Genomic DNA, 57,671 nt, shown 5'->3' with positions numbered 1-57,671 from the left:
CTGCAGCAACTGCTCAATGAAAAGTACTATTTCATCCGGTTAAATGCAGAAGATCCTACTCCACTCACTTTGAATGATACTACCTATACCTTTATACGCCAGGGCAATCAGGGCATACATGCACTTGCAGCCAGGCTGATACCGCCGCCTGTTGCCTATCCTGCCTGGGTGGTACTGGATACCTCCTACCAGGTACAGAAGTATTATACAGGCTTTCTGAAATCCCGGGACCTGCTGTTGTGGCTCGGTAACTAATCACCCTTCCCCCTCTGCCCACAGGTAGTACACAGGGCTACTACGGCATTTACGCCCTGCCCGTGGCTCAATTATCGATTCTCTTGTACATATCATCGCTGCCGCAAACATTATTTAAAACAATGTCGGATACTTGTACTTCGCCTTGACTGCAGGGATTTTAAATGTTGATTTATGAACAGGCTATTGCTGGTCTTCCATTACATGCTGCTGGGCATACTCCCCTGTACGGCCTTTCAGCGCGTCGATTTGCCTGTTCCTGCATTGCAACAAGCACTTACAGACTGTAATACCGACACCGGAAAGACCCGCCTGACGCTGCTGTTGGCAGAAGCCTTCGTTGGCCGTCCGGGTATTGCTCCGGCTGACTGGGACAGTACCATGATGTATCTTAAGCTGGCAACGCTGTATAATATCCGTATAAAGCATCCCCGCTGGGAAGCACGCTCCAGCTTTATCTATTCAAAAGCATACCGGGAGAAAGGAATGCGCGAAAAAGGGATGGCCGCTATTTTACATGCACATCATACGCTGCTTAAACTGGACTATCCACAGGACCTGGGCGATGTGTTGATGGAACAGGCCAATTATTACAATATAGACATTGAGGCGGAACTGAAAGAAAGGATATCGTTGTACGGCAAGGCCGCTCAGCAATATCACCATGCCGGCGATATGCCCGATGAAGCATATGCCCTTAAAATGCTGGGGGATTGCTACCATTGCTGGGGGAAATATGACGAAGCGCTCCTTAACCTGAATAAGACGCTCGCATTATATAAAAGGATGGGACGCAAAGATATCCAGGGCCTGTATGACCTCCTTGGTACAATCGCCACCGGTAAAGGCGATTATAGCCTGGGACTGACCTACGGACTACAAGCGCTTCGTATTGCAGAAGAACAACGGGATACCTCTATGCAGTTATGCACTATCTATAACCGGCTCAGTATTACGCTCTATGAACTCGGAGATTGTAAACAGGCCATTGATTGTGCCATGAAGTCGCTGAATATTGCTACCAGGTACAATGACACGCCTTCTATTGTTGTTATCAGTACTAACTTCGTTCCTATCTATCTCAGGAACAATGAACCAGAAAAGGCGCTGGACCTGATGCACAAGGTGATCTCCCTCTACCGGGATCCTGTCTCCAAAGATCAGATCTGGATATCCACCAATATGGTGAAATGCTACGTACAGATGAAACAGTATGATAAGGCGGCTACGTTCATCCCCGGACTGCTTGCACTCTCTGCTAAGATGTCTAAGTACAACTATTACCAGACTTCCATCTACGGTACACTTGTACGTTATTATCTTAACACAGCACAGTATGAAAAGGCAGTAAAATATTGCGCCTTGCAGGCGGATGTTTGTCAGCGGATAGGCCAGATCAATGCCATGTCGCTTAACTACCTTTGCTGGTACCGCGCCGACTCTGCCCTGGGAAATTATGCTGCCGCTATTAAACATTTTAAGGCTTATAAGGTAGTCAATGACTCGATGTTTAAAGTGTCAAAAGCCGGTGAAATAGCGAGATTGCAAGTGCAATATGATTTCGATCAGAAGGACAAAGACATCACACTGAAACAACAGAATATAGAATTGCTTACCCGTGAAGGGCTGCTACAACGTGCGGCATTGAAAGAGGCTATGCTCACACGGAACATTATCATCTTCGGCGCTTTTATGCTGTTGTTACTGCTGATATTAAGTTACAACCGCTACCAGCTGAAACAGGAAAGTAACAGGAAGCTCCAGGTAAAGCAGGACGAGATCTTCCAGCAGAACCAATCCTTACAACAGTTGATCGTTACGCAGGATAAGCTGCTGGAAGAGAAAGAGTGGCTTGTCAAAGAGATACATCACCGCGTCAGGAATAACCTTCAGATAGTTATGAGCCTCCTGAATACGCAGGCGGCCTACCTGAATGATGCGGATGCTCTGGAAGCAATCAGTGAAAGCCGGTACCGTATGCAGGCTATTTCGTTGATTCACCAGAAGCTTTACCTGCCGGGAAACATGGCCCTGATTGATATGCAGACTTATATCCGCGAGCATACCGCCTATCTGAACGATGATTTCGGGGGATTGCAGCACATCTACTTTGACCTGGATATCGCTCCGGTAAAACTTGATGTCTCACAGGCCGTGCCCGTAGCGCTGATTCTGAATGAAGCACTGACAAATGCTATTAAATATGCTTTCAGACAACAGGACAATGGTACGGTCAGTATTTCGTTGCAGTATACGTCACATGCCCATCTGCTGCTGACCATTGCTGACAACGGCGCGGGGTTCCCTGCGGGATTCGATATAGCTGCGAATGGTGCTATGGGCATCCGGTTGATGGAGACACTCTCCGAACAACTGGAAGGGGTCTTGCATATCCTTTCCCGGGAGGGGATTTCTGTACAGGTATCGTTTCCGCAGCAATTGAGCTGATCGGGCCCTTATGCGTTGATAGATAGTGGAAAAAGACGTACTTTTACGCAGATTTCAACCGACTATGCCGGCGATTATTATACCGGATTTACATCATGCAAACACCAGTGAACAGAGGAAAACAAGCCTTTGTGCAGTTAGAGCAATGCTGCCAACCGGGAGAGATATACTAAAATAAGATTTATGAACAGGTTATTGTTGCTGATCTGTTGTGTGATATTTTACGTCCTGCCATGTCCGGCACAGGAAATGCCACCAACCGAACATGCAGCGCTAAATGTATTGTTAGTAAAAGATAAGCTGAACGAAGAAGATATTAAGATACTTTCAGACTGGGGCCAACACTACATCAACCGGCCAGGAATACAGCAACAGGATATAGATAGTGCACGCTTATGCGCTAACAGGATACTTAAGTCAGGTATCACACAGCGGATTGAAAAATGGCAGGGAGCTGCCTGTATGATCTATTCCCAGATTTATAGGGAAACAGACGAGAAGACCAGAGGCCGTGACTATGCAGAAAAGGCCAGGAAGATGTTTGAACATGCCGGCCAGGACGAGCAGCTGGGAGACGCCTATGTTGAATTATCCAGGTACATCTCTTACGAAGATGAAGAATACCTGCCCGAGGCTATCAGCTACCAGGAAAAGGCCGTAGCCCTATACGGCAAAGCCGGTAGTGACCTTAAACAGGCAGAAACGCTGGTCCTGCTGGCTGACTATGTCATCGGTGTACCCGATATGTATAAGGCTATCAGGTTATTACATCAGGCAGAAGCTATCTATAAGCGCATTGGTTATAAAAAGCCTGGCAGGGCTTACGACCTCCTGGGTTTTGCCTATAAGGTTACAGGAGAGCATAATAAAGCGCTGGAGTATAACCTGCTGGCACTGAAAGAAATAGAGGCGCTCCGCGATACAACGCAGGCCTTGTCTACATGCTATAATGGGTTGGGTATGCTGTATTACGAGATGGAAGAATTTACCAAGTCGGTAGATGCTTTCAATAAAGCCTTCTTCATTGCTTCCAGGCTGAAAGATACTGTCTCTATGCAGTACATCGCCGCTAATACCGCCAACTCTAATATCCGGATGAAGAACGGGCGGGAAGCGCTCAGAATACTCAAAGGAATGGAGGCAGATTTCCCTCCTGCAAAGGGCAGTACCCTGCGTACAATGTATGCTGCAATGGTCCACGCCTACCTCTCTTTCAACAATACCACCGGTGCCATTCCCTATGTGCGGAAGCTGGAAGAGCTAATCAGAAATACCGGCTATGAAGATATATCCAGGTTTTATGCACTGACGCCGGTAGCAACCTTTTATTTCGATACCAGGCAGTATGAGAAGGCTCTGAAGGCGTGTGAGAATATAGAGCATATCACCAGGAAGTATAGTATGCTTGCTGAAATGTCCCGCAATTACAAAATGTGGTATAAGGTAGATTCTGTGATGGGCAACTATCCTGCTGCTATTAAGCATTTCCAGGACTATAAGCTATATAGCGACTCATTGTTCAGTCAGCGGAAATCCAACCAGATCAACCAGCTGCAGGTCAAATTTGATACGGAGCAGAAAGATAATGCGCTGAAGATGAAACAGCAAAGCATCGAACTGCTAACGAGAGACGGACAGCTGCAAAAAGCTGAATTGAAGCGTACCCGTTTAACCCGCAACGTCATCATCGCCGGAGCCGTGATGCTCATACTGCTGCTGTTACTAGGCTACAACCGCTATCAGCTGAGGCTACGCAATAACCGGCAGCTGAAGCAGCAACAGGACGAGATCAATCAGCAAAACCATTCCCTCCAGGCGCTCATCTCTTCACAGCATAAGCTGCTGGAAGAAAAAGAGTGGCTGATGAAAGAGATCCATCATAGAGTGAAGAATAACCTGCAGATAGTAATGAGCCTGCTCAATACACAGGCCGCCTTCCTGAATGATGCAGATGCACTCACTGCTATCCGGGAAAGCCGCTTCCGTATGCAGGCAATCTCTCTTATCCATCAGAAGCTGTACCAGTCAGAGAACATGGAACTGATTGACATGCCCGTATATATACACGACCTGGTTAGTAATCTGCGCGACGGGTTTTCTGTTAGCAGCAAAATCCGGTTTGATGTGCAGGTTGCTCCGGTACACCTCGACGTTTCCCAGGCTGTACCTATCGGCCTGATACTGAATGAAGCGATTACCAATGCTATCAAGTATGCATTTACCGGGCATGGTACTATCACTATTGCGCTGCAACGCTGCGATAACAACCAGTTAATGCTCATCATTGCAGATAATGGTCAGGGCTTTACTATCAACGAAAGTCGTGGTAACAGGAAATCCATGGGCATGACCCTGATGCATACATTAAGTGAACAGCTCGACGGTAAAATAGATATCCAACATAAAGATGGTGTACAGGTAACAATTACCTTCAACTATGACGAGGCCGGCCAGCCCCATGCAGCAGGCACTGTAAAAACAGCAGATAGCTACTATTGATACTGCTGTATGGAAACCTTAGGATAACTGCAATAACATATCTGAACAGAAGCGTCAGCCAGGCAGTTATATACAATAACATGCGTGTATATCCTTTGCTGTATGCGTTTATGTCAGATTAACAATTATGCATGGCAGTCTGTAAAGACTGAAAAAAGACAAGAAAAATATTGTATTTTCATCTCAACTTCTTAAAGACAAACCATTTCTTTTGAAAATTACTATGCTAACCAGCTGTACGTAGCTTGATATAGAGACAACATTAAAAGTAAGACCTCAGGAGTTGGGATAAGTTTTATTAAAAGTATTCAGTGTATGACAAGGCTATTAATGCTTTGCTATTGTATAATCGCGTGTATTTTCGTCTGCAATGCCCAGGAGCAGTCGCCGCCGCCGCATGCCATGCTGCAGCAATTACTAACTAAAGTATCTCCTGATACAGCAGATGTCCGTATCCTGAAACAGGCAGCAAATGCATTTATATTACGGCCAGGCAGTCTGCAAAGCGATATGGATAGCGCCATGCTTATTGCACAGCAGATACTGAAAGCAGGCATTCAGGCAAAAGATCAGGCATGGGAAGCCAATAGCTGTTTGCTGCTGTCAGCCATTTACCGGGAACAGTCAAATCCTAAGAAAGGAAAGGTATATATACAGAAGGCAGTCGCTCTGTTTACCCGCCTGCATTGCACGCAGGAGCTGGCAGAAAGCTATGTGGAGTTGTCACATTATTACAGCACAGATATTAAGGCAGAGTTACAGGAGAAGATCCGGAATCATAAACTGGCAGCTAAGCTGTTTGCCGAAGCCGGACAGAAGCGGAAGCAGGCACAGACGCTGCATACATTAGGTGACTACTATACCCTGTTGCCCGACTTACAGGAGGCAAAGGTAGTGTTGTTACAGGCGTTAAGCCTGTATCAGGAATCAGGCGTTAAATCGCTGCAAGGCGTATATGATCTGCTGGGAGTTGCCTATAATCAGCTCGGCGACCATAACAACGCATTGAAATACGGACTGTTGTCAGTGCGTACTGCTGAGACATTGAAAGACAGCAGTGAACAGTTATGCGCTACCTATAATAGGTTGGGCATGACTTACTTTGATATGGGGCATATAGAAGAATCGCTGAAATACTATCAGAAAGCCTGGCATGTGGCCGTAAAGCTGAAAGATACTATCTCTATACAGATACTTGCCTGCAACTTTGCCCATTCTGCACTCAAGATTAACAAAGTAGAAAGTGCCCTGCGCCTCCTCAAAGACGTCGAACGCCGCTATCCCCCACAACGCCTGGATACGAAGATATGGGTGTATTCCAGCATACTCGATTGCTATGTCATGCTACGGGAACTGGCACAGGTTCGCCCTTATGCACAGCAGCTGGAGACTTTAGGCAGCACGCTGGAAAGGGAAGACCCCATGCTGGAACATGTTAATGGGCCCCTTATCAAATACTACATTGCCGTCAATGAATATGGTAAAGCGCGTGACTATGCAGCAGCCATGGCCAGAATAGCTGCTAAACAAGGCCACCTCAGCGTGTTGGTAGGCAGTTATATGTACTGGTTCAAAGCAGACTCGGCCCTCGGCAACTTCCAGGATGCACTGCAGCATTACCAACTGTATAAGATATATAACGACTCATTGTTCAGTATCACAAAAAGCCGGCAGATCAATCAATTGCAGATACAGTTTGATACCGAACAAAAAGATCATACTCTTCGGCTGAAGCAGCAGAATATAGAACTGCTTACCAGAGAAGGGCAGTTGCAACAGGCTGCCCTGCATAAAGCCATGTTTACCAGAAATGTCATCATCATAGGTACCGTTATGCTGGTGCTGTTGCTCCTGCTGGGATACAGCCAGTACCGGCTTAAACTGCGTCATAACCACCAGCTGAAGGCACAGCAGGACGAGATCAATCAGCAGAACCTCGCCTTGCAAAAGCTGATCAGTTCACAACACAAGCTGCTGTCAGAAAAGGAATGGCTGCTGAAAGAGATCCATCATCGTGTAAAGAATAACTTACAGATAGTCATGAGCCTCCTGAATACGCAAGCCGCTTTCCTGCATGACCGGGATGCACTGAACGCGATCCGGGAAAGCCGTTCCCGCATGCATACAATCTCCCTCATTCACCAGAAGCTATATCAGTCAGACAATACCGCCCTGATAGACATGCCTGTATATATCCAGGACCTGGCCATCATCCTCAGAGATACGTTCTCTGGCAGCAACAGGATCCATCTGGACCTCCAGATAGCGCCCGTTGCGATGGATGTATCTCAGGCCGTGCCGTTAGGGCTGATCCTGAATGAGGCCATTACCAACGCGATGAAATACGCATTTACCGGCTATGGTACTATCATCGTTTCGTTGCAGCAAACCGGCACAGACCAGCTGACACTGATCGTTGCCGATAACGGCAAAGGATTTACAGATAGTGAACACGCTCCTGAAAAGCGGTCTATGGGATTAATGCTGATGCACATGCTGAGCGAACAGCTGGAAGGTGTACTGAATATCGAGAGCCGTAATGGCGTAGTTGTTACCGTCAGGTTTAAGCATGAAAACAAGCCTGCCGGAACGCTACAGGTTAAACCGGAACAACAGATGGCGGATTATGTGTGACGGAAAGCAGGATGGTTGAAAGTATAAACCGTGCCTTACCTTTGCAGTAACAGGAACAATGCTGCAGGTTGGTGCAGTAAGACGACCTACCCGGTCGTGTCGCCAGACCGCTGATAAGCGTCAGGTTTATGCATAGCATGAAGCTTATGTATTGTAGCATGTATTCTCAGTAGGTTGGAGAATGCAGCTTGAACATTACAAGCACTGACTATGGTCAACGGCATCTTCCAAATGCCGGCCACAGGTAACAGTCAGCAGCAGCCGGCGTACAGGATAGTGCCTTACCAGAGATGAGCGCTATAACAGGGATACAAGCCCTTACGGAATGACAGGAAGGCCGCCGCGCTGTAATGAATCAGGATGGCCTGACCGCCGTATGGATATTAAAACCACAACATATCAGGACTATAGCTCCTGACTTACTAATAACAGTAAAACAAACTGCTTCGTATGGAAGAAAAGATCATGATCGTAGAGGACGAGCTGATTGTCGCAGGTGATATAAGGCTTACGCTGGAGAGAGCAGGATACAAGGTGTCGGGTATAGCACGCTCTGTACACCGTGCGCAGGAGATGATTGCCGCCGACAGGCCCGATCTGGTGCTGCTGGATATTTACCTGAAAGGCGATCAGACGGGTATTGATCTGGCCGTAGAACTGAATAAGCATAACATACCCTTTGTATATCTTTCGGCCAATTGCAACCGCCAGGTGCTGGAAGCAGCCAAGGTAACCCAGCCCTATGGTTTCATAGTAAAGCCTTTCAGGGAAAAGGACCTGCTGGTCACGCTGGATATTGCCCGTTACCGCTATGAGCATCACCGGGTGCTGAAGGTCACTCCGGGTAGCGCCACTGCTGCACAACGCATCAAATTGCCCGCCTTACCGGCTACGCCGCCTATACCCAACTTTGAGGGAATCATTGGTGAGAGTCCCGCTATGCAGCAGGTATTTGAACTGATACGCCAGGTAGCGCCGCTGGATACCTCTGTGCTTGTACTGGGAGAAACAGGTACGGGCAAAGAAGGTGTGGCCAATTGTGTGCATAACCTCTCTGCCCGCAAGGCTAAGCCGTTTGTGAAAGTGAATTGTGCTGCGTTGCCTACTCACCTGATAGAGTCAGAGCTTTTTGGTCATGAGAAAGGCGCTTTCACTGGTGCACTGGAACGACGCATCGGTAAGTTTGAACGTGCTGACGGTGGTACTATCTTCCTCGACGAGATTGGGGATATGCCGGCCGATTTGCAGGTGAAGCTGTTAAGGGTATTGCAGGAGAAGGAAATAGAACGTATCGGTGGACATGGCCCCATTAAAGTGAATGTACGTATCATTGCCGCTACCAACCGGAACCTTGAAAAGGAAATCGCAGAAGGCCGATTCCGCCTCGATCTCTACTACAGATTACATGTCTTCCCTATCATGCTCTCTGCACTGCGCGAGCGCCGGGAGGATATACCTTTGCTCGTCAATCACTTTATCAGGTTGTATGCTGCCGCCAGCAATAAAGGCGTATCAGGTATGTCGCCCGTCGCATTGAAACAACTGATAGACTACAACTGGCCAGGCAATGTACGCGAACTGCAAAACCTTATAGAAAGAAGCGTATTGCTGGCAAGAGAAAATATAATAAAGGATGTAGCACTGCCGGCCAATACAAAGCGGGACAGTTCAGTAATGCCAGCTACTTCAGACATTAAAACAATCGTAGAATTAGAAAGAGAACACATCCTGACCGTCCTGAAGAAGTGTAATCACAAAATATCCGGTCCGGGCGGAGCCGCAGAGCTACTCAACCTGCCCCCGTCTACCCTGGCCTCCAAGATGAAAAAGCTCGGCATCGTAAAAAGACACACCTTATAAAGTTCTCCATAAAAAGTACAACAGAAGAGTTGATTGGGCAATTGACTTTCGAGCACTGTGTAAGTAGTTTTGTATCAGATTCAGCAAGCGAATAAACAAGAAGAAACAGACAGGAATACATGAGCAGAAGAGCTGCGGAAACAATGACAGGATAAGTGTAAAGATAATCGGCAACTAGTAGCTTATAAGGGATAACAGCAGTCTGCAGCCGATAGACAATTGTTCAAATGGCAAAGCACGTCAATCAACGGACAATAGCTTAATCGGACGTAGTAAATAATAGGACATACAACAATCCGTGTTTGGCTATGAACCGGCGTCAATCGACTACAGACTGCTTACTCTCTTGATGCAGAATCACAAGACTGGAAAAATATATCCTTCCTTTTATTCATACAGTGGAGCTTGATTGTTAATGGCCGTTTCTGTCCAGGAACGGTCCTTTTTTCATAGGGGCCGAAGGTGAGTGCTTCGTATATTTGCTGGTATAACCCACAAGCCCGTTTATATGGATGATAAGTCGATCATAGCCGACCAACTGAATGACCTGGAAGAATTGATGACACCGCGAAGGAAGGAATTACTGACCTGGTGGCTTAAGTTTTTCAGTTATATCTTTCTGCTGACCGGTGCCTTTGCCCTCTTTATTTATCCTTCAATGTTCCTCTTCGGACTTAATACACACCTCCAATTGTATGGACTGACTACAAGTAGTCGTACCTCCATACTCATGTTTATCATCATAGCGCTTTATGTACTCAAAGGAGCCGCTTCTTACGGTCTTCTGGCTGAGAAAGACTGGGGAGTAGATATTGCACTTGTAGATGGATGGGTAGGTATTCTGACATGTTCATTTGTTATTATCTACGATTACTTCGGCCCTTCACATGTATTTGCACCATTCCGGCTCGAACTGTTGTTTCTGATTGGTTATATAAGTAAGCTGATGAAAATCCGCGCCGACTGGAAAAGAGGCCGCGGAAGCGTTAAATAGTATCCATTCACTCAAACAGGGATCAGTGAAGTAACACTTCCTGAAGCCAGTATGTTCTCATTGCTTTGATGGAACAACGGCGACAGTCAGTAGCACTTCCTGCCTCCCTATTATTCACTGCTAATTATTATCTCACATGGAGCACCATTATGATACCGTCGCCAATGCAATCAATACCCTGAAAGGCCAGGGATTTACTGTTGATTTCAACCTGGAGGGTAACTACCTCGTTTGTCCGGGCAGCAAGCTCGCATTACAAGATTTTAATATCGTAGAAGTATACCGGTACGAGGGCAATACCGACCCCTCTGATGAAGCTGCGGTCTACGCTATTGAGTCTAATAATGGCATGAAAGGAGTACTGGTAACTGCTTATGGCCCCTCTGCCGACAGCCTTAGCGAGGCAATGCTGGAAAAGCTAAGGATAAGGTAGCCGCAACACTGCGTAGCTGTTTGTAGACAACTGTGGAGCTAGAAAAACCTCTAATTATGATATTATTTTATCTGTCTGGGTAACTATTTTACAATTATTTGGTATTATTAGTACATATGTGTGTATTGGTGTAATATTTGAAATTACTTTTAATCAATATATATATGTACGAATTATTACAGATAAGAACCCAGCTGGAAGCGCTTCAGTATCAGGATAAAAGTAGTCTATTCGAACTTAGAATGGCGCTGATGACTGCCGGAACCTTGCTGACCGCCAGACACCTGGAAAATCAGCGGGGTGAAAAAGATATGCTTACCTCCAAGCTATTATTGATGGCCTTCCGTAACATCCGCCATTACTATCACATATTGGAAACAACCAGGGAAGCCCACCGCGAAAGCTTCAGAAATATACAGGAACTAGCACTGCAGGACTTGGCCGCCTTGTACAGGAAACTGCGCAAAACAACGATTGTTGACATGCCGCAGCAACAGGCAGTGCTGAGCGTTGCCAGGTAATTATACCTTGATAAACCGCCACTGTTGCCGCAGCATGTTCTCAAGCAGGTCAGGAAATGACCAGCCTATTCTGCGGGCTGCCAGTGCCGACAAGCTGTCCTGATCCATTCTATGCGGGCGTGAAGCGCCAGTCATATTCGGTTTCATATTCAGATCAAACAGGAAATAGCGTCCCTGCTCATCTTGGCGACAGTCAATTCTTACAGGTGCTCTTGCTCCTACCAAAGCTGCCGCAGATTCACATTGTTTGCATAAGGTAATCACCGCCTGCGATTGCAGTACATCATCCTCCATCACTTTACTGTTATTAACAACAGCTACAGTACCATTATAAGGCGCTACGCCCTCCTCATGATTGAATCGTTCTACCGGTGGTAGACTCCAGTAATTGATCTTTTCCTGGCACACTCCCTTGATTACATATTTACCCGGCGGCATCACGGTGATCGTTACTTCTTTACCCGGAAGATACTTCTCTACATATACCGCACTACCAAATTTATCCGCTGAAAACATCTCGTCCAGTATCTCATCCAATTCCGTCTGCCTATATACTACTTTTACGCCTTCACTACCCCTGCCCCTTATCGGTTTTGCCACTGCCGGAAACGGAAAGTTCAACTGGTAGTCATGCAGATTATCCTTATTGATCAATATTGCCGGAGGAATAGGCAGGTTATTTCTTTGTAAGAGTTTATTGGTTGTCCATTTGTCGTCATACAGATCAGTATTGCGTGGCAGCTGCCCCACCGCTGCAATACCTTTCTTCAGAAAAGCTTCTACAGGGTGCCCGTTGTACAGAATCGTATTCAGCCATAAGACCTGTGCACCTTTGGCAAGTGCATGGCGTATACCCGCTTCAGTATCCGGAAATACCCAGTCCAGATCGATAGTTAACTGGGGATGGATAGCAGGAGTGCTGACCGGTACCTGTTTTTCCCTAAGTGCATAGGCAATGTCTGCGCCGCTGTCTGAGTAGCCCCCGGGTTTCATGGGCTTTAAAATGCCATTCCTGGCTGGTGGTTGCTGCGCCTGATAAAGTAAGGCTACGGGAGTACCGGTTACTGACATGGTCAACTATTTGAAATGTGAATGTAAAGAAAAATACAATCACCTGACAGCAGTGAGGGGCGCTAGTTTCAGGGTTGCGCCAGCCTTCTTTCCAGCCGCTCGTACCTTGCAGGCTGCACGAATACCAGGCTCGTATGATCACTGTACTTCACCAGCCGCTCCTTATACGCTGATGCCATCAATACTTTATTCAGTAACAGATAAATAGCATGATTATCAGGGGTACAACCGCTGGTATTCGAAAAGGTAACGGTATGTAATGTATTGTCCAGTTTAGCATAGATAGTGTACTTAATCTCCCGGTCAGATACTTGCTTAAACCCATGAAAAATCTCCAGCTGAATCTGATTATCTGCCAGTATATCCAGCATAGCTGTCATGATAAGATTCGTGTAATTCACCGGTTCTCCCAGGCATTCATTAGACAATGGCGCGAATACCTTATTGTGTGTGAGTATAGCTACTTCCTGCGATATTGCGGTCTTCTTCAGGTACTCGCCTGGCGGAATCAGCTTCTTCCTGAACGTCTCCATGTCATTCACGATATTGATATACTCCGGTATCGTATATCTTGCGGGAGAAAGTTCGCTGATGGGCTGTTCTGCTGCTGCGGATGAAGAATAAATGGCGGATAGCTGCTGTTCCCATATCTCGGCAGCACGTACTTTAAGTACATGAAACTCTTCTTCCGTTACCAGGTGACTGGCATACTTATAGTTCCCTATATCAACATTGATACGCAGGTCGAAATTCTTATTAGCAGAATGCCGGTTACAATGTATACTGATGATAGCGAGCAGGAATAAGCAGTAATTTTTCATAGGATATCTGGCTGGGGCTAAGATAAAAAAGAACGGCCATATCATCATGGCCGTTCATGTATAGTTATATCTGGAAAATTTACCGTTAATGCAACACCGCTGTGTCTGCGCCATCATGCAGGAAAACAGGATTGGTAATACGCAATCCGCCTACAAACAACGCGGTGACTGACAGGATAGCTGTTGCAGCCATCAGCATAGTCATAGGTACTGCGGATGTCACATCAAATAAACTGGCTACGGTAGATGCCAGGCCACCGATTCCCATCTGTAATGCGCCCATCAGTGCGGCTGCTGTACCGGCATTCTTCTTAAAAGGTGCGATACTGAGTGCAGATGCATTCGGATTGGCAAATCCGAGGCAGCTCAGGAAAAGAAACAGCATAATGATGGTACCAGTCAGTCCGAACCAACCCAGGTAAGTACCCAGGAAGAATATGATACCCAGTGCGGCCTGCGTAACCAGCGCAATACGGATAATCTGCTCACTGCGGAAGTAACGTAACGTCAGACTGTTTAACTGGCTGGACCCGATAAATCCTACAGACAATCCTGCGAATATCCACCCGAAATGCCTTTCTGATACATGGAAGATATCCATGAATACAACCGGAGACGAAGACACGTATACAAACAAGCCAGAGAAAGCAAAGGCACCTGTCAATGCATAGGTATAAAATTGTGGTTCCCGCATCACAGCCCAGAATCCGCTGATAATTGGTCCCGGTTTCAGTGACATTGAAGTATCCGGCTGATGACTTTCAGGCAGAAAGAAAAAGCAGGCGATCATCAGCAGTAATCCCATTCCTCCCAGTACAATAAATATGGCTTGCCAGTTGAAGGCGGTGGTGATATAACCACCAATTGTAGGTGCCAGCATAGGCGATGCACCTACTACCAGCATCAGTAGTGCAAACACTTTCGCGCTATCTTTTATCGGGAACAGGTCACGTACCATAGCCACAGATGCTACCGCAGCTGCGCAACTGCCGATGGCCTGTATAAACCGTAATGCCACAAATGCATCCAGCGTTCTGGCACCAATACATCCTGCAGAGGCGATGATATATATAACAAGCCCTACGTACAGTGGCTTTTTTCGGCCAAAACGGTCCAGCAGCGGTCCGTATAACAGCTGTCCGGCAGATATTCCAATAAAATAACTCGCCAGGGAAAGTCCGATCCTAGCGGTGGTCGTATGCAGATCTTCGGCTATCGCCTGATAACCGGATAGATACATGTCTATAGAAAATGGCCCTAAAGCAGTCATCGTTCCCAATATTAAAATAAGGGTCCAGTACCGCCGGGTGGTCATTTGAGCTTCCATTCAATCAGAATTTGAGTGTGTAAAGTTATTTAATCATATCGGGAAATCCCAATGTGCCTATCTGTGGACAGGCAGCAGGATGTGGAAGCTGGCGCCTTCATTTACAATGCCGCGTGCATAGATTTTCCCCTGGTGATTGCTGACTACCTTTTCACACAAGGCCAGTCCGATACCGGTACCGGAATACACCTCGCGCGTATGCAGGCGCTGAAATATGGTAAAGATCTTTTCTGCATGGCGTTGCTCGAAGCCGATGCCATTATCGCTGACAGTTATTTCATACCAGCTCCATGAAGCGTTCAGTTGCGGATAAGTAGAAATTTCTGCTGTAGAGACCGGGCGTCCCGTAATATGGATCTCTGGAGTGACATGCTGCCGGGAGAACTTAATAGCATTACCGATGAGGTTGAAGAAAAGTTGCCGTATTTGCAGGGGAACGGCTGCTATCTCCTGCAGTGGTGAGATATGTAAATTTACCTTTTTTTCTTTGATAGCCAATTCAAAATCTTCTGCAACATCTTCTATAATTGCATTGATATCCGTTGGTACGAAGGTATTGTTTGTTTTATCCAACCGGGAGAAATTCAGCAGGTCAGTAATCAGTGCCATCATCCTGTTCACAGATGCGTCAATTTTATCCAGGTATTTCCGGGTAAAATTATCCGGCGTAGTATCTGCCCGGTTCTGCAGGATGTCTGAAAAGATCTTGATCTTCCTTAGTGGTTCCTGCAGATCATGACTGGTCACATAGGCATACTGCTCCAGGTTATTATTGACCTTCTCCAGGTTCTTATTGGCTTCTTTCAATTCACTGTTGGCAATACTGAGTGCACGTGTTCTTTCATTTACCTTATGTTCCAGGTCGTGTTGCAGTTTTCGCTGTTCGGTGATATCCTGAGAGATCCCTACGATCATATATGGCTGCCCGGATCTGTCCAGAAATACTTTACCGGAAGTGTGCATAATGCGCTGTTCGCCGGTACGGAAATTTGTAATTCCGTATTCTATATCAACAATACCGTCCGATCCCGGCTGTAAGGCCCGCTCCAAAGCGGAGGTAACTACGCCCGGATCTGTTATGCAGGCGGTGGCCTGCTCAACGGTAATCGTCTCGCCCGGCAAGGTCCCGAACCATTGCTGTATACGTTCAGAAAGCATGGTTGTACGTGTCTGGAGGTCTATTTTCCAGTCTCCCAGCTTGGCTACTTCCATGGCATTCCGGAGATTTTCTTCTGCCTCTGCCAGGCGCTGTTTGGCCTTTACCTGCTCAGTTACTTCCATGGCGGTATTCATTACCGCATAGATCTCACCCTGCTCATTCCTGAGCGCCTTATAGGTAAAGTTATAGTAGGTAGGTGTCAGCACGCCATCTCTCATCAGCATCACTTTTTCTTCCACCGCTTCATAGGTCTCTCCGGTGTCATACACCCTGTCCAGGATCTGGAAGAAGGGTTGTCCTTCCAGTTCAGGTAGTGCCTCCCTGAAAGTCTTTCCTACCACGGAATCATCTTTTTCCCAGGCCTGTAAAATAGCGTCGTTAACGGTTTGTATCCGCAGTTCTTTACCAACGTATATACCAATCGGTGTCGGTGAATTAGCCACAAAGCTTTTAAACTGTTGTTCACTTTTCTCTGCACTTCGCCGTTGCAGCACTGACTGGGTCACATCCATCGCGTGCACCAGTATCTGGAACACCCTATCTTCAGCATCTTTGATAGGCTGATATACAAAGTTGAAGAATACAGGCTCCCTTTCTCCGGATCCGGTTTTGTCCAGTCCTACTTCTATCTCATAACCAATAAAAGGTTCGCCGGTACGGTATACCTCATCCAGCAGCTGATAAATGCCCTGATCTGCCAGTTCGGGCAGGGCTTCCCTTATAGGCTTGCCTATTATCTGCCGGTCGGAACCTATTGTCTGCATATATAGCTTATTCGCCAGTATATACACATGTTGGGGGCCACTCAATACGGCAATAACTGCCGGCGTATCCATCAGCAGCTGATAGAAGTTTTCCCGTTGTGCTGCAATTTCATCCTCTTTATTACTGGTGTAAGTCGGGATTGTACCTTCTGATTGTCCGCCCTGCGGATATTCCATCACCCGGACAATCATTCGCGCCAGCAACTGAAAAAAATGTTCAGCGCCGGCTGATAGTTGTTTGCCGGAATGATTGGTAATATTTAAATATCCGAGGATGTTACCTTGTTTTCCTGTAAGCGCAACCTGACAGGTAGTATTATCCGGCTGTTCATATGCCGGTGCAGTTATAGCAATACTGATGCGCAGCCCCTCCTCCAGACCGTAAGCCCATGCACAAATGTGGTGGAGTATTTCCTGCCGGGGAATGTTTGCTCCCAACATTTCCATAACTTCCAGTTGGTATTGTACCAACATTTCCAGCCATACCGCATCTGCGGTACCTGTATTTTGCCTATCGTGATGATTGGAGGAAATTGACTCATTGACATTACTGCTCATAGTATCAGGAACGTGACTTGGCGTGTCCGTGAATTAAAGATACAGGAAAATTACTGGCATTACTATTGTCTGAAGCAACAACAACTTATCAACCACTTATCAACCACTTATCAACCACAGAAAGTTTTCTATGTTAAGAGAAGTCTCGGGGCAACGAAGCCTCAAAAAAAATCTGATGCTGGCATCCTCCACAGCGTCAGTAGCCGGTATGACGAATGTCGTAGGCGTACTGGCATTTCTGTCTTTTGTCTCCAATATCACAGGTCACGTGGCCACCCTCGCAGGAAAAATAACAGAAAAGAATCTTTCAGAGGTATATACCGTCGCCTATTGGCTGTTTATGTTCTTTTTTGGTGCTTTTGTATCCAACTTCATTGTCAAATCACTGGACTATAAAAGTACCTATTTCGCTCATGGAGCCCCGATTGTACTGGAGATTATCATCCTCCTTGGCGTAGCGTTATATGGTAATGACGTCTATAACGGAAGCGAGTTTCAGCGCGAGGCTATAACGGGCGCAGTATTATTCTGTATGGGTCTGCAAAATGGATTGGTGTCCAGAATCTCGGGTGGATTGATCAAAACCTCCCACCTGACAGGTATGGTTACGGACCTGGCAGCTGAACTGTCAGACCTGGTGCATCCGAATGCCGAAACGACACGTACGCTGATCGAGAAGATCTATATCAGGCTCACCGTCCTTGGCTCATTTATTATCGGAGGTATACTGGGTGGATGGATGTTCAATAATATCGGAATGGCTACGTTCTATGTGATTCCACTTGTACTGATGACCATCCTGCTGTATGATGTATATCCGGTACTCCTGCACCGGTTCATAAAGAGCTTTAAATCATAATGTTAAAATCCTACCAGTTGAAAGACTTTTTTCAACTGGTAGGTCCGGTTATCCTCGGGTATAACAAGGGTAGTACTAGCGACGAACAAGCGACGAACAAGCGACGAACAAGACTTATCAATCTGTCTTAATCGCAATTTTAGCTTTTTTCAGCCCTTCAGCTGCCACTTCAAGGGTGATGCTTCCAGGGTTGTGATCTGCCCTTAAAATGGCTAATGCGTGTCCTTTATACGTTTTTATATTTGATTGTTGGAAGCTCGCCGGACAGTCAGGACATGCGTTCCCTGCTCCGGCTAGTGTACCCATACCCTTGATAGTCAACTTTAATGATAAATTCGCATCTGGTACGATTCTCCCCTGATCATCTACAATGTCAATATTCACATATGCCAGTGAGCCTGTGCCGGCAGGGATCTTCGTATGATCTGCTGTCAGCCTGACCGCCACCGCCTGGTTGGCTGTCACCAGGGCCGTACTGCCGGTCTCATTACCCTTGGCGTCATAGGCGTAGGCTGTGAGTACACCTGGCTGATAAGGGATGTCAAACGTAACTGTCAGCGGCGTATTATCGGTCACCTCTTTACTGCCAATCTTCTGTTCATTCAGCACCAGATCGATGCGTTTCCCGCGGGTAAACACGCGCACCTGCATCAGCGAGTCTTTCCTGCCCGGCCAGGTCCAGGATACCGATTCATCAGGCCATCCCCAGGCGCTCACCTTCTCCTGCTTACCGGCGGGGACAGGGGTATGTACCAGCATGGCCACCGGACTGTTCCGCCATACTACATCCCGGAAATAGGATTGGGCCTTCTTATGACCTATCAGGTCTATATCGCCGCAATTGGCGTTGATCCAGGGGTAGGTAAGCCGGCCTTTACCTGTACCAGAATAAGTGCTATGACCAATGCCGGCTTCTCCCAGATAGTCCATTGCTGTCCATACAAAGTCTCCTATTACGTAAGGTAGTCCAAGCACCTGGTTCCAGGCATCGTAGCGTTCTCCCGGAAGCGTTTCAGTGCCCATCATCACCCGCCCTGGTACCCGCATGGCATCGAGTGCGTAACTGCGCCATTGGTAATTGTAACCGGCCACGTCCAGCAGGGCGAATGAGGCGTCAGTAGCCTGCCATTTGTAAGGACGTTCCTGGAAGTCATTTTCAGCAGCAGTAATGGCCCGGGTGGTATCTAACCGGTGGATAGCATTGACCATATTACGGGTGATAGTCAGGCCGCTTTTATCCGCCCGTTCCGGGATTTCATTACCTATACTCCACATCACTACAGACGGGTGATTCCTGTCCCGCAGGATGACACTGTTCAGGTCCCGTTCCCACCAGTCGGCAAAGAAGCGGTGATAGTCCTGGGGCAGTTTCTTTTCCTGCCATACATCAAACAGCTCATCTATCACCAGCATGCCCAGGCGGTCACAGGCTGCCAGGAATGCTGCTGACGGTGGATTATGGGAGGTACGGATGGCGTTAAAGCCGTTAGCTTTCATAAGGGCTACCTTCCTTTCTTCCGCTCTGTCAAAGGCGGCTGCACCTAGTAGTCCGTTGTCATGATGCAGGCATCCACCTTTCAGCAGCAACCGTTCTCCGTTCAGTAAAAAACCTTTCTTCGCATTGATAGTAATATGTCTGATGCCGGTGGCATAAGTCAGTTCATCATTGATGGCGGGTTGTTTATTAGCAACAGTATCCCGCAAGCGGATCACTGTTGTGTATAGGCAAGGGCGTTGCGGCGACCACAACGCAGGATTGTTGACCAGCAGTTGTTTAGTAATTGTAACAGGCACATTTCCTTGCAGGAATACGGGTTGTGCGGTAGTGGCAATGACTTGTCCGCTGCTGTCTTTCAGACAGATCTCCAGTATACGGGTAGTATGACTATTCCCCTGAACAGCAGTTGTCACCTGAACAAGCGCGTGTTGTTTATTAGCCACCGGGAAAGAGATCAGGGTACTATCTTTCAGTAGTCTGTCGGCCGGTAACACTTCCAGGTATACATGCCTGTAGATGCCTGCGCCGGTATACCAGCGGGTATTCAGGCCTTCGTTTCTGACGCTGACAGCGAGCACGTTCTTTTTACCGGCAGGGGCCAGATAAGGCGTGAGGTCGTAGGTGAAGGGCGTGTACCCATTGGGGTGGTTGCCGAGGTGATGACCATTCATCCATACGTCGCTGTTCATATAGACGCCGTCAAACCGTACTGTCACTGCCTCTCCGGCAGGGATAGCCGGCAATGAAAATGACTGTCTGTACCAGGCGGTACCTCCGGAGATATAAGCGCCATGTTCCTTTGCAGGGCTGTATTTGTAGAAGGGGCCGATGATAGTGCTATCATTCTGGCCAGGCAGGTCTTCAATAGCCCAGTCATGCGGGAGGTGAATAGTTCTCCAGCTGTTATCCGGAAAGTCAGGTTGTGCAGCAGCGGAGATACTATCTTTTTTGAATCGCCAGTTGTCATCCAGCAGCTGGCTCGGTAGCAGGGAAAGTTTTTTCGTTTGTCCGTAGGCGATCAATGGGAGTAAAAAGCTCCCTATCAGCAAAATTTTTTTCAGGCCCATAGTCATCGTCGGTTTTCTTTATCAGCGGGCGTTTCAGGGTCTTTCCCTTGTGCCGCCCCGAAAGGTATTTCAAAAAAACTTATATTTTCTTTGAAAATTATTTGGTGGAATCCAAAAACTGCCTACCTTTGCAATCCCAAACATCGAAAGCGATGGTAACAAAGCGAAGATGTCAGTCGGGTCTCGGGGCGTAGCGTAGCCCGGTATCGCGCCTGCTTTGGGAGCAGGAGGTCGCAGGTTCGAATCCTGCCGCCCCGACTGGAAAAAAGGAGATCAAGAGATTGATCTCCTTTTTTGTTTTTGGTATATTTGATTTGTTAGATCCAGAAGTATGGAAAAAATCAGCATTCAGAATTTCGCAGGCATTCAGGAAATGGACTTCGAGTTTAAGTCTGTTAATATTCTCATTGGTCCGCAAGGTAGTGGGAAGAGCGTTACTGCGAAGTTGCATTTTTTCTTCACAAGCTTTTTCCAGGAGTTGATTGGTACTATCCTGAAGGGTGAAGACCTGGATTTACTCAAAGATATCCAGGAGGAGAAGTTTTTAACATTCTTCCCCAGGGACACTTGGCCATCAGATAACTTTAAGATTACCTATTCAATTGGCGAAGTTCACTTTGCTATAAATAAGACAGACAATCAGCTTCAGTTCACCTACTCAGATTATGTCCAGGCTGCCATCAGTAAAGTAAAGGCTGCATATGAGGAAGAAGCCGATAAGCTGAATAGGATTAGTAAAAACAATACGGATGCTGAAAGGATTAAAGAGCTGATTAATCAGCATATCCATGAGTCGCTTTCCAATAATCAGTTCTTTATACCTGCAGGCAGGAGTTACTTTGCAAACTTTCAGAGTAATATATTCCTGTTACTAAAGACTAATAGTTCACTGGATCCACTACTCATTGAATTTGGCGCTAATTACGAGGCGTTGAAGCGGATATACAAGAATAAGAGCCTTTATCCTGATAAAGCGGATACTGCCTTTGATGAGATTATTGCTGAGATTCTAAGCGGTGACTATATCAGAGAAGATAATGAAGACTACCTTGTTCATAAAGACAAGCGTAAGGTTAACCTATCCAATGCTTCTTCCGGGCAACAGGAAACATTGCCTTTGATCATTTTTTTGTGGGTGCTACATCACGGTACCTTAGGAGGTGCAACTATCTATATAGAGGAGCCTGAAGCGCATTTATTCCCTAACGCGCAAAAAGCTATAACACAATTACTGGCCAGGGTCTTTAATGATAGTGAGCATGCCTTCCAGATATTCGTGACTACTCATAGCCCGTATATTTTATCCTCTTTCAATAACTTGTTAGAAGCAGGAAGACTTGCAGAACTGATGCCAGATAAGGCGCGGGATATTGAAAGAATTGTTCCTTACCAGGAACAGCTAAAATCGGGATTGTTAACGGCATATTCTATCAGCAATGGTAAGATAGGGAATCTAATAGATCAGGAGACAAATCTCATCACACAAACAGAACTGGACAATATCTCGAATGATATTGCCATAGAATTTGGAAAACTTTTAGATATTGAGTTTTGATGGAAAGATGTAGAGTAACCTCCAAAAACAAGATTTTTACGTTTGAAGAACAAAGAAGTAAGCTTATATTAAAAAACAAAGATGAGGTTGAATCTGTACGGATACATGTCGATGGGTGTGAGATTACAGAAGGTCAGCGATGTGATTATATGCTTCTGGCCAAAGGCATCGAGTACTATATCGAATTGAAGGGACAGGATTTAGAACATGCAATCAACCAATTGAAGCAAACAATCTCCATACTTGGATCTAAGAATAAGCAACAACAACGGATATGCTATATTATTTGTACGAGAAGTCCTATGACTTCGACACAGATACAGAAGTATGACTACGAGTTTCGCAAACATTATAATTCCAGGTTGTTTATTAAGTCAAGCCCGTATACTGATACGTACTAAAGCGACAAGGGCACTCGCCCTCACCAACACATATATTCGTTTGATTGTATCTCCAGTGCCAGTCAGGTAAATGTAATCCTGCTGTTTGATATACCGGTGCGTATGAACTTGTCGTCAATATTAAATACTGGGAGCGACTATTCTATAGTATAAAAAAAGAAGCTATAAACAAAAAGCGACATCCCATAGTTGGCATATTCAACTATGGGATGTCGCTTTTTAATACAATCTTACTGTTTACATCTTCTTCAGCAGCACTTTCTGTTTATTAAAGTCAGATGCTGCATCCATAAAGGCTATCATTTTAGACCAGTCAGCAGATGTTTCCTGATGATGCTTATATACCTTTTTTATGGAGAGTATCAGCTTGTTGTCTTCCAGTTTAGTGCTGCATTCAAACAAGCCGGTTTCGTTATTTACAGACTTGTTCAGGTTTTCTGCACCTTCCAGCTGATAGCCCTGAGGAATGTTAATGATGATATCATATGATGCTAAGCGGGGGAAAGGCATGTTAATATCATAAGTACGTTTACGCTCTTCCGCCGTCAGTGATATCTGTTCAGTGATCAGTTTGCCGATATCTAGCATGTAATTATTACCAGCTTTCTTCACAAATCCGTCCATTGTAAATGATTCCTGGATAGTTAAAGGCTTGTTCTGTTTTTCCAGTCCCTGTTCAGCTACTTTATAGTGCGTAACGGCGGTAGGTTTAGTTCCAAATTCACTGGTGATATTAGAGCTGACAGTTTCATCCATATCTTTCCTGGCTTTGCTGAATGCTACGTCAAACTCCTTTGCTCTTTTTTTGAAGGAGCCGGTAGCCATCAGATCCTGATCTCTGGAGGAAGCGACATGCAGGTTATTGCGTTCTTCATTTAGCATATCTTCATACAGCAGCATGTCGAGATAGTTATACCGGTACTGTCCCGTCGCACGGATAACACGGTCTATGCTGATCTGCTGCAGATTGTCTGCCGCAAAAGTTACATTCATTTTCTCTGCGTCCGTGTTTTGCTCAGCAGTGCTCATCGGTAGAGTAATCTTCTTAAAAGAATTTGCTTTCTCTCTGGAGCTGCCACTTACCAGTACGCTATATGCCTGCTGACCTTCCAGCTGAGTTGGCAGTTCGTTAGGGAAGCTGAGCATGTTGCTCATGAAGCAGTACATGGGTTTATCATCCGGATAGGCAATGATAAAGTAGTTCAGGTCATCCAACGATACCACATCCTGCAGCGTACCTACTCTGCGAGGCACCGCCGCTGCCAGTTCCGTAGGAATGTCATACCTGATCAGCAGTTGTCTGAAGGCATTCGCAGTATAATGCTCGCGGGGATAATATGTTTTTCTTGACTGTCCTACCTCTATGGAAGTACCTGCAGAGGTTTCTTTATAGAGAGAGGAGTAGCGGATGTAGTAGTAGGCCAGTTCAGCGATCGTCTTTTTGTCGATATCTTTTCTTCTGATGCCCGTCCGGGTTGCATAGTCTGCCAACAGGTCAGGGAAACCGTTTATGATGGATGAGATGGTAGGATAGGCAGCATTCACACTGATGATCTCATAGGTAAGGAAACGCTGGATGCGTTCTTCATCTATACCATTGGTAATCTCGTTGCTTTTTAATCCGTTATAGGCCAGTCGCAGCGTCGGCAAGGCTCTTTGCTCATACAGCCAGCGTTCATCAGTTACTTTGGGAACATATGATTTATGAATAGAGAACACATAGTTATCTTTGTCATCACTGCGTTTCAGTTCTGACTGTTGGTCGTTAAGATAACGCCAGGATACCCCCATTCTTTTATCAATAGTCACATTCAATGAGAAGTTAAGCATGGGGTATTTCTCACCGATGGAGTAATCCAATGGATCGGGAGAGGCATAAAAGCTGGAAGCTTCTTTTTTGGTTCTTACATAAAAGTCTATGATGTCACCGACTTGCAGGTCAGAGATAGCGATCTTTTGTTTTTTATCGTTACGTTCGTCTTTGATGTTCACCGCGTCTTTCATGTCGATATCGCGCTGCTGGCCATTGGGCTTAATCACGCGTATGCCCATGAAAGAGGTCAGTTTCACACTGCTGGACCAGCCAGTTGTTTTCAGTTTCTGGAGGTTAAACTCGGAGTAGTTTTCCAGGGCAGCCTTGTCTTGAATCTTGATGCGTTCATGTAGGGTGAAGGCGATGTTATCCTGACGGCGGGTCTTGTCTGCACCCAGGGTAACTTTCATTGCAATGATAACCGCTGATTCGTTATTGTAATTTACAGGGATATCTGTTCTGGCAAACACGGGGTCGTTAGCACCCCAGATTTCCTGTTTTACTAACTCGGCTTCTTCCTGGTACTCTTTTTCCTGCTTCGACTGCGCATGGGAGTGGTATACTGCGCCAAGTAGTATACCGGATAGGATTAAAAATTTGTATTTCAACATAGGTAAGGGAGTTTATAGTTGGGTAAGGGTAATCTGTTCCAGATACTTCTTAGACAGCGCTGTAATAGCTTTATTCCATTCGCCAAAGTCAGCTTTGGACAGATAAGTGTTCGTTATTTTTAGTTGCTTGTGGTAGCTGAGTTTATTGCCGGTAGCTTTGTAAGTGATATCAAAGGTGAAATTAGGCGATTTGATATGCAGATCTTCCGGCAGCATCGATACCTTATATCCATTGGGAATGGTCAGCTCTGTTTCGGTGATGTAGTTGGATTTGGTGCTCAGGCGTACATCGGAAGTGCGCTTTACAGTATCGATGACAGCGTTATTGTACTCTTTGTTGAAGTCAATATCAATGTACATCTCTTTGCCAAAGGATGACACTGCATCCTGATAGGTGAGGTCGAAATTGACTTCCAGGTTCCCATCGCGCTGGTCCAGTGGAGAGGTTACCACGTTAGAGATCTTATAGTGTTGGTCGCTGTTGGTGATGTAGCTTTCGAGCGCTGTTTGTAAACGGTCCTTTTTTGTGAGGTTGACGTTATACAGCAGATCTGACTTGCTTTCACCATTGTATTGATAGTTGATCTTACCGCGCATGTTGTTACCGTCTATAGTAAGCGATTCTTTGAAGCGGCGGATGTTCTGTTCTGCAGTAACGGCAGGGACATTTTCCAGTAAGCAGTTGTCTCCGTTTTCAATCATGACCTGCCGGCCAGCGATGCGCTCTGCATAGATACCAGGTTGCATATACTTCTCTGTAGCATCCAGGAACCACCATTTGTTGTTGTACTTTACTGCACAGATCATGTGGTTGTCAGCACTGAGAGATGGTATGCTGTGGTCGTACATGATGTGGTTGGTACCTATCCAGCACAGGCGTGCGTCGAGGCCAGCATGCAGCAGTAGTTCCTTGGTGAGATTGGCCATACCTTTACAGTCTCCGTACTTCTTTCTCATCACCTCATGCGCTTCGTCAGGTTTAAAGCCTGCAATACCATCTTCAAATGCGATGTAGCGTACGTTCTCTTCTACCCAGTAAAAGATGGCTTTCATCTGCGCAAACGGGTCAGTAATGCCGGCAGTGATCTCACGCGCTTTAGCGCCAAGTAAGGCAGTATCTGGCTTCAGCTGACCGGTCAGCGTGTGGCACCATTGGTATAGGTCCTGTGTAGTACCAAAGTAGACTGTCTTTTCACCTTTGTAGTTAGCAGCTTTGCTGCGTACCAGTATATGTGGATAAATCCAGGTAGGACCAGGACTTCTGGACATTGACTTCATAGCCGGCAGTCCTTTGGCAGTATAAGTATGGACATCCGCGTCCAGTTCTTTGTTATAGCTCTTTTCAGATTGAACATTGTGGCCCTCAAAATGGAAGGTATGTATTTCAACATCCATCCACCGGGGCACGATCACGCTGATCTTCTTTTGTTGTCCGGGATAGTCTTCATTGAGGTAAACAGTAGTCAGATACCGGGGATCTTTGATCTCTTTTTCGATAGTTACCTCACTGTGAGATCCCTGGAGGGCAAACGGCAGATTAAAGTGACAGATTTTCATATCTGAATAGAAGTATTCATCTACGTTCAGATAATCGTAAGACGGGATAACAGCTTTAGCTCTTTTACCATTGACAGTAATGGCTACATTCTTGATTTCTTCCTGGCTATTGTAGCTTTCTGAGAAGCGGATTTCTGAACGGAACCCGTTGCATATAAAGTCTTTATATAGCGTCTGTTTGATGACTACCTGCTTTTGCCGGCTATCGTATTGAAATTCATACGTTTCCTCGACATTAGCGAGTGCTATGTTATCATCATTTGTCTGGGCGTCTACAGAAAGTGGATAGTACAGGAATAACCACATGCTCAGGCACAGGAGCCGCCTGGCATGAAAACTGATTAGCAGCTGATGCTTCATAGTAAGGGATAGGTTGGGTAAATAAGGTGCTAAAGTACTAAAAAAGAGTTGATTTCATATTAAGTATTTCAAGGTTGGAACCCGGTAACTGCTACCCTAATAGTGCAATGGCATCCGCTATCCTGCAGGCCTCCAGGGAGTTCCTGACATGCAGCTTCTCCAGGATATTCTGCCGGTGCCTGTTCACCGTATTGATGCTGATAGAAAGCAATGCAGCAATCTCTTTACTGCTTTTCCCGATTTTGATAAGCTGTAGCAGTTCTTTCTCTCTGAAAGACAGGATATTGCTAAACTGTTGGTTATCAGATTTGATCACCTTGCCAGTCTGGGTATTCAGGATAGTACCGTGGTAGTTGTCGGGGGATAGTTGATTGACGCCGAAGTTATATAGGCACAGGGCGAGGCTGATACTACCCTCGTTATTACTATGCAGATAGAACATGCGGTGCTGGACAGACACGTATTCCTCCTGGTTATTGCGCATCCGGAGGTAGCTGTTGACCTGGTAATCTGCCCGTTCTACCGGTGGGAGGCTTTTCAGCAAGCGGAAAAACCGGAGCTCCAGGAGGTGTTTTTCCAGGAGATGGTCAGGGTGTATCCTGCTGAAGATATCCTCTTCCCAGATAGAGTCAATTTGCCTCATTTCCGGGCTATAGGGCAGGTTAAATTCCCGGGCGATATGTCCGGTATGGATGTAGCTCTTATCGTTCTTTAAATCGCTTAAAACGCTGATTGCGTTTTCGACACTGGCATACATAGCAGCTATCCATTGGCATTGTGCAATTATTGCGGCTGTATCCTGGCCGGAGAATGGCTGTCTCAGTAAGTTGGCATTGAGCGTCTCAAATACATTCATCGTTATCTATGGTTATTTTTAACCATTGTGCCTTAATAGGCAAGAGTTTACCTTTGTAAAGATAATAACCGGTATGGTTATTTGCCCTTTATAAACATATATTAATAATTCGTAAATGAAGAGGATAATTCTCGGTTTGCTTATGCTGGCAGGCGCGCAAATGCTGTCTGCCCAGACCCTTGAAAAGATGCAATGGTACAATGAACCTGCCAGCTGGAAAATTAACAACAAGACACTCACCATGTTCGTAACGCCGCAAACCGATTATTGGCGTATTTCCCACTATGGATTTACTGTTGATGACGCACCGTTTTACTATACTACTTACGGTGGAGAGTTTGAGGTAAAGGTAAAACTTACCGGTGCTTATAAAGCCCGCTTCGATCAGATGGGTATCATGATCAGAACAGATCATAAGAATTATATCAAGAGCGGGGTTGAGTTTGTTGACGGTAAACTGAACGTCAGCACCGTAGTAACACATACTACCAGCGACTGGAGTGTAACGCCACTGGAGAAAGTACCACCTTTTATCTGGATAAAAGCTGTCAGGAAGCTCGACGCTGTGGAGTTCTACTACTCATTTGATGATGTTAACTATGTGATGACACGTAATGCCCCCCTGACTGACAACCACCCGGTAATGGTTGGACTCATGGCAGCCTCTCCCGACGGACAAGGATTTGAAGCCAAATTTGAGAGCTTTACAGTAAAACATCTGCCCGATCAGCGCCGCCTAGAATGGTTGAAGGCTAATGCTGAAAAGCAATAATCAGAAGATATACACGGGAACTATATTATGCCAACAGCCGGCCCATTAAATATGAGCCGGCTGCCTTTTTCATAGTTGTTGTCAATATCCTTTACTTGCTGCAAGTATAGCATCGCTGATTATCTCAGGTTACCAGGGTATTCAGCAAGGTATCTATATGATGCTTTACGTGTTTCTGAAAGGCCTCGGGTGTTTGCCCGGTATGTACCTTGAAAAACCTGCTGAAATAAGGCCTGTCTTTGAAGCCTAACAGCCAGGCTACCTCTTTGATACTATTCTCACTATGTATTATCTGGCGCTTCGCTTCCAGTATCAGCCGGTCATGCAATAACTGGATCCCAGTCTGATTCAATACCTCTTTTAGTACCTGGTTCAGGCGTTTTGCACTAATGGTGAGCTTATCCGCATAAAACTGCATATTCCGCTCCTCTATATAATGATCTTCCAGTAATAGCAGAAACTCATAAGCGCGTTTCTGGTTAATATCCAACGTTGTAAATTCTTCCTGCTTCATCTTAATCAGATGTAGTAAAAATACCTTCAGCAGTGACTTGATCATGGCCAGATTACCGGAATGTTCACGATATTCCGCTTCCAGTAACTCATATACTTTCTCCAGTCTTTCTACCATATTCGGCGTAAGACGTAAAGTCGTAAACTCTCCACTGATATTAAATATCCGGAATACGTCTAATGCAAAGTCTTTGTCTTCTTCCTCCAGCAACTCGCGCTTAAAGGAAAACAGGATACCCTTCTTGCCTGCTTTATTCAACTGGTGTACCCTGTACGGAGGCATGAGATATACCCAATGCCCTTTCACAGATGATAACTCTGGGCCTACCTGGTGCAAGGGATACTCGTCCTGCAACCATAATACCTCAAAAAAGTCCTTTCTGCCAGGGTCATATAAATAGCTCGGCGGACAACTATCCAGATTCCTGATATATAACAACGTCTGTTCTAAAGGCGACCTGCTTTCTTGTTCCAACATACCAACACACTTTTCAATTAACAGTATGTAAAGTTACAACGTCTGCATTGGATAATTTGCCCATTAGATAGGATAATCAGGATATAGATGCCCGCATGTTTCCTGATTGTACCATTGATTGGGCGGATAGTATAAAGCAGAACAGCCTGCTGACCAGTAACTTTGTCATCGAAATAAGGAACACATGATCGCATTTGATAAAGAGGCTCTGGTAAAGAGTTTGACAGTGGATCTCCCCATGATCCTGGAAGAAAATGAGCGGCTCACAAAGAATGTATCAATCGATGACATCACATCTCTGGCATTACTACTACAACAGGCCAACAGAATATTTGTGATTGGTGCAGGAAGGACCGGACTAATGATGAAAGCAGCAGCCATGCGTCTTATGCACCTGGGGTTGAATGTGCATGTTGTCGGAGAAACAACCACGCCAGCCATTCTGAAAGGAGATCTGTTATTGGCCGCTTCTGGTTCAGGTACTACCAGCTCTATCGTAAAGGCGGCCGAAAAAGCGCATGCCGCCGGTGCAACAATAGCTGCATTATCCACCACCACCGAGTCCCCCCTGGCAGGCATAGCACAATTTGTATTGGTAATACCGGCAGCGCAGAAACAGGACTTTCATGGCACTATCTCCAGGCAATATGCAGGCAGCCTGTTTGAACAAAGTGTGCTCATTGTCACCGATGCACTTTTTCAGGCTATGTGGAAATTAAGTGACGCTCCACCAGAAGAAGTTTGGAAGCTTCACGCAAATATGGAATAGTATACAACGTAATATCTAAAGAATAATATATGGCAAAATTACAGGTAGCAATTGATTTGCTCACTACAGACGAAGCATTGGCACTGGCAGGAAAGGTAGCGCCTTATGTTGATATCATCGAGTTAGGAACTCCGCTGATCAAGAATATGGGTATAGGTGTTATCACCGCGATGAAAAAAGCTCACCCGGATAAAATAGTATTCGCTGACCTGAAGACCGCTGATGCCGGTGAACTGGAAGCAGATATCGCATTTAAGGCAGGTGCAGACCTGGTTACCGTATTAGGCGTTGCTGGTAATGCTACCATTGCCGGGGCTATTAAAGCTGCTAAAGCGCATGGTAAAGGTGTGGTTGTTGATACCATCGGTGCGCCGAACAGAGTTGAAAGAGCAAGAGAAGCTGCTGCTTTAGGGGCTGAATTTGTAGAACTGCATGCAGGACTGGACGAACAATGGACACCAGGGTATTCTATCCAGGTATTGATAGACGAAGCGGCTGTTGCTAACACACCAGTATCTATTGCAGGTGGTGTGAACCTGCAGAACGTACAGGCTGTAATCAAAGCTGGTGCTCAGGTGGCAGTAGCTGGTGCAGCTATCTACGCAGCTCCGGATCCTGCTGCTGCAGCAAAAGCATTACGCGAAGCAATTGACGCTGCCTGATTAGGTTAGGGTTGTTCATGTGATAAAAAAGCGTCTCATTCCAACATGAGACGTTTTTTCTTATTAGACTGCTGCCTCCCTTCCACTATCGCTTATTAACTTCGTTTACATATTTGAAAGTATACCCTAATCCGATAACAACCCACAACATTTTGTTCCGTTAATTTCATAGTAAAACCCTTAATCCCTCATGTTCATGAAAATGAAACAACTACTCCTCTGCATGTCTGCTATGACAATGCTCGCCTTTGCCGGCTGCCGTAAAGAAAACAGTGATGCTAAACTCCCAGCCGCTTCACCGGATAGCGAGCTGGCTGCCAAGCTAACGACCGGCGTACACTCTTTAGAGCTGACTGCGCTGGCCAGCAGCACGCAGTACGATTGCCTTGTTAACAGCAATCCTCCCTATGCTGGTGTTAACCTGGTAAGTAATCCCGATCTGGGTACTTCCGCCTGGACATATTCCGGTACAGTAGGTATATCGAGAGACTTCTTCGGATTCTCCGGTATCGGATTCCTGCCGCCTGGTACAACGGTTACTTCGGCTATATTGACTCTGTCAGGCCTCGCGCCAGGTACTGCTGTGGCCAATCCTTTAGGCAACTCCTTCTATCCGGGTTCTCCTTATAGCTCCTACGGATCCAATGCTGCCTATATCAGGCGGGTTACAGGTCCCTGGAATGAGAACACCATCACGTGGAACAACCAGCCTGCTACAACAGTTACTAACCAGGTTGCAGTTCCTGCGTCTACTACCCAGTGGAACTATGGCGTTACCCTTAATGTGACCTCATTAGTGCAGGATATTGTGAACAGTGGACAGAACTACGGATTTGCATTGCAGCTCCAGGTGGAAAACTACTACCGCAACCTGAACTTCGCTGGTAGCAGAAACAGCGATCCTGCGAGAAGACCTAAGTTGAGTATCACTTACTCAATTCCATAATCAGTCAGTTCTCAGCTATTGCTATTGTATATGAAAAAGGCCACATCATTACTGATGCGGCCTTTTTTAACGGTACCCATTCTATTTGTAGTACTTACTATGCCAGTTCCATTTCGCTAACCATTTTCTCTACCTGCTCCAATACCGTCTGACGTAACACTTTTACCAGTTCAGGAATAAAGTTGCCATCAGCAGTATCTGTAAGCCCACGGACAACTGCCGGTAAGCGGATACCGGCCATTACATGCACATGATTATGCCAGGACGTTCCACATCCTATAATTGTAAGATTAGCAGCTAGTAGTTAATTTCAGGCGAATGCCAGGTAGAGAATAAGTATTAAGGTCTTTGAGGTTTGCCGCACTGGTAAGGCTTATTCACGGTCTCTCAATCAAGTTAGCCCATATTTTGAACTCACAGAAATCTTTTTTAAAACAGATAATCCTATTTTAAAATGAGGATTACATAAGGTATACTTTTACAGTATCCTGCTAAGATATTCTATGCCCAATCCCGATATAAAGAAACGCGCTTTTTTATTTTGCAGCAGCTTTTGTGTCCAGTTGACAAACCCACCGTCAGCAATCTCAATATCATTTCCCTGATGAGTGATCACCGCTTTATACTGTATTCCCTGATAGTAGGCGTTCGGACTTACTGTCGTATCCACCTGTATAGGGTGACTGTCCTTCAGGTGTCGTGTGATTGTTTCCAGCAGTTGCTCGCTGTTCTTATAACCTGCTCTTGGTTGCAATTTGAAGTACTGAACATCTATATCAAAAATCTCCTTTAATATGCGCTGTATTGCTGTAAAATGAGTGGTGATTGCGGTAGTCTCAAAGTTGTAATTTCCAGTATCTGTCCCTGCACTTACACAACAAGCAATAGTGAAGTGTGCGCTATGCCCTTTTACCTTTACCGGTGGTGTGCGTATATGGCGGTGTGTAGTACAAAAACTGCTGAATGCTTGGCTATGTAGTTGCTGCTGACTGGCAATATGTATCGCCATGGCATTGGTGGCGTCAGATAATACTTCTGTACCTCTGGTTGCACTGATAATCTTCTTCTGATCTACACTTCCCAATACTGAGGAAGTGCCTAATAACGATACAGGTGATAGTTCCAGCGGAGTAAAGTTCAGTGCTTGCAATAACTGCAATACTGCTAGTTCTTTAGTCCGAAGTTGTATCACATCCGTATCCGAGGGTTGTACAAACCGGTTAATCGCATATTGACGCAGCAGATCTGCCGGCCGCATGCTGGCTGTTTTCCTGTCAAATACTTCCAGTAATAAAGAGTTCAGTTCTGAGCCGGTTAATGTCTCTGCTAACAGTGTTACCAGGTCGCTTCCTGCTTTTTCTGCTATTTTATCCAGTATTGCCTGCATATATTGTTACTATTAAACGCCCGCTGCGCTTCACTAATATAAAACACTGTAGGTGATCTTCCATCAATCGCGCCCCCTTTTACTTTGCTAATGTTAGTAAACTATTCATAAGAAAGCCTGAACATGATAAGCATATATGAAATATTTGATTAATTTTCCTGTATAATTCATTTTAAATGCGAAACCAGCTTATCACAATGGCAGCTTGTCTGTCCGTCTTTTCATTCACTGCATGCCAACAGTCCCAGAACGGACAAAGTGGGCAACAAGACACTACTCAGCAAGTGCAGGACACTACCGCTGCTGTATCCGAAACACCTGCTGCAGATACTACTAATGCAGCGGCATTATCAACTGTAATGACTGTACCTGAAAAGGTAAAAGCAGGCGCTCCGATAATGGTGAAGTTCACCGTTACCAACAGCTCCGACAGAGAAGTAGAATTTTGTAAATGGCACACGCCATTCGAGGAGAAATTCCTTAATTCCTTTTTTGACATTCAGGATGCTAAAGGCGAGCCGGCACAGTATATCGGCCCAATGGCAAAGAGAGTATCACCGCCACCGGCTGATGCTTACACCAAAGTTCCTGCAAAAGGAAATGTTTCTGCTGAGATTGACCTGCTGAAAGGTTATAAACTCTCTGCTCCGGGAACATACAAAATCAGCTTTCAGGGTGCAGGCATCAGTGGCCTGTCCAACGTAAATGAAGCTACCTTCACTATCGAGTAATCCCTGTTACGGATATCTGAAAAAGCCTACAGCATCATGCTGTGGGCTTTTTTATGCCCAAAGCTATCTAGCTCCCTACGCTGTTATAATAAACTGGCAATAAATTATATTTTCGTTCTTCCCGGCGAACAACCCGCCCATCTCTCATCTTCCAACAACGTCATATGAAGATCATTGCTATTATTCCACTGCTCATTATGGGTTACTCCTGCGCTGTTACAGGCCAGGGCCGAAAGCATGCCCCACAGGTCCAACAGTACATTGCTAATCGTGCACCCTTGCACCAGAAACCTTACATCGAACTGCCATTAGGGGCCATTGAGCCACAAGGTTGGCTGCGTACTATGTTAATCAATCAAAAAAACGGCGCTACCGGCCAATTGGATCAGTTGTACCCGCTTGTTATGAACCATCGTAATGGCTGGCTTGGTGGCGACGGCGACCAGTGGGAAAGAGGTCCCTACTGGATTGATGGCCTGTTGCCGCTCGCTTATATCCTTAAAGACACAGCGCTGATCACCAAAGTCAGGCCCTGGATTGAATGGTCTATTAAGAGTCAGCAGCCTGACGGTTATTTTGGCCCTTCCACTGACTATCCCGCAGAACCTGGCCTCCAAAGGGATAATAGCCGGGACTGGTGGCCCAAGATGGTTATGCTGAAAGTATTGAAGCAATATTACACTGCTACCAGTGATAAACGTGTCATCACCCTGCTGACCAACTACTTCCGTTATCAGCTCCGGGAATTGCCTAAACATCCCCTCGACCACTGGTCTTTCTGGGGTAAATATCGTGGGGGAGATAACCTCATGGTTGTGTACTGGTTATATAATATCACCGGAGAACCATTCCTGCTCGAACTGGCTGACCTGGTGCATAAACAAACCTTTGACTACACCACCGCCTTTCTGGATAGAGACCTGCTAAGCAGACCTTACAGCATCCATGGCGTAAACCTGGCCCAGGGTATCAAGGAGCCGGGAATCTACTACCAGCAACATCCGGAGCAGAAATACCTCGACGCACTTAAGACGGGCTTCCGCGATCTTCGTTTCTACAATGGTATGGCACACGGCCTATATGGTGGCGACGAAGCCCTGCACGGTAATAATCCTACCCAGGGTTCAGAACTGTGTACTGCTGTTGAGATGATGTTCTCCCTGGAAAGTATTCTCGAAATTACCGGCGACGCGGCCTATGCGGATCATCTGGAAAAAGTAGCCTATAACGCGCTGCCGGCTCAGGTCTTTGAAAACTTCATTGATCGCCAGTACTTCCAGCAGGCCAATCAGGTAATGGCTACCCGCCATGTACGTAACTTCGATCAGAACCATGCAGGTACTGATGTATGTTACGGACTGCTGACGGGCTATCCCTGCTGTACTTCCAATATGCATCAGGGCTGGCCGAAGTTTACACAAAATCTCTGGTACGCCACAGCAGATAAAGGCCTTGCAGCGCTCGTTTATGCGCCCAGCGTAGTGAATGCCTACGTCGGCAACCAAATTCCTGTTTCCTTCAAGGAAGAAACGGCCTACCCTTTCGGAGAAACAGTAAGATTTACTTTCTCTGCGGATAAGAAAGCATCTGCTATTACATTCCCCTTCCACCTGCGCATCCCTGCCTGGTGCAAACAGGCTACGGTGAAGGTAAATGGACAAATTTATAAAGAGGCGGCTGGTAACCAGATTGTGAAGGTGCAACGGACCTGGAAAAACGGGGATGTAGTAGAACTGGTGCTGCCTATGCACATTAGGACAAGCAGATGGTACGAAAATTCGCTGGCGGTTGAGCGGGGTCCACTCACTTATGCGCTGAAGATGGAAGAATCTATCAAAAAAGTAGCTGTCGAGAAAGAGAAAGTGGATTTCGGAGATACGTACTATGAAGTACACTCCACTACACCCTGGAACTATGCCTTACAGGACGTTCCCGCCAATGAATTACAACAGGCTTATACAGTGGAGAAAAAAGATAGTCTGGTCAGCTACCCGTGGGATCAGGCACGTGCGCCCCTCCTTATCCGCACAAAGGCTAAACGGATACCTTCCTGGACATTATATAATGAAATGACCGGACCTTTACCTTACTCCATCATGTGGGGGCTGGAAACAACGCCGGCAGAAGAAATTATACTGATACCCTACGGATGTACCAAACTGAGAATATCCCAGTTCCCGGTTACAGGCCGTTAAGTCAGTACTATGCAGAAAGGCTGTTTTTACAAACGGTCTTTCTGCATAGTTGATATATGGTGACTTAGATTGTACCAATCAGCTTGGTATTGCCAAAGTCGCAGGCGCTACATCCATCCTGACCGAATGGTCCGTCGGAACCATAACAGGCAGCAAAATTCCAGTAAGCTCTGTCGCGAAATAAAGGTCCTTTACCCGGACTGCCCCAGTTGCCGCTATAGTTGAATTGAGTAGCGTTACAGCTCATTTGTACGAGTCTGTTGCCTGTCAATACTTCATCCTGCGCACCATTAGGATTTCTGTAATCACCCCAGTATGCGCACTCATATCCTGGCAGTGTAATGGAGCTGCCGAAATGATACATGCCATGTGCAAATTTACCTACCCATGCCTGTACCCGCGTACCTGCAGCAACGCTTCTCCAGTCTTTGGTATAATAACCGCCATGCTGGAAGTAAGTTACTGAAATGATACGCTGTGTAGATTGCCTGAATTGAATTACAACATGTTCCAGGTCATAATCATGCCCTCCCAGGTTAGAGAAGCAGTTTTCCTGGCGTTTATATGCCCACCAGTAGTCAATGAATATCCTGTCTGCATCACTTGGATGCACCTGTACATCATAGTAGGTAGGGAAGTCCTTACTTCTTGGTACAGTCTTGTCTACCAGTACAAGTTTACCTCCACATGCTTTTGTGGCGGGGTCAGAACTCGCAAAGATGTTCTCTACTGTTGTAGGATAGTCTGGTGATGCACGGTCAAATTTGATCAATGGTGCAAACTGTGTTGCCCATGCCTGAGCGGTGGCTCCGCTTACCTTCGTAGAACTTTCTGAACAGGCGCATGGAGCAGCAGCTGCTGCAGCAGCAATTGTTGACTCACTCTTCATCTGAGGCGCCAGTTCTTCGTCAGCTTTCTGACATTGTGTTAACAGTAATAAGCTACAGCAGCTTAGTAATAAGAGGGATGTTTTTCTCATGTATGATGGGTTTTTATGGAAATAAACGTGGTTTGACGAATATATTCGGGTCTGCTGCAATACCGGGTCAAGGATACTGAATATCTCCGCATTTCGTTTGCCGTGTAAATGCGTAAAGAAGCGATACCTGGTTAGGGTAAAGCCATATAAGTGCTGGCCTTATAAGGGTACATAGGTGTGCTATAAGGTGCAACAGGCGGAAGCAAAAATAGGAAAGGGCTTGTCAGTGTGTGTTATGGGAATATTAAGAAAATGTCATCTTTGTGAGTAGTAGTCAGGAGTATAAGTCACTATCCCCTACAAATAAATCGCTACCTTATACAAATACCACCCCTTCCCTACTTTCCGCAGCATCATTACCTTATCAGGTCTTAATTCGGGTAGATACCGTTCATCTGCCACATACAGATACCCCACCTGGTCATACAGTATATGAAAGTCAAAACATTGCTCCGGTAAAAAGCCGCCTTTCGTCACATTGCTGATCAACATAGACTGGTATGCCGGCGTGCGGCTATCTGCTAGTGTATTGCGATCATCCTGTAAGGTATAGTTAACCTGTTGTGCAGCAGCCAGCAATTGTTCAAAACCTGCTTTATGCCGGTTGAAGTGAGCGACAAGGGTGTCATCAGGAGAAAGCTTTAACCGCAGACTATGCAGTATGAAATCAAACGCTTCCCTGGTTTTGTACGCCGGGCTGCTGTACTGTTGTGATTCCTGTAGGATCGAGTCTATCTGGGTCTCTGTCAGTGATTCCATCTCCTGTTTACGCCTGTTATCTGCCCGGGCTAAGGTAGGCGCGCCAATAGCGTTTAGCTGCCATATGCCGCTATCTTTGCTGAAAAAGAGATACTTGTCTGCGTGCGGACCAACTGCCGCCAAATTCATCGCTATGACGCTGTTAGTGGCCGTTTGCCGTAGGATACGGAAGGAAGGCTGGACTCCTGCCGGCAAATCCTCCCCATTAGGGTGACCTTGATAATCACCTGTACTATGTAGCTGGATAAAATGCGGGTCCGCCTCTTTACTGAAGATCTTTTTGGCTACTGCCAATGGCTGGTTACCAGGTCGTGCACAGGCAGCTGTGAATAATGTCAGCAGGATAACAGGAAAACGCTTTATCATCCTGGCAAGGTAGGAAAATATCGCAGGAGTTTCGTAATATGTGTATATACATGTTGATAACCCATGAAACACGTTATTGCCTCACTGATACTCATCTGCTGCTATGCCTTTATGCCCTTCCCGCCGGATAAGGCTGTTGTTGAAGTACTACGCGGACAAGTGCTTGCCGAAGCTGCCTGGGCGCTGCAACAAGCACCTGTCACTGTAACCTCGGAAGTATGCGTACGTAGCGTTGGGGGTAAGCATGACTTCTATTCCGAAGGGGATTATTGGTGGCCTGTACCCGGATATCCTGATAGTCCTTATGTGCAGAAAGACGGCCTCACAAATCCTGCTAACTTTACCGCACACCGGTCAGCTATGATCCGTTTCAGCCGTATTGTAGGAGCACTGGCATCTGCTTACCGGATTACCGGAGATACCCAATATGTACATGCTGCACAGCGACACCTGCAAGCCTGGTTCACCGACACGGCTACTCTTATGCACCCCAACCTGTTATATGCGCAGGCTATCAAAGGCCGGTTCACCGGCAGAGGTATCGGTATCATTGACACAATTCACCTGATGGAGGTAGCGCAAGGGGTACTGGTGATGCAATACGATGCGACCTTCGACCGCACATTGCTGGACGGCGTTAAAAAGTGGTTCCGCGAATACCTGCATTGGCTCACCACACATCAGTATGGAAAGGACGAAATGAACGCTAAAAACAATCATGGTACCTGCTGGGTAATGCAGGTGGCTGCTTTTGCAAGACTTACCAGGGATAGTGCATTGCTGCAATTCTGCCGTAACCGCTACCGGGAAGTGCTATTGCCCAACCAGATGGCTGCGGATGGCAGTTTCCCGCTCGAACTTGCCAGAACCAAACCCTATGGATATTCACTCTTTAACCTCGATGCGATGGTCACCATCTGCCAGATATTATCAGATGGTGACAACAATCTGTGGACCTTTCAGCTACCTGACGGCCGCAGCATCCATAAGGGTATAGCATACCTCTATCCCTACGTTGCCGGCAAAAACCATTGGCCACTCAAGCCGGATGTGATGTACTGGAATGAATGGCCCGTTGCGCACCCGTTCCTGGTTTTTGGTGCGCTCACTTTCCAACGGCAAGATTGGTTCAATACCTGGAAAGGGCTGGAACATCAGCCCGATCATCCGGAGGTGGTCCGTAATCTGCCAGTACGCCACCCATTGATCTGGTTGTAAATACAGCGTTTTTACACGAATGAAAATCAGGTATACGTTTGAAAGACGCCTGACATAGTTGACTAGTAAAAAGCGAAAATCGATTGCTCATGATAGCTTACTATTTTCAAAAATCTATTAAGCGTTTATCTCTCAATTAATTACTGCATACTTGCTGCCGGTAACACGCAGACTGGCCATGCGCTTGTTTTGTTATATCAAAAATGTTCGTACATTTGTGCACGAAATTTGAAAACTATTACTCACAATGAATAACATTCTTACAAATCAATCAGCGTTCAACGCAAGTGCTGCTATCAGAGCAGTAATTGCTAGTACCTGTATTGTCTTAATTAAGAACGGGGAGGCAAATCCTTACCCGGATGTAAGAGGTTAATTATTGTCACTGAATATACTTCAGAGGCCTCTTCATCCGAAGAGGCCTTTTTATTTGTCTCCCCGTATCTCCCCACTACACACTATTTACACATAACATCATTTATAACCAGCAATATGAACGCTATTATCAAAATATTGACAATTTTATTTAAACCGCTCACCCGGTAACGTCAGTGCTTTGCATATTGCTGAAAGCCTTCCGTTACCACAACGGAAGGCTTTTTTATTAGCATCAAAATCAACAATAATGAAACGATTAGATAACTTCAGAAATATAGGTATCATGGCACATGTCGATGCAGGTAAAACTACCGTCACTGAGCGCATGCTTTATTATACAGGACTCACACATAAACTGGGTAGTGTTGATGAAGGTAATACCGTGATGGATAGCGATCCACAGGAAGAAAAACGTGGCATCACTATCTCCTCTGCTGCTATCACTACCTACTGGCAACTCAATGGTAACAAGCATCAGGTGAATATTATAGACACCCCCGGCCACGTAGACTTTACTGCTGAAGTAGAACGTTCCCTGCGCGTACTGGACGGTGCCGTTGCTGTGTTCTGTGCAAAGTCTGGCGTACAGCCGCAATCTGAAACGGTATGGCAACAGGCTAACCGGTACAATGTACCACGTATCATTATGATCAATAAAATGGACAGGCAAGGCGCTGACTTTTCCCGTGTCGTAAATGAGATACGCGATGTACTGCATACCAATGCGGTACCGGTACAACTGCCTGTCGGTGCGGAAGATGACTTCACCGGCGTCATTGACCTCGTCACTATGCAGGCATATGTATGGAGCAGTGATGATGGTAAAGCATACTCCATCACCGGCATCCCTGCACATCTGCTGGAAGATGCCTGGAAGGCACGCGTCCATCTGCTGGAAGAACTGTCGCTATACGACGAGACTATCTTCGAGAGTTATACCAATGACCCTGATAGTGTAGCAGTGGAAGACATCTACCGCGCCTTGCGCAACGCTACCTTACAGATGCAGGTAGTACCTGTACTCGCTGGCGCTGCCTATCGCAATAAAGGGGTACAGCCTTTGCTGGATGCTGTCGTTCGCTATCTTCCTGCGCCGGCGGATATGCCTCAGATACATGCGGTTAATCCGGAAACTGAAGCTGACCAATGGCTGACGGCTACTGAAGATGGTCCCGTTGCTGCGCTGGCCTTTAAGATCATTGCAGATGACTATGCTGGTAAATTGACACTCGTCAGAGTATATACCGGTACCTTACGCCCCGGCGATACTGTCTGGAATAGCCGTACGGGTAAGCACGTACGTATCAGTAGACTGATGCGCATTATGTCCGACAAGTTTGAAACTGCCGACGCAATTACTGCTGGTGATATTGGTGCTGTTGTAGGACTGAAAGACGTCCGTACCGGCGATACGCTCTCTGATCCGGACCAACCTCTATTGCTGGAAAAGATCAGCTTCCCGGAACCGATGCTGGGTTACGCTATCGAGGCGAAGGCGGCCAAGGATATGAATAAGCTGAGTGAAGCCCTGTCTAAACTGGTTGAAGAAGATCCGACGCTGCAGGTATCTGTTGATGCTGCTTCCGGCCAGACTATACTAAAAGGGATGGGCGAACTGCACCTGGAGGTAGTACTCGAAAGACTGGAAACAAATTACAACGTTGCCATCAACAAAGGCCGCCCGCAGATTGCGTACAAAGAGCTGTTCACGAAAGCTGTACAGCACAAAGAAGTCTACGCTAAACAAAATGGTGGAGCCGGTCACTATGCTGCAATTGTGTTTGAACTGTCGCCACGTGAAGATGGTCAGCCTGGACTGGAGTTTGTCAACGAAGTTACCGGTGGCGCTATACCGCGTGAGTTTATACCTGCCGTGAAGAAAGGATTTGAAGAAGCTATGAAGACAGGCGCACTCGCCGGTTATCCTGTACAGTCCATGAAGGTGCGTTTGCTGGATGGAGACATCCACGCTACCGACTCGCACGCGCTGGACTTTGAACACGCTGCGTTAACAGGCTTCCGTCAGGCTGCTGTAAAAGCTGCTCCCAATCTGCTGGAGCCATGTATGAGCGTAGAGGTAATATTACCCGAAGCATACACAGGCGCTATCACCGGTGATCTGAACCGACGCCGCGGTATGATAAAAAACATGGAGGTAAAGGCTAACGCACAACATATCAAAGCGGAAGTGCCTTTGTCTGAACTGTTCGGATATGTGAACACATTGCGTTCCTTGTCCTCCGGCAGGGCTGCTGCTACTGTCACTTTCCAGGATTATCAACTGGTGCCCGCAGGGATTGCCACTGAAGTACTGAGTAAAGGAGAACTACTGGTAAAGGCTTAATCGCGGATACCTCATACAAATAGAAAGGGAAGGGCGTCAATCCCCTTCCCTTTTGCATTTTCTGTGACCACGGTTTACTTCTGTAATACCATGATGTTGTTCATCATAAACGCGTCTCCACCTTCAGCAACAATGTTGTACACTGGTTGCTTGCCTCCGGCAGATTCGGTTTTGTTCACAACTGTATATTGAACGAGTGCTCTGGTGTGCGCATCCATACAAAGCAGCTGGTCGCCTTCGCTGACAGCTCCCATCTGCTTCCTGCCGGCTACTGTCAACACAGGATGATTCGGAGTAGCCTGTAGTAGTTTTCCTGAAAGTATCACTTCATGCATGCCTCCGCGCTGTTGCTCCTTGGCATGAATTATCAGTAGCCTGGTAATGGCATAATTTTCTGCTGTATGCTGTACCAGCTCCTTTACGCGGATGGTATGTGTCTGTTGGGTAGCCATATCCGGACTGATAATCTCATCTCCGGGACGGATATCCCGCAATGCTTTCTGCTTACCGTTTGCAAGATTTACCAGCTGATCTCCCGGAAAACAAATGTCCGTACCATAAGTGCCCGCTTCTTCCTTTACATCTTTACCGGCATGCATAGACTTATACAACTGATAACTGAACTCTTTGGATAACACATAAGACAGCTTCAGTACATAGTTTTTCTCTACTTTGTCAATGGCATGAATGTCTTCAAAGTATTGATTCCAGATGTCGGCATTGCTGTTGAACAGGGGCATTACTGCCGTATAGAGCTTGCCAGCTTCATTAGTATAGAATATCACGGTAGCGATATCCTGCATACTGTCCTTCGCTACCAGGCGATACAGATCAATGCGCTTTTTTTGTCCGTCATCGCCGGTAATAAGATATGGCTTGCGCATCTCATAGCGGTCAAGTACATACTCATTATTGAACTTTACGTAAGTGTCATTGTCCAGGTCTTTAACAGTAAACGTTTTTGCTTTGGTATATTCCGCCATTGTCATAGGGCGTGACTGTGCCATCAGGTGTACGATGGCCACAGTAAAGAGTAATGTCAGCAGATATTTCTTCATACAGTTATTTGATTAAGATAATTCTTTGAATGCAGCAGCAAATGCCTGCATCTCATCCATTCTTCCGATACTGATTCTACACCAGTGTGCGTTGTTCATTTTCCAGTTGCGCAGGCCTACGCCGCGTTTCATCATTTCTTCCTGAAAGCGCTCCCCATCCATCTTCAGTGGAAACATGACAAAATTAGCATGTGAAGGTATATAGGAGTATCCTTCTGCTTTCAGCGTGTCATATAGGAATTGCCGGCTCTCTATAGTCTTCTTCACTGTATCCTGTATATATGTTTTATCCTGGTAACTGGCTAGTGCGCCACTGATGGCCGGTGCTGACAAAGCTGCCCAGCTACAGGAGGTATTAGGTTGCAGCCTGGCAATGATTGCTGGTGGTGCAACAATGTAACCGATACGTAATCCTGCCAGTCCGTATACCTTGGAGAAGGTACGTGCTACAATGATGTTCTGTCCTTGCTTTACACCACGGATCATAGTAACCGCACCGGCATCAGGCAGATAATCAATATAGGCTTCATCCACGAAGACAGTCACCTTTTGGGATACCCTTTCGCAGAAAGCTTTGAGTTTATCTGCATCAACGATAGTTCCCGTGGGGTTATTCGGATTACAGATGTACACCACCTTCGTATCTGTGGTAATGGCCTTCTCCATAGCATCCAGGTCGTGGGTATAATCTTTGGTCAGCGGTACTTTGATCCATTGTGCTTTGACCTTTTCACAGCGGGTAGGCAGATCATCATAAGTCGTCTCAGCCGTTACTATGTTACCGCCGCTGCCTAATAGGCTGACAGCAGTGCCTAACAAGAGCGGAGAAGAGCCCGAACTGATCATCAGCATATCTGGTGTAATGCCCTCATGCGCGCATATTTTAGCTTCCAGTTCAGGTATCATCCGCATGGGGTATTGATAGCTGGTGGTTACGGCATCCATAATAGCTTTCTTAGCTGCCGGTGATGGTCCAAATGGATTTTCGTTGGCAAATAGCCGGGCTTTCAGATTTACAGGCAACTTAGGAGAAACGGCATAGTCAGTGGCATGAGCAGTGCTGTTGCCTGTAGCAGGAGCCGCCTGTAGTCTGCTGAGTGCCGGAGGAAGCATGGTCAGCCCCCCGGTAAACAGGGCTGTAGTTTTCAGCCAGTTACGTCTGTTCATGGAGTTGGTGGTACTCATAGCAATTCGTTTTGGTTGTAAAAAATGTCTATAGGTCAGCTGCCAGTGGCAGTAGGGTACGATACGCGTTGTTCTGTCATACGGGCATGTATATCTGCTACCGATCTTCTGGCCGATTCAAATGCACCGGCCATCCAGGCATTGAGGTAAGTCGTATGTTCGCCGGCAAAGTATACCTGTTTATCCGGTTGCAACAGGCTTTTGTAAAAGGTCTGCCTGGTTGCGCCTGTATATAGCGCCCATCCGCCCATACTGTAAGGCGTTTTATGCCAGCTTACGGAGAAGGACTTTTCAAACTCTGCAGGGTATTGCGGATGTATTAGGCTACCTTTCTCCAGCGCCAGTTTTTCCCGTTCCGCATGCGTGAGGTTACCCACACGTTTCGCCTTCTCATGGAAGTTGTAATAGCCGAGCAGGATCCCTTTTTTGCTGAGGTAGTCGTAGGAGGGATAGAAGATTTGTGTCAGTTCATTGTTGGTATGTGTGATACCACCAAAGATCTGTTCATCTTCCTCCCAGAATCTTCTTTTAAATTGCATCCCGATCTTGCCGGTTACAATGTATGGTACGTAGTCAATAGCACGGCTTACATCGGAGGAGAAGTTATGGCGGATGTTACTCAATACAGGTAATGGCAGCGTGCAGATGCAGGCATCACCTTGTATTTCACCGGTACCCTTCTTGTCTTTGTAGATAATTTTTACGCCTTCCGGCAGATTCAGGATGTCTGTCACTTCACAGTTGTAGCGGATCATCTTACCTATCCGCTGTTCAAATGCTTTTGATATGCTGTCCATTCCACCGATAGCCTGGAACATAGTCATCTGTAGTTCGTACGTGTATTCGGCTACGTTATAGAAGTCCGGATCTGCGAGTCCCGAGTTGATAATTCCTGCCAGCGTGTGCGGACTGCCGATCTTACCTGGTTTATCTCCCGCACCGGGATGTTCCGTGAAGCCTCTTCTGTCAGAGGCTTTGTATAGCTTATCAATGTCCAGTCCACCTTCAGCACGCAGGTATTCCAGTATTTTCTGGGTATCTTCTCTGGTCAGTCCGGTGTCGATCTTCTGTTGATCGATGGCTTTCGCGAGTAGCTCCATGGTGTATCCGCGGAGGTCATTGTGTATTTCCCTTGCCCTGACTTTTTTATTGGACAACGGGCCTTTTCCTTCGCTGAAGAAGTAGGAGGCTTCGTTTATGTTGTTATATACCTGGATGGGCACCTGCAATTCCCGGCAGTAGTGCATGGTCAGGTCATGATGGTGGGGAATACGGGAGGGGCCTGCGTTAAAGTACATTCCCGGGTCGAAGGCAGCCGTTTGTGGTGCAATGTCCGTTTCCTGATGCACAGTACCTTTCCGTACGCTCCAGCAACGGCCTCCTGCCCTGTTACGTGCTTCAAGTACGGTACAGTGATAGCCGAGTTTTGTCAGTTCGTAAGCGGCGGCTAATCCGGCTAGTCCGGCACCGAGGATGACAATACGTTTGCCGTTCCCGTTACCGGTAAGATTAAATGCGTGTGCGGGAGCGGGTTGCAGCATCCCCAAAGCCAGCATAGCGGGATAGGCAGCCGCCACTTTCCCTGTCTGGGATAAGAACGCTCTTCTTGAAATTGACATTTTGGTTGATATATAAAAATCCTGAATACTTCGCTTCTTCCTGTAAATTAGAAATATTTGCTGACTGTTGTCCGGAATTTATTCAAATGGTATTATAAATAATATGTATATAATTTGTATATCTTGCAGGACAATATAGTAAAACCGATATGGGCTTTTTCGCTAATCTATTTAGCCTTAGAAACATCAGGAGAAGGCGGGGGACAACTGCTGCTGCATTAACAGACGTAGACATTTTTGACAAAGAATTTCTGGCTGCCGCTTCCCGGTATACCAGCCGGCCCAAAGAAGAAATGAGCATGCGCGTACGATCGGAAGAAACCAACGAGGTAATTCCTTTTGCACTTGCCTTTCCGGAAGCATTTGAAGAATGGAAGCAGGTGAAAGCCATTTGGGACAAAAGAGGGATCATTTACAAGGTATTAGACAACTCCATCCGGGAGTCCATGAAACTATGGCAGGTAATTGAGCGTTACAACATCGATAGGTATCCGGAACAAGCTCTCAAGGTAGCGGCAGAATATGCTACCGGCCCAGACCTGACAGACGCTAATTTTCACATGGCGGTGTCCCGGGCCTATTTTATCCTCACCCGGTATAAAGAGGCAGAAGAAAGGGCGGAAAAGGCCTTAAGTCTGGCTCCTAATCATATGAAGGCGAAAATATTGTTAGGAGATATCTGGCACTACACCCACAAACAGGAACGTGCACACGACCTGTATAATGAAGTGCTCAAGATAAAACTCTCCACCGACCACCGTAAATCACTCACTATCCGGGAAATGGTCGGCTTCGATAACGATCTGCTCCACTCCCCGGTATATGCTGTTGCAATGCTCAGAAGCGAAGCTGCCATACCCGAAACCGCCTGGGATGAGGTCGCGGGCGAGTTTTATCACTACCCGCATTTCCGTTCTGCCCATGCGACCTACCTCGTCCAGAAAGGCGATTACATGAAAGCATTCGCAAAATTCATGACCCTCAGCCGGGAAATGCCCTGGTTTAAAGAAGGAGTCATCAACAGCTACAGCCTCATGCAACAACTCGGACTGGAACCGCAACTGCCTGAAGATAAGGCGCGGCTGGAAGAGATTATCCGGAAGGAACACTGGACGGTGTAAGGAGGACGTGGTACTTTGTATGTAGTGCTGTCTTCTTACGGAATTTGCGGATTAGAAGATGCGATGATGAACTTGCATTATACCCCGGACGAACAAGCTTTGGTTATACTTCAAACACATCTCGAACATGGATACTACACCGAAGCTCCAAGCGACCTTGTAGCGACCTCCAAGCGAGCTCCAAGCAATTGCAACATTGACGCGGTGACTGCTTACAACAAGAAATCCTGATCTGTATAGATCAGGATTTTTAGCTAGGGAACTACCGATGTTTATTCGGTAAAGCGTTTACTGTTTCACTACCCGCAGGGTTTCACTACCACCCTCCCGCTCTACACGGAGGAAGTAAACAGCCTTCACCAGCCTGCTGCAATCCACATTTACCTGATGTTGACCCGCAGGATAGAGCTGATGAGAAATATTATTGATCAATGCACCACTTGCGTCGAATAAGCGCAACGCTACACGTGTCTCTTTTTTGTTATAGAAACTGATCGTCGCATTGTTCACTACCGGATTCGGATAAATACGCGATGCCGGCTGCTCAACGGTCGTACCCGGCGCTTCATGTTTGTAAGAGAAGCCATCGATACGTGAGCTGCTGCATGTACCTGCCGCCGGACTATTCCCCGTCACTTCCAGCCAGTCAATATTGGCAAACTCACCGGAAGACGCCGTCTCGATACGAACGGTATTCGTACCTGCTGCCAGCGTAGCAGTCACTGCGCCGGTTGTTGTCCAGGTAGTCCAGGAGCTGGTTTTAGGGAATGCGACATTCGAGATTACAGCATTACCATTTACCAGTAGCCTTGCGGTGGTAGTCACATTTGCACCGCCATTCGCATACCTCCAGATAAACGAGTATGTGCCTGCTGATGGTACGTTAATACTGTAATTCACGCCCTTGGCTGCGGAGTTGGACAGGTTGATATAGTATCCGCCGTCAGCACCGGCATAGCTGTTTTGCCTGCTGCCATCTGCTCCACAGTAACCGCCTGTTGACGTCGCGGCATCTTCAATATGCAGCGTATTACCGCCGCCACCCGGATTGCTGCCGGTAAAGGTTGCCGTTACAGACAGATTGGAGTTCATAGTAAGCGTTGTCGTGGTACTGGTGCCACTGGCCGCTCCGCTCCATCCAGAGAAAGTATAGCCACTGGCAGGTACCGCTGTTAATGTTACAACAGTACCCGGCGTATAGGAATTTCCCGCCGGACTCACACTCACAGTACCGCCGGCAGATGGCGAAGCGGTTACGCTTAAAGAATAAGTACCCGGATTTGTGGTGCTGCCCGACTCACGCGCGCCGATGTCAGGAGCAGATCCTGTATATGTAATGCCATTAGCAGTAACTCCTGCATTAATCAGGTCACTACCCGCAGCCAGTGCCAGAAAGTTGCCCAGGTTCGGACTACCATCTGAATTTTTACCTACTGACGGTGAAGTGGAAACAAAGTCAGCGCTGCTTACTACCAGTCCGCCGGCATTAGTGCTTACCCTGTTCTTCCACCATACATTACTGTTGCTCACATCCGTACCATTACTTTTATCACTGGCACCGGCATTGAAAGAAAGGTTATTCCTGAAAGTGGCCGTACTGCCTTCTCTGAAATTGAAGTTGGATTGTGCGTTATTGTAACTGGTGTTGTTGCTGAACTCAATATTACCCGGATTGTTATTGTCCGTAAATCCATGTTTTCCGTTATTGAAAGCAACACAGCGTCGTACAATGTGATTCACCGCAATGCCTGAGCCACCCAGTTTGAAGCCGTTCTTATCGCCATTGCCGGAAGTGCTGCCGTTGCTTAATGCGCCGTTGTTATAGGCTACGCAGTTCTCAAGTGTTACAACGCCAATAGGGCCGGTTTCGTCTTTGGCGTAGAAGTCCCATCCATCATCAATGTTATGATGTGATATACAACCCCTGAATATATTACCGGGGCCGCAGGTCAGTTTCGCTGCGAATCCATCAGCATCTTCATTATCCGGATCCTGGTTGTCAAAAGCTTCACAGTTTAATATCAGGTTATTGGAAGGCCATGAACCAATAGTCGTGTTGGACGTAACATAGCGGCTGAGCTGTAATCCGCTGTCGTGATTCTTACTGAAAATACATCGCTCGATGATGTTATTATTGCCAGCCAGCAGCATACCATTATCTCCTGCACCGGTGATAGTAACACCTCTGAAATGCCAGTAGTCGCCATCCAGTACTACACCGCGGTTAGCATCTGCAATAGCCTGTGCTGAGAAGTCTATTACAGGTACTTCAGTGTTATAGGCATACACCTTTTTAGTGGCAGATGCCGTGCCGTTGTTAGTAGCAGGGATGATGACAGAAGCTGAAAAACTGTAGTTGCCTCCTCTCAGAAAGATAGTGCCGCCAGCGGGGATAGTGGCTAAGGCATTAGCGAGTGTAGTAGGTGCACTGATGCTGGTACCAGGGCTGGAGGCAACACCTCCTGGAGCAACGTACAATGTAGTTTGAGCGTAAGACATACCTTCCCCGAGAAGGCATGCAAGTGCCAGTAGTAGTTGTGTTCTCATAACGGGACGTGGGTTTTAATTGTTCCTGAAATTACAGGATTTGCATACTGTCCGCTCAGAAGCCTGCGTAATTATTTACGCAAACGTTCCCACTCTAAAATGGACAAAAAACAGCTACTGTCAAGGTGTGATGTATACCCTCCGCACCCCGTCGGCGCTTTTTATGGCTGCGTGTAATCCATCAGCAGAAAAGAGCGGAAATCAGCTGACTGCTACTGATTGCGTTTATCAAACGGTATCGCATATACTATTTTATGATGATCCTCCTATATTTTAAGATACACTAAAAGGTGCATACCGCTTTCCGGAAACCGGTACAATAACATACCACGCTGCACACAAGCACGTTCCGGACTACAGTTCAGCCCGCGGGAAGGCAGTCAACTCCAATTGTAACTCCTGCTCCAACTTCCTATATTCATTGAAGGTCGATGTTGTGCATGTTCTGACTTAAACCTCGATAGGCCGGTTTTTGCTTTAACATAGCGTCTTTATGACAGCCGCTGTGTACCTGTTACTGCCAGTTTATGATCACCATGATAAATACTGGCAGGGTAGCTGTCTGATGCGCATGATCATCCATAGTAAAGGAGGCTGCAAACGCGGCAATATGGCCTGATTGCGGGATTGGTATGAAAACGTGTTGTATGGGCTTGTATTTCGTAAATAAAGTGATACTTTAGTCTTGTAATTCATGTGAAATGCAAACATCCCTTTGTGCCTTAGGTCTCTTGCTTTTATTAGCATGCAATTCCACTGTTGAGTCCCCAAAAGAGAAAGCTGGTGCAATACACGTTAGTAATATGGGCGGACCACGTATAGATACAGAAATGATGATATTAGGCGCTCCGCCTGCAGGGTTGGAGCTGATACCTGATACAGTAGATATCACCGGCGACTTTAATGGAGACGCTATCATTGATACCGGCTATGGTGTGTTTTATGCGAAGAAAGGCCGCGAGTCAAGTGGAGAAGAAGACGGCCGTTCAGATATGGAGTATCAGTATATAGTACGCTTCCGTCAAGCGGATATTACGGCAATGCCAGTAGTTACCGGCAGACATATCCGGCTGATCAATGAAGGTGATCTGAACAATGACGGGAAAGACGAGATCTCTATATTCGAGCAATCCATGCAGGCGTGTACTTATACTGTCAGTACCTGGTCTTTCGATGGTGTAAAATGGAACAGGATCAGTAACAGCTGGACTATACCTACAGCCTGCGAGTATATCAGTGATGAAGAATTACAGAAAAGGATTGTACTGGAAGATGGTACTGTATACTACTATGAAACAGACATCACCGACAGCGATTTTCCACTTGTCAGAAAGGAATTACATATCGCCAGGCGTTAGCGGTTTCTGCCTTTTTCATTCGGATACAGCTGCTGTACAGGATCGCTCTGCCAGAACTTTTTTGTTGCGATATCCATGGCTGTGAGCTTGCCGTAGAAGGCGGCCCCGGTATCCACATTCCATACATTACATCCCTGCATAGGAACGTCTGCATCATAGTTCAATGTAGGGGTATGACCGATGAAGATTTCGTTGTATAGCAGCAGGCGTTTTGGAAAGAGTTTGGAGTCTTTCTTAATCCTGGTGTCCATTACTACAGCCATTTCCCAGAGAGTTCTGTCCCAGCGGGTACTGGCTTCGTAGCGTTCCATTGCAGGCCCGTGCATGGATGTAAATCCTGCGTGAATGAACAACCGGTTTTCCGTATCAATCACGTATTCCTTCATAGCATTGTAGAAGGCGATGTGTATGTTTTTCTGTTCCTGCGAATAGGAGGCGTAGCTGTCAACAGTGGCTTGTCCGCCGTTAAACAGCCAGGTTGGGTCAGGAGTGGAACCCATGAGCCATGATTCACACCAGGCGTCATGGTTTCCTTTTATGAAGATACAGGAGTATTGTTTGTCGAGTTGCATCAGGTAATCGATCACCTGTGCGGATTGTGACCACCCATCTACATAGTCTCCCAGAAAGATCAGCGTATCAGCTGCTGCCGGTTGAATCTTTCCGAGTACCTGTTCTAATGCTTTCAGTGCGCCATGTATATCTCCAATTACGAACGTCCTGGCCATTTAACTGTAAATTTTGGCCTGCAAGTTAGCAATCAGTACGTCAATTGCCTCTCTTTTTGCTAAAACATTTAACCATTCCCCGGGAATATTCGTCCAACCGTAGGTCAGCCCTGCCAGTCCGCCGGTAACGGCTGCTGTGGTATCTGTATCTTCTCCGAGATTAACAGCTTTCAGTACTGCCCCGGCATACGAGGAGGTATGGAGCAGGCACCAGATGGCAGCTTCCAGGCAGGATACCACGTATCCGCTACCCCTGATGTCATCTTCCTGACAATCAGCTAACTTCCCTGATAGGGTACGCTCGTAATGAGACATTTCTTCGTTGCTGAGAAAGGCAGGAACTGTTTTGCAGATAGTCTGGTAGGCTTGCTGCGGAGTTTCCCCCTGTAAAATGGCGCGAGCCATCTCCAGATAGATAAAGCAGCCGTTCACAGACCGCAGGTGGCGGTGTGTGAGGGACGAGACGTCTTTTGTGTGCCTGAAACGTTCTTCTACCGGCATATCTTTGATATAGAACAGTAGGGGCAGGATACGCATCAGGGAGCCATTCCCGTTGCTGTATTCACCGTCTCCGCCTGCCAGTACAGGAGGAATGTTTTGTTGTAAACGTTCAATAGCCTCGCTGGTGGCAAATCCGATGTCAAACACGGTAGCATGGGGCGTCCAGTAGGCATAGTATTTCCAATTGACGAAGCGGGTGGCCAGGTTACGGAGGTCGTAATCACCACACAACATCTCTGCAAGACAGAACGTCAGCGAGGTATCGTCTGACCAGGTACCGGCTGGTTGTCCGTGGGTACCATAGGCACGCATATCCGTCACGGGGTTTTCTGCCAGCGACCGGCGGGATCTAAATTCCACCGGTACGCCTAATGCATCTCCGGTGGCCACACCCAACAGAGCGTCTTTGATAAAATGATGGTTACTCATGAGTCATTAAAATTCAATGTAGGCAGCGGGTACATGGTCTGTTAGCCATACGCCATTGTCTGACAGGTAAAATAGATAGCCATCCCGGTGCATTTGTCCCGTACGGATAGTGAGTATCACCGGCAGGCCTCTGCGGCTGCCAACGGAAATAGCGGTCTGTTTGTCACGGCTGAGGTGCAGGTGCTGACGGCTCATTTTCTGCAGTCCTTCCTGACGGATGTTGTCCAGGTATTTGCCTACAGTACCATGATAGAGGTATTCCGGCGGAGTCACAGGGGGCAGTCCGAGGGATACGTCTACCGAGTGGCCCTGGCTGGCACGGATCATAGTGCCGTCTGCGCTGAAAGCGAAACGTTTTTTGTCATTGGTGTCAACTACTGTTTTCAGCTGGGCTAATGTCAGCGGTTTGTGGTTTGCGTGCATTCGGGTTAGTAGTTCCTGTACATCTGTCCAGCCGTTGGCATCGAGTGTAATGCCGATGGTGTCCGGCTGATGTCGCAGCACCAGGCTCAGAAATTTGCTGATGCTTTTGATTTGTTGTTCGTTCATCTCATTATTGTGTTAATTGGTCCCTGACCTCCATCAGGGCATATCCGAGGAGGTTCTGACCTTTCCATAGTAAAGGGTTGGCAGCATGTTCGTGGGCAGCGCCCATGCCGATACCCCATATCCTGTCCAGCGGACTGGCCTCTACGAGGATCGTATCGCCTGTGCTGATTAAAAATTCTTTTAATTTGGGGTGTTGGGAGAATTTGAGCAGATTGCCTTCCACTACAATATTGAACTTCTCTGCATCCCATTTAACCGGATCAAAGTTTTTGACTTTCCTGCCTAGTTGTTTGGCAATGGCCGGAGAGGGTGCCTGCAATATTTCCTGCTCTATAGCTGTATCGGCAAACAGGCGGGCCTTGCCTGCCATCATCCAGTGTTCTGCGGTGATATAGGTGTGGTTGTCAGCCGTAAATGCAGCCGGCCACCACTGACTGAAGCAGCTTTTAGTTACATCGCCGGGTTGCCCTTTATGTCCCCAGAAAAAAGTGAAGTTCAATTTTTCTTTCGTATTGTATCTGCGGATTAACCAATCGTTACTGTATTTCATAGTTGTACGTTTATCTGAAAACTGTTCTGCTTCAGCTGTTTATTAAAAGTGTACAGGTCCGGATGCCGGTTTTGTGCGCCTTCCCGTTTGGTACCAGTACTGATGATGTACGCTCAATCGGGTGTTTCCTCCTGTTATACGTTTATCTGAAAACTGTTCTGCTTCAGCTGTTTATTAAAAGTGTATAGGTCCGGATGCCGGTTTTGTGCGCCTTCCCGTTTGGTACCGGTACTGATGATGTACGCTGAATCCAGGATCTTTCGCCTGAAATTCCTGCGGTCGATAGTAGTATCGAGTATACACTCGTATAATTCGTGCAGTTCAGGCATTGTAAATTGTTCATCTAACAATTCAAAGCCCACAGGAAAGTAGGTGATCTTGGAACGAAGCCGTTGAACGGCCATATCGAAGATGGCACGGTGGTCGAAGCCAAGTTCCGGCAGCTCTTTGATATTGAACCAGGCTACGTCATTGGCCATACTACCTGCTGCTATAGCTACTCTCGCCGGATTTACAAGAGCATAGTAGGCTACGGCAATAGCGCGTCCGCGAGGGTCGCGTTCCGGTTCGTCGAATGAATACAGCTGTTCCATGTAGACGTCATCCATACCCAGTTTGGTCTTAAGAACCCTTGAGCAGGTATCACGAAAGCGTTCTTCCATTTGAAGAAATGCGCCGGGCAGTACCCAGCCATCTTGATAGGGAGCTTCTTTCCTGTTGAGGAGCAGGACAGAAAGCTGTTGTTTGCTATAACCGAATACGACCAGGTCAACGGCAAGAGACGGGTTTTGATAACTACTGAAAGGCTTCATTTCATCTTTGTGTTAATCTGACGCAAAGATAGGAAATATTCTTTTATCATTTTAACAACTGCTGTGTCAGTGCAGCATGTTATCATACCTTTGTGGCAACAATAAAGGAAAGACGGCCTTTTATCATCCATGAAAATTTAGGTACCCTGTTTTATTCTTGTTAACCTCATCACCTTCAAAATGTAAACCCATGAAACTGAAAAATGTAAGAAGCTTGTTATTGGCAATGGCCGTAATTCTTGGTGCTGGTTCTGCATTGGCTACCACTGTACAAAAGAACATGCAACGTGAGGAGACCAAATACTATTGGACCGGTACAGGCTATGCTGTTGCCGGCATAGAAGATTATGATTACATCTGCGAATGGTCTCAGTTTGGTGTCTGCACGTATGTAATTGATCCTGCAACAGGTCAATATAAAATAAATAAATACGGTAAGATTCGTTTCCTAAGATAACAGGATATTTTCCTCCGGCTTGTTAACCTCTGTTCATCTACCTAAATCTAATCCGGCAATGAAAAAAGTAAAATTCTCGTTAATGGCGCTGGCCGTTCTGGTGGCTGCGGGATCTGCAGTAGCAACAAACATGCAGACTAAGTCCGAACGTGCCGAAAAGAAGTATTACAGGGCCAGCAATGGTCAGTTTTATGAAGCAGGTGTAAAGGACTACGATTACATATGTGAGTGGGCGCATTTCGGCGTCTGCACATATACGTTTGACAGCGCAACCGGTACTTACCGGGAAAGTGAGTCAGGTCGTATTTTGTTCCTGCGATAGTATAACTATATGTAATTGAAACAACAGATGAGCTGTATCGCCGGTTCATCTGTTGTTTTTATAAGTTTTGCGTATTTATACGTGGCAAAACAGGTGTTTTTGCACTTGATGGGAAGGGTTAATTGATGGAATTTTGTGTCAACGATTTCATTAATAACCACAAACCCCAAAAAAATGCGCAAACATCTATTGTTCGCAGGTGTGGCCGCTATGGCCGCTCTGTCACTCTTTTCGTGTAAGAAAGAGCAACACATCAACCCCGGATCATCAGACAATTCCACGACAACAGCTGGTGCCAGAATTGCCGGTACTGACGAACTGGACGCCATCCTTAAAGACCTTTCTCCAGAAACCTATCTGTTAACCTGGGAAGGCTTACCCGCAAACGACTACATCACCAAAGCACGCTACGGCAGTTTATCTGACGAGACCCAGTATTTTGGCCCTGGTGGCCGTGCGCCATTCCCTGAACTGGCAAGGATTGGTTACGAAAAGATTCCATTTAAGAAGATCTGGATCGGCCCTTGCCCAACCATGATTCCTTACCTGGACATCGCCAAGCGTATCAGTGACCTGGCCGTAAGGGTTGACCCCAAACAGCTCTTTGATCTTGGTGTTTATGAAGTAGGTAGAGGACAGCAACTGCTGGCCACCAAAAGCTTCTTTGCCGCCGGTTCACGCCTGCAGGCTGACGTTGTTGACCAGAAAGTAATCGGAACTGCCTCGCTGGACAGGTTCCGCATATCTGTCCCCGCTGGTGCATATCCACATTTTACCCGTGGATTCTATGGTACTGCAGATATTACACAGCTGCCTGCCGGTGCACGTCTGACCGTATACACCGGTTTGAAATGGGAAGATATCCTCAAAAGGAGGTTTCCTAACCTGATCGGTTGCTTCGATCCGCAGATACTGAAAGGTATCCGCTCCAGATTTGCCCGCCTCGATCCAAGGTTTGGTAAGCTGGTGATTGAAGAAGTGGCAGGAGGAGCAGTGATCGGATTCTAAACTAACAGGGAATGAAGAATAGGATAGCCAGTCGTATACAGGCTGTCGGACACCCTGCAGGCAGCTGGCCCTCCTGTTCTTCATTCCTGATTCCTGACGGCTAATTCTTTTTTACATGTTAAGTCTGAAACACCGCTTCTGGCTCTTCATCGCTACCTTCCACCTCACTGTAGCTGCCCTTCACGCTGCACACCTGGAAGAGTGGTTTGATGAAAAACCCTGGCTCTTAAAACAACTGACAGCCTATGGAGATTTCACGGGAACCGGGAATATCTTCAGCTTTTTTGCACCACACGTCGGCAATGAAATTGCGGTTGTATATACCCTGGCAGATGGCAAACACCAGGAAGTGACCCGGCTGGAAGGCCCTAATACCGAAAGTAACCGGCGCATCCAGACGATCTACAATTTCTTCAGTATAGAAGAAGCCCAGCCGCTGCTTGCCAAAAGCTGTGCAGCCTACATGTTACGGCAGCATCCTACCAGTAATATGGTACGGGTGACTGTCATTGATAAGAAAATACCCGATATGGCAGCATTCCGCGCGGGCAGTCAGCCCAGATGGGAGCCGTTTCTGGTAAAAGACTTTAGAGTGACCCGATAAAACACCCCTTTATGATACGACGTTTCTTCCTGGCTCCTTCTACTGGCGGAGCACTGGCCTTTTTCAGAATTGCCATCGCCCTGCTGGGACTTGTGCAGGGCGGCTGGCTGATAGGCAGTATTGCCATGTTATATGGCCCTGAAGGGCTGATTCCGTGGTCTGTGAGCAGTGGTATTGTTGATTCCTATATGCCGCAATTATCCTGGTTACAGCCTGTTGCCGGTGCCACAGGTATCAGTGCCGCTACGTTAGTGTATGCCTTGATGGGGCTTTATCTGTGTAGTCTTGGTGCATTGCTGATCGGCAAGTTCACCCGCTATGCCGCCTTCATAGCCTGGGCAATACAGTTTACCTTCATCAACACCGGTTTTATGGGGGCATACGGAGTAGAAACGTTTATACATA

The 57,671-nt window shown here is 46.6% G+C and carries 48 protein-coding genes and 1 tRNA gene (2 of these 49 only partly in view); 27 read left to right on the top strand and 22 right to left on the bottom strand.

Going from position 1 to position 57,671, the window contains the following annotated elements:
• The 8 genes from K1Y79_RS28145 to K1Y79_RS28110 form a co-directional block, all read left to right on the top strand.
• Positions 1 to 255, top strand: the 3' portion of a protein-coding gene (locus K1Y79_RS28145; RefSeq protein WP_220253555.1) for a thioredoxin family protein. 156 nt of this gene lie to the left of the window's left edge; 255 of the gene's 411 nt are visible here — the last part of the coding sequence; the start codon falls outside the window, past its left edge; the stop codon is at positions 253 to 255.
• A gap of 174 nt (positions 256 to 429) precedes the next feature.
• Positions 430 to 2,703, top strand: coding sequence for a tetratricopeptide repeat protein (locus K1Y79_RS28140; protein WP_220253554.1), 2,274 nt, complete (start codon positions 430 to 432; stop codon positions 2,701 to 2,703).
• A gap of 183 nt (positions 2,704 to 2,886) precedes the next feature.
• Entirely contained in the window at positions 2,887 to 5,202 is a 2,316-nt protein-coding gene (locus tag K1Y79_RS28135) for a histidine kinase dimerization/phosphoacceptor domain -containing protein (protein WP_220253553.1), read from the top strand.
• Between the two features lie 315 nt (positions 5,203 to 5,517).
• The gene (locus K1Y79_RS28130) at positions 5,518 to 7,836 is read left to right on the top strand and encodes a histidine kinase dimerization/phosphoacceptor domain -containing protein (protein WP_220253552.1); all 2,319 of its coding nucleotides are present in this window, start codon (positions 5,518 to 5,520) and stop codon (positions 7,834 to 7,836) included.
• Positions 7,837 to 8,286: 450 nt separating this feature from the next.
• Complete coding sequence (locus K1Y79_RS28125; protein WP_220253551.1) at positions 8,287 to 9,696, top strand: sigma-54-dependent transcriptional regulator; 1,410 nt, start codon at positions 8,287 to 8,289, stop codon at positions 9,694 to 9,696.
• A gap of 508 nt (positions 9,697 to 10,204) precedes the next feature.
• The gene (locus K1Y79_RS28120; protein WP_220253550.1) at positions 10,205 to 10,690 is read left to right on the top strand and encodes a hypothetical protein; all 486 of its coding nucleotides are present in this window, start codon (positions 10,205 to 10,207) and stop codon (positions 10,688 to 10,690) included.
• Positions 10,691 to 10,826: 136 nt separating this feature from the next.
• Positions 10,827 to 11,123, top strand: coding sequence for a hypothetical protein (locus K1Y79_RS28115; RefSeq protein ID WP_220253549.1), 297 nt, complete (start codon positions 10,827 to 10,829; stop codon positions 11,121 to 11,123).
• Between the two features lie 164 nt (positions 11,124 to 11,287).
• Positions 11,288 to 11,644, top strand: coding sequence for a hypothetical protein (locus K1Y79_RS28110; protein WP_220253548.1), 357 nt, complete (start codon positions 11,288 to 11,290; stop codon positions 11,642 to 11,644).
• Here K1Y79_RS28110 and K1Y79_RS28105 read toward each other — a convergent pair whose 3' ends face one another.
• The 4 genes from K1Y79_RS28105 to K1Y79_RS28090 form a co-directional block, all read right to left on the bottom strand.
• Positions 11,645 to 12,715 (bottom strand): ATP-grasp domain-containing protein, encoded by a 1,071-nt coding sequence (locus tag K1Y79_RS28105; RefSeq protein WP_220253547.1) that lies wholly within the window; start codon positions 12,713 to 12,715, stop codon positions 11,645 to 11,647.
• Between the two features lie 68 nt (positions 12,716 to 12,783).
• The gene (locus tag K1Y79_RS28100) at positions 12,784 to 13,536 is read right to left on the bottom strand and encodes a hypothetical protein (protein WP_220253546.1); all 753 of its coding nucleotides are present in this window, start codon (positions 13,534 to 13,536) and stop codon (positions 12,784 to 12,786) included.
• Between the two features lie 85 nt (positions 13,537 to 13,621).
• A complete protein-coding gene (locus tag K1Y79_RS28095; RefSeq protein ID WP_236059894.1) occupies positions 13,622 to 14,863 on the bottom strand; it encodes a multidrug effflux MFS transporter in 1,242 nt (413 codons plus the stop codon).
• Positions 14,864 to 14,920: 57 nt separating this feature from the next.
• Positions 14,921 to 17,344: a PAS domain-containing sensor histidine kinase gene (locus tag K1Y79_RS28090; protein ID WP_220253545.1), complete on the bottom strand. Its 2,424-nt coding sequence runs from the start codon at positions 17,342 to 17,344 to the stop codon at positions 14,921 to 14,923.
• Positions 17,345 to 17,474: 130 nt separating this feature from the next.
• Between K1Y79_RS28090 and K1Y79_RS28085 the strand changes: the two genes are divergently transcribed.
• On the top strand, positions 17,475 to 18,203 hold the full coding sequence (locus K1Y79_RS28085) for a YoaK family protein (RefSeq protein WP_220253544.1): 729 nt from the start codon (positions 17,475 to 17,477) through the stop codon (positions 18,201 to 18,203).
• Between the two features lie 117 nt (positions 18,204 to 18,320).
• On the opposite strand, the gene K1Y79_RS28080 is transcribed toward K1Y79_RS28085, so the two are convergent.
• Positions 18,321 to 20,768, bottom strand: a complete 2,448-nt coding sequence (locus K1Y79_RS28080; RefSeq protein ID WP_220253543.1) for a glycoside hydrolase family 2 TIM barrel-domain containing protein — start codon at positions 20,766 to 20,768, stop codon at positions 18,321 to 18,323.
• A gap of 184 nt (positions 20,769 to 20,952) precedes the next feature.
• On the opposite strand from K1Y79_RS28080, the gene K1Y79_RS28075 reads away from it, so the two are divergent.
• Positions 20,953 to 21,026: transfer RNA gene (locus K1Y79_RS28075), tRNA-Pro, on the top strand.
• Positions 21,027 to 21,099: 73 nt separating this feature from the next.
• Positions 21,100 to 22,323 carry an AAA family ATPase gene (locus K1Y79_RS28070; RefSeq protein ID WP_220253542.1) on the top strand — a complete coding sequence of 408 codons (1,224 nt, stop codon included), beginning with the start codon at positions 21,100 to 21,102 and terminating at the stop codon, positions 22,321 to 22,323.
• Positions 22,324 to 22,961: 638 nt separating this feature from the next.
• On the opposite strand, the gene K1Y79_RS28065 is transcribed toward K1Y79_RS28070, so the two are convergent.
• The 3 genes from K1Y79_RS28065 to K1Y79_RS28055 form a co-directional block, all read right to left on the bottom strand.
• A complete protein-coding gene (locus K1Y79_RS28065) occupies positions 22,962 to 25,148 on the bottom strand; it encodes a DUF3857 domain-containing protein (protein ID WP_220253541.1) in 2,187 nt (728 codons plus the stop codon).
• 12 nt (positions 25,149 to 25,160) lie between these two features.
• On the bottom strand, positions 25,161 to 27,065 hold the full coding sequence (locus K1Y79_RS28060; RefSeq protein ID WP_220253540.1) for a transglutaminase domain-containing protein: 1,905 nt from the start codon (positions 27,063 to 27,065) through the stop codon (positions 25,161 to 25,163).
• Between the two features lie 91 nt (positions 27,066 to 27,156).
• Positions 27,157 to 27,921, bottom strand: coding sequence for a response regulator transcription factor (locus K1Y79_RS28055; RefSeq protein ID WP_236059893.1), 765 nt, complete (start codon positions 27,919 to 27,921; stop codon positions 27,157 to 27,159).
• Between the two features lie 115 nt (positions 27,922 to 28,036).
• Between K1Y79_RS28055 and K1Y79_RS28050 the strand changes: the two genes are divergently transcribed.
• The gene (locus tag K1Y79_RS28050; RefSeq protein WP_220253539.1) at positions 28,037 to 28,693 is read left to right on the top strand and encodes a DUF1349 domain-containing protein; all 657 of its coding nucleotides are present in this window, start codon (positions 28,037 to 28,039) and stop codon (positions 28,691 to 28,693) included.
• A 124-nt stretch (positions 28,694 to 28,817) separates the two neighbouring features.
• Here K1Y79_RS28050 and K1Y79_RS28045 read toward each other — a convergent pair whose 3' ends face one another.
• Positions 28,818 to 29,684, bottom strand: coding sequence for a helix-turn-helix domain-containing protein (locus K1Y79_RS28045; protein WP_220253538.1), 867 nt, complete (start codon positions 29,682 to 29,684; stop codon positions 28,818 to 28,820).
• Positions 29,685 to 29,868: 184 nt separating this feature from the next.
• Here K1Y79_RS28045 and hxlB point away from each other — a divergent pair, with 184 nt between their 5' ends.
• From hxlB to K1Y79_RS28030, 3 genes are all read left to right on the top strand, one after another.
• Positions 29,869 to 30,453, top strand: a complete 585-nt coding sequence (hxlB, locus tag K1Y79_RS28040) for a 6-phospho-3-hexuloisomerase (RefSeq protein WP_220253537.1) — start codon at positions 29,869 to 29,871, stop codon at positions 30,451 to 30,453.
• Positions 30,454 to 30,482: 29 nt separating this feature from the next.
• Positions 30,483 to 31,115: a 3-hexulose-6-phosphate synthase gene (hxlA, locus tag K1Y79_RS28035; RefSeq protein WP_220253536.1), complete on the top strand. Its 633-nt coding sequence runs from the start codon at positions 30,483 to 30,485 to the stop codon at positions 31,113 to 31,115.
• 196 nt (positions 31,116 to 31,311) lie between these two features.
• The gene (locus tag K1Y79_RS28030; RefSeq protein ID WP_220253535.1) at positions 31,312 to 32,061 is read left to right on the top strand and encodes a DNRLRE domain-containing protein; all 750 of its coding nucleotides are present in this window, start codon (positions 31,312 to 31,314) and stop codon (positions 32,059 to 32,061) included.
• A 97-nt stretch (positions 32,062 to 32,158) separates the two neighbouring features.
• On the opposite strand, the gene K1Y79_RS28025 is transcribed toward K1Y79_RS28030, so the two are convergent.
• Positions 32,159 to 32,302, bottom strand: coding sequence for a hypothetical protein (locus K1Y79_RS28025; protein WP_220253534.1), 144 nt, complete (start codon positions 32,300 to 32,302; stop codon positions 32,159 to 32,161).
• A 237-nt stretch (positions 32,303 to 32,539) separates the two neighbouring features.
• Positions 32,540 to 33,448, bottom strand: a complete 909-nt coding sequence (locus K1Y79_RS28020) for a hypothetical protein (RefSeq protein ID WP_220253533.1) — start codon at positions 33,446 to 33,448, stop codon at positions 32,540 to 32,542.
• 176 nt (positions 33,449 to 33,624) lie between these two features.
• Here K1Y79_RS28020 and K1Y79_RS28015 point away from each other — a divergent pair, with 176 nt between their 5' ends.
• Positions 33,625 to 34,179 carry a hypothetical protein gene (locus tag K1Y79_RS28015; RefSeq protein WP_220253532.1) on the top strand — a complete coding sequence of 185 codons (555 nt, stop codon included), beginning with the start codon at positions 33,625 to 33,627 and terminating at the stop codon, positions 34,177 to 34,179.
• Positions 34,180 to 34,343: 164 nt separating this feature from the next.
• Entirely contained in the window at positions 34,344 to 36,374 is a 2,031-nt protein-coding gene (locus K1Y79_RS28010; protein ID WP_220253531.1) for a beta-L-arabinofuranosidase domain-containing protein, read from the top strand.
• A 64-nt stretch (positions 36,375 to 36,438) separates the two neighbouring features.
• Here K1Y79_RS28010 and K1Y79_RS28005 read toward each other — a convergent pair whose 3' ends face one another.
• Positions 36,439 to 37,353, bottom strand: coding sequence for a hypothetical protein (locus K1Y79_RS28005; RefSeq protein WP_220253530.1), 915 nt, complete (start codon positions 37,351 to 37,353; stop codon positions 36,439 to 36,441).
• A 297-nt stretch (positions 37,354 to 37,650) separates the two neighbouring features.
• Positions 37,651 to 38,478 (bottom strand): hypothetical protein, encoded by an 828-nt coding sequence (locus tag K1Y79_RS28000; RefSeq protein WP_220253529.1) that lies wholly within the window; start codon positions 38,476 to 38,478, stop codon positions 37,651 to 37,653.
• 63 nt (positions 38,479 to 38,541) lie between these two features.
• Here K1Y79_RS28000 and K1Y79_RS27995 point away from each other — a divergent pair, with 63 nt between their 5' ends.
• Both K1Y79_RS27995 and fusA read left to right on the top strand, forming a co-directional pair.
• Positions 38,542 to 39,696: an alginate lyase family protein gene (locus K1Y79_RS27995; RefSeq protein ID WP_220253528.1), complete on the top strand. Its 1,155-nt coding sequence runs from the start codon at positions 38,542 to 38,544 to the stop codon at positions 39,694 to 39,696.
• A 625-nt stretch (positions 39,697 to 40,321) separates the two neighbouring features.
• The gene (gene fusA, locus K1Y79_RS27990; RefSeq protein WP_220253527.1) at positions 40,322 to 42,418 is read left to right on the top strand and encodes an elongation factor G; all 2,097 of its coding nucleotides are present in this window, start codon (positions 40,322 to 40,324) and stop codon (positions 42,416 to 42,418) included.
• Between the two features lie 74 nt (positions 42,419 to 42,492).
• Here fusA and K1Y79_RS27985 read toward each other — a convergent pair whose 3' ends face one another.
• Genes K1Y79_RS27985 through K1Y79_RS27975 form a run of 3 tightly spaced genes read right to left on the bottom strand, consistent with a single transcriptional unit; the run spans position 42,493 to position 46,280 of the window.
• Positions 42,493 to 43,476, bottom strand: a complete 984-nt coding sequence (locus tag K1Y79_RS27985) for a Hint domain-containing protein (RefSeq protein ID WP_220253526.1) — start codon at positions 43,474 to 43,476, stop codon at positions 42,493 to 42,495.
• Positions 43,477 to 43,488: 12 nt separating this feature from the next.
• Complete coding sequence (locus tag K1Y79_RS27980) at positions 43,489 to 44,661, bottom strand: pyridoxal phosphate-dependent aminotransferase (protein ID WP_220253525.1); 1,173 nt, start codon at positions 44,659 to 44,661, stop codon at positions 43,489 to 43,491.
• A 35-nt stretch (positions 44,662 to 44,696) separates the two neighbouring features.
• Complete coding sequence (locus tag K1Y79_RS27975) at positions 44,697 to 46,280, bottom strand: flavin monoamine oxidase family protein (protein WP_220253524.1); 1,584 nt, start codon at positions 46,278 to 46,280, stop codon at positions 44,697 to 44,699.
• A 149-nt stretch (positions 46,281 to 46,429) separates the two neighbouring features.
• Between K1Y79_RS27975 and K1Y79_RS27970 the strand changes: the two genes are divergently transcribed.
• Positions 46,430 to 47,401, top strand: a complete 972-nt coding sequence (locus K1Y79_RS27970) for a tetratricopeptide repeat protein (RefSeq protein ID WP_220253523.1) — start codon at positions 46,430 to 46,432, stop codon at positions 47,399 to 47,401.
• A 288-nt stretch (positions 47,402 to 47,689) separates the two neighbouring features.
• Here K1Y79_RS27970 and K1Y79_RS27965 read toward each other — a convergent pair whose 3' ends face one another.
• Positions 47,690 to 49,948 (bottom strand): InlB B-repeat-containing protein, encoded by a 2,259-nt coding sequence (locus K1Y79_RS27965; RefSeq protein ID WP_220253522.1) that lies wholly within the window; start codon positions 49,946 to 49,948, stop codon positions 47,690 to 47,692.
• A 493-nt stretch (positions 49,949 to 50,441) separates the two neighbouring features.
• On the opposite strand from K1Y79_RS27965, the gene K1Y79_RS29375 reads away from it, so the two are divergent.
• Together K1Y79_RS29375 and K1Y79_RS27960 are read left to right on the top strand one after the other, a co-directional pair.
• Positions 50,442 to 50,567 (top strand): hypothetical protein, encoded by a 126-nt coding sequence (locus tag K1Y79_RS29375; protein ID WP_262903206.1) that lies wholly within the window; start codon positions 50,442 to 50,444, stop codon positions 50,565 to 50,567.
• Between the two features lie 184 nt (positions 50,568 to 50,751).
• Positions 50,752 to 51,306, top strand: coding sequence for a hypothetical protein (locus tag K1Y79_RS27960; RefSeq protein WP_220253521.1), 555 nt, complete (start codon positions 50,752 to 50,754; stop codon positions 51,304 to 51,306).
• On the opposite strand, the gene K1Y79_RS27955 is transcribed toward K1Y79_RS27960, so the two are convergent.
• From K1Y79_RS27955 to K1Y79_RS27935, 5 genes are all read right to left on the bottom strand, one after another.
• Positions 51,303 to 52,034, bottom strand: coding sequence for a metallophosphoesterase family protein (locus tag K1Y79_RS27955; RefSeq protein WP_220253520.1), 732 nt, complete (start codon positions 52,032 to 52,034; stop codon positions 51,303 to 51,305). The two genes, K1Y79_RS27960 and K1Y79_RS27955, sit on opposite strands and share 4 nt — an antisense overlap.
• A complete protein-coding gene (locus tag K1Y79_RS27950) occupies positions 52,035 to 52,964 on the bottom strand; it encodes an ADP-ribosylglycohydrolase family protein (RefSeq protein ID WP_220253519.1) in 930 nt (309 codons plus the stop codon). It abuts the gene before it with no gap.
• Between the two features lie 6 nt (positions 52,965 to 52,970).
• Entirely contained in the window at positions 52,971 to 53,513 is a 543-nt protein-coding gene (locus tag K1Y79_RS27945; RefSeq protein ID WP_220253518.1) for an RNA 2'-phosphotransferase, read from the bottom strand.
• 4 nt (positions 53,514 to 53,517) lie between these two features.
• Positions 53,518 to 54,063, bottom strand: a complete 546-nt coding sequence (locus K1Y79_RS27940; protein WP_220253517.1) for an NADAR family protein — start codon at positions 54,061 to 54,063, stop codon at positions 53,518 to 53,520.
• 134 nt (positions 54,064 to 54,197) lie between these two features.
• Complete coding sequence (locus K1Y79_RS27935) at positions 54,198 to 54,875, bottom strand: NUDIX hydrolase (RefSeq protein ID WP_220253516.1); 678 nt, start codon at positions 54,873 to 54,875, stop codon at positions 54,198 to 54,200.
• 190 nt (positions 54,876 to 55,065) lie between these two features.
• Here K1Y79_RS27935 and K1Y79_RS27930 point away from each other — a divergent pair, with 190 nt between their 5' ends.
• From K1Y79_RS27930 to K1Y79_RS27910, 5 genes are all read left to right on the top strand, one after another.
• Complete coding sequence (locus K1Y79_RS27930) at positions 55,066 to 55,332, top strand: hypothetical protein (protein ID WP_220253515.1); 267 nt, start codon at positions 55,066 to 55,068, stop codon at positions 55,330 to 55,332.
• A 58-nt stretch (positions 55,333 to 55,390) separates the two neighbouring features.
• Entirely contained in the window at positions 55,391 to 55,654 is a 264-nt protein-coding gene (locus K1Y79_RS27925) for a DUF6520 family protein (RefSeq protein ID WP_220253514.1), read from the top strand.
• Between the two features lie 174 nt (positions 55,655 to 55,828).
• Entirely contained in the window at positions 55,829 to 56,662 is an 834-nt protein-coding gene (locus K1Y79_RS27920) for a hypothetical protein (RefSeq protein ID WP_220253513.1), read from the top strand.
• Positions 56,663 to 56,777: 115 nt separating this feature from the next.
• Complete coding sequence (locus K1Y79_RS27915; RefSeq protein WP_220253512.1) at positions 56,778 to 57,266, top strand: hypothetical protein; 489 nt, start codon at positions 56,778 to 56,780, stop codon at positions 57,264 to 57,266.
• Positions 57,267 to 57,277: 11 nt separating this feature from the next.
• On the top strand, positions 57,278 to 57,671 hold the start of the coding sequence (locus K1Y79_RS27910) for an HTTM domain-containing protein (RefSeq protein ID WP_220253511.1). 566 nt of this gene lie beyond the right edge of the window; the window shows 394 of its 960 coding nt (coding positions 1-394); its start codon is at positions 57,278 to 57,280; its stop codon lies off the right edge, out of view.

The sequence above is a fragment of the Chitinophaga rhizophila genome (assembly GCF_019492185.1).
Taxonomy (GTDB): domain Bacteria; phylum Bacteroidota; class Bacteroidia; order Chitinophagales; family Chitinophagaceae; genus Chitinophaga; species Chitinophaga rhizophila.
Note: the sequence above shows the minus strand (reverse complement) of the source record. Positions and strands in the feature narration are given on the sequence as shown.

Coding starts and splice junctions, on each gene's coding strand:
- K1Y79_RS28135 (WP_220253553.1), top strand. CDS start 2,887: ATGAACAGGTTATTGTTGCTGATCTGTTGTGTGATATTTTACGTCCTG.
- K1Y79_RS29375 (WP_262903206.1), top strand. CDS start 50,442: ATGACAGCCGCTGTGTACCTGTTACTGCCAGTTTATGATCACCATGAT.
- K1Y79_RS28050 (WP_220253539.1), top strand. CDS start 28,037: ATGAAGAGGATAATTCTCGGTTTGCTTATGCTGGCAGGCGCGCAAATG.
- K1Y79_RS28110 (WP_220253548.1), top strand. CDS start 11,288: ATGTACGAATTATTACAGATAAGAACCCAGCTGGAAGCGCTTCAGTAT.
- K1Y79_RS28000 (WP_220253529.1), bottom strand. CDS start 38,478: ATGATAAAGCGTTTTCCTGTTATCCTGCTGACATTATTCACAGCTGCC.
- K1Y79_RS27970 (WP_220253523.1), top strand. CDS start 46,430: ATGGGCTTTTTCGCTAATCTATTTAGCCTTAGAAACATCAGGAGAAGG.
- K1Y79_RS27915 (WP_220253512.1), top strand. CDS start 56,778: ATGTTAAGTCTGAAACACCGCTTCTGGCTCTTCATCGCTACCTTCCAC.
- K1Y79_RS27935 (WP_220253516.1), bottom strand. CDS start 54,875: ATGAAGCCTTTCAGTAGTTATCAAAACCCGTCTCTTGCCGTTGACCTG.
- fusA (WP_220253527.1), top strand. CDS start 40,322: ATGAAACGATTAGATAACTTCAGAAATATAGGTATCATGGCACATGTC.
- K1Y79_RS28030 (WP_220253535.1), top strand. CDS start 31,312: ATGAAAATGAAACAACTACTCCTCTGCATGTCTGCTATGACAATGCTC.
- hxlB (WP_220253537.1), top strand. CDS start 29,869: ATGATCGCATTTGATAAAGAGGCTCTGGTAAAGAGTTTGACAGTGGAT.
- K1Y79_RS28090 (WP_220253545.1), bottom strand. CDS start 17,344: ATGAGCAGTAATGTCAATGAGTCAATTTCCTCCAATCATCACGATAGG.
- K1Y79_RS28005 (WP_220253530.1), bottom strand. CDS start 37,353: ATGAGAAAAACATCCCTCTTATTACTAAGCTGCTGTAGCTTATTACTG.
- K1Y79_RS28060 (WP_220253540.1), bottom strand. CDS start 27,065: ATGAAGCATCAGCTGCTAATCAGTTTTCATGCCAGGCGGCTCCTGTGC.
- K1Y79_RS28015 (WP_220253532.1), top strand. CDS start 33,625: ATGCGAAACCAGCTTATCACAATGGCAGCTTGTCTGTCCGTCTTTTCA.
- K1Y79_RS28100 (WP_220253546.1), bottom strand. CDS start 13,536: ATGAAAAATTACTGCTTATTCCTGCTCGCTATCATCAGTATACATTGT.
- K1Y79_RS27950 (WP_220253519.1), bottom strand. CDS start 52,964: ATGAGTAACCATCATTTTATCAAAGACGCTCTGTTGGGTGTGGCCACC.
- K1Y79_RS28125 (WP_220253551.1), top strand. CDS start 8,287: ATGGAAGAAAAGATCATGATCGTAGAGGACGAGCTGATTGTCGCAGGT.
- K1Y79_RS28140 (WP_220253554.1), top strand. CDS start 430: ATGAACAGGCTATTGCTGGTCTTCCATTACATGCTGCTGGGCATACTC.
- hxlA (WP_220253536.1), top strand. CDS start 30,483: ATGGCAAAATTACAGGTAGCAATTGATTTGCTCACTACAGACGAAGCA.
- K1Y79_RS28020 (WP_220253533.1), bottom strand. CDS start 33,448: ATGCAGGCAATACTGGATAAAATAGCAGAAAAAGCAGGAAGCGACCTG.
- K1Y79_RS27930 (WP_220253515.1), top strand. CDS start 55,066: ATGAAACTGAAAAATGTAAGAAGCTTGTTATTGGCAATGGCCGTAATT.
- K1Y79_RS28045 (WP_220253538.1), bottom strand. CDS start 29,684: ATGTTGGAACAAGAAAGCAGGTCGCCTTTAGAACAGACGTTGTTATAT.
- K1Y79_RS28080 (WP_220253543.1), bottom strand. CDS start 20,768: ATGGGCCTGAAAAAAATTTTGCTGATAGGGAGCTTTTTACTCCCATTG.
- K1Y79_RS27925 (WP_220253514.1), top strand. CDS start 55,391: ATGAAAAAAGTAAAATTCTCGTTAATGGCGCTGGCCGTTCTGGTGGCT.
- K1Y79_RS28115 (WP_220253549.1), top strand. CDS start 10,827: ATGGAGCACCATTATGATACCGTCGCCAATGCAATCAATACCCTGAAA.
- K1Y79_RS27965 (WP_220253522.1), bottom strand. CDS start 49,948: ATGAGAACACAACTACTACTGGCACTTGCATGCCTTCTCGGGGAAGGT.
- K1Y79_RS27975 (WP_220253524.1), bottom strand. CDS start 46,280: ATGTCAATTTCAAGAAGAGCGTTCTTATCCCAGACAGGGAAAGTGGCG.
- K1Y79_RS28055 (WP_236059893.1), bottom strand. CDS start 27,921: ATGAATGTATTTGAGACGCTCAATGCCAACTTACTGAGACAGCCATTC.
- K1Y79_RS27945 (WP_220253518.1), bottom strand. CDS start 53,513: ATGAACGAACAACAAATCAAAAGCATCAGCAAATTTCTGAGCCTGGTG.
- K1Y79_RS28085 (WP_220253544.1), top strand. CDS start 17,475: ATGTTAAGAGAAGTCTCGGGGCAACGAAGCCTCAAAAAAAATCTGATG.
- K1Y79_RS27985 (WP_220253526.1), bottom strand. CDS start 43,476: ATGAAGAAATATCTGCTGACATTACTCTTTACTGTGGCCATCGTACAC.
- K1Y79_RS28120 (WP_220253550.1), top strand. CDS start 10,205: ATGGATGATAAGTCGATCATAGCCGACCAACTGAATGACCTGGAAGAA.
- K1Y79_RS28010 (WP_220253531.1), top strand. CDS start 34,344: ATGAAGATCATTGCTATTATTCCACTGCTCATTATGGGTTACTCCTGC.
- K1Y79_RS28095 (WP_236059894.1), bottom strand. CDS start 14,863: ATGGAAGCTCAAATGACCACCCGGCGGTACTGGACCCTTATTTTAATA.
- K1Y79_RS28070 (WP_220253542.1), top strand. CDS start 21,100: ATGGAAAAAATCAGCATTCAGAATTTCGCAGGCATTCAGGAAATGGAC.
- K1Y79_RS27980 (WP_220253525.1), bottom strand. CDS start 44,661: ATGAGTACCACCAACTCCATGAACAGACGTAACTGGCTGAAAACTACA.
- K1Y79_RS27960 (WP_220253521.1), top strand. CDS start 50,752: ATGGGCGGACCACGTATAGATACAGAAATGATGATATTAGGCGCTCCG.
- K1Y79_RS27955 (WP_220253520.1), bottom strand. CDS start 52,034: ATGGCCAGGACGTTCGTAATTGGAGATATACATGGCGCACTGAAAGCA.
- K1Y79_RS28025 (WP_220253534.1), bottom strand. CDS start 32,302: ATGGCCGGTATCCGCTTACCGGCAGTTGTCCGTGGGCTTACAGATACT.
- K1Y79_RS27995 (WP_220253528.1), top strand. CDS start 38,542: ATGAAACACGTTATTGCCTCACTGATACTCATCTGCTGCTATGCCTTT.
- K1Y79_RS28130 (WP_220253552.1), top strand. CDS start 5,518: ATGACAAGGCTATTAATGCTTTGCTATTGTATAATCGCGTGTATTTTC.
- K1Y79_RS28105 (WP_220253547.1), bottom strand. CDS start 12,715: ATGTCAGTAACCGGTACTCCCGTAGCCTTACTTTATCAGGCGCAGCAA.
- K1Y79_RS27940 (WP_220253517.1), bottom strand. CDS start 54,063: ATGAAATACAGTAACGATTGGTTAATCCGCAGATACAATACGAAAGAA.
- K1Y79_RS28065 (WP_220253541.1), bottom strand. CDS start 25,148: ATGTTGAAATACAAATTTTTAATCCTATCCGGTATACTACTTGGCGCA.
- K1Y79_RS27920 (WP_220253513.1), top strand. CDS start 55,829: ATGCGCAAACATCTATTGTTCGCAGGTGTGGCCGCTATGGCCGCTCTG.